At 70.6% G+C, this 57,671-nt stretch carries 54 protein-coding genes, 1 tRNA gene, 1 rRNA gene and 1 riboswitch (1 of these 57 running past the window's edge); of the genes, 38 read left to right on the forward strand and 18 right to left on the reverse strand.

The window, feature by feature from the left end; genetic code table 11:
• Position 1: 1 nt before the first annotated feature.
• The 31 genes from rrf to J1M64_RS00235 all read left to right on the forward strand — a co-directional run bounded on the left by rrf (position 2) and on the right by J1M64_RS00235 (position 30,715).
• A 5S ribosomal RNA gene (gene rrf, locus J1M64_RS00085) occupies positions 2 to 118 on the forward strand.
• Between the two features lie 108 nt (positions 119 to 226).
• The gene (locus J1M64_RS00090; protein WP_206471968.1) at positions 227 to 1,312 is read left to right on the forward strand and encodes a hypothetical protein; all 1,086 of its coding nucleotides are present in this window, start codon (positions 227 to 229) and stop codon (positions 1,310 to 1,312) included.
• A 5-nt stretch (positions 1,313 to 1,317) separates the two neighbouring features.
• Positions 1,318 to 2,316, forward strand: a complete 999-nt coding sequence (locus J1M64_RS00095; RefSeq protein ID WP_069390227.1) for an HAD-IIA family hydrolase — start codon at positions 1,318 to 1,320, stop codon at positions 2,314 to 2,316.
• A 10-nt stretch (positions 2,317 to 2,326) separates the two neighbouring features.
• Positions 2,327 to 2,539 carry a hypothetical protein gene (locus J1M64_RS00100; RefSeq protein WP_067715725.1) on the forward strand — a complete coding sequence of 71 codons (213 nt, stop codon included), beginning with the start codon at positions 2,327 to 2,329 and terminating at the stop codon, positions 2,537 to 2,539.
• Positions 2,539 to 3,360 (forward strand): TlyA family RNA methyltransferase, encoded by an 822-nt coding sequence (locus J1M64_RS00105; RefSeq protein ID WP_067715729.1) that lies wholly within the window; start codon positions 2,539 to 2,541, stop codon positions 3,358 to 3,360. Before J1M64_RS00100 ends, J1M64_RS00105 begins: the two co-directional genes overlap by 1 nt.
• Positions 3,357 to 4,286 (forward strand): NAD kinase, encoded by a 930-nt coding sequence (locus tag J1M64_RS00110; protein ID WP_067715732.1) that lies wholly within the window; start codon positions 3,357 to 3,359, stop codon positions 4,284 to 4,286. The genes J1M64_RS00105 and J1M64_RS00110 overlap by 4 nt, the downstream gene beginning before the upstream one ends.
• Before the next feature lie 9 nt (positions 4,287 to 4,295).
• On the forward strand, positions 4,296 to 6,041 hold the full coding sequence (recN, locus tag J1M64_RS00115) for a DNA repair protein RecN (RefSeq protein ID WP_206471970.1): 1,746 nt from the start codon (positions 4,296 to 4,298) through the stop codon (positions 6,039 to 6,041).
• Between the two features lie 58 nt (positions 6,042 to 6,099).
• On the forward strand, positions 6,100 to 7,272 hold the full coding sequence (gene steA / locus J1M64_RS00120) for a putative cytokinetic ring protein SteA (RefSeq protein ID WP_206471971.1): 1,173 nt from the start codon (positions 6,100 to 6,102) through the stop codon (positions 7,270 to 7,272).
• Positions 7,269 to 8,201: a copper transporter gene (locus J1M64_RS00125; protein ID WP_241260888.1), complete on the forward strand. Its 933-nt coding sequence runs from the start codon at positions 7,269 to 7,271 to the stop codon at positions 8,199 to 8,201. Before steA ends, J1M64_RS00125 begins: the two co-directional genes overlap by 4 nt.
• A gap of 58 nt (positions 8,202 to 8,259) precedes the next feature.
• Entirely contained in the window at positions 8,260 to 10,089 is a 1,830-nt protein-coding gene (locus J1M64_RS00130) for a CTP synthase (protein ID WP_069390223.1), read from the forward strand.
• A 5-nt stretch (positions 10,090 to 10,094) separates the two neighbouring features.
• Entirely contained in the window at positions 10,095 to 10,664 is a 570-nt protein-coding gene (locus J1M64_RS00135; RefSeq protein WP_206471972.1) for an NUDIX hydrolase, read from the forward strand.
• A gap of 16 nt (positions 10,665 to 10,680) precedes the next feature.
• Positions 10,681 to 11,631, forward strand: a complete 951-nt coding sequence (locus J1M64_RS00140; RefSeq protein ID WP_082923875.1) for a site-specific tyrosine recombinase XerD — start codon at positions 10,681 to 10,683, stop codon at positions 11,629 to 11,631.
• Positions 11,632 to 11,733: 102 nt separating this feature from the next.
• On the forward strand, positions 11,734 to 12,609 hold the full coding sequence (locus J1M64_RS00145; protein ID WP_067715749.1) for a ParA family protein: 876 nt from the start codon (positions 11,734 to 11,736) through the stop codon (positions 12,607 to 12,609).
• Between the two features lie 7 nt (positions 12,610 to 12,616).
• Positions 12,617 to 13,462, forward strand: a complete 846-nt coding sequence (locus J1M64_RS00150; protein WP_374220828.1) for a ScpA family protein — start codon at positions 12,617 to 12,619, stop codon at positions 13,460 to 13,462.
• The gene (gene scpB / locus J1M64_RS00155) at positions 13,453 to 14,169 is read left to right on the forward strand and encodes an SMC-Scp complex subunit ScpB (RefSeq protein ID WP_206471973.1); all 717 of its coding nucleotides are present in this window, start codon (positions 13,453 to 13,455) and stop codon (positions 14,167 to 14,169) included. Before J1M64_RS00150 ends, scpB begins: the two co-directional genes overlap by 10 nt.
• Entirely contained in the window at positions 14,093 to 14,935 is an 843-nt protein-coding gene (locus J1M64_RS00160; RefSeq protein ID WP_271800088.1) for a pseudouridine synthase, read from the forward strand. The genes scpB and J1M64_RS00160 overlap by 77 nt, the downstream gene beginning before the upstream one ends.
• On the forward strand, positions 14,932 to 15,657 hold the full coding sequence (cmk, locus tag J1M64_RS00165) for a (d)CMP kinase (protein ID WP_206471975.1): 726 nt from the start codon (positions 14,932 to 14,934) through the stop codon (positions 15,655 to 15,657). The genes J1M64_RS00160 and cmk overlap by 4 nt, the downstream gene beginning before the upstream one ends.
• On the forward strand, positions 15,657 to 17,123 hold the full coding sequence (gene der, locus J1M64_RS00170; protein WP_069390218.1) for a ribosome biogenesis GTPase Der: 1,467 nt from the start codon (positions 15,657 to 15,659) through the stop codon (positions 17,121 to 17,123). Before cmk ends, der begins: the two co-directional genes overlap by 1 nt.
• A gap of 71 nt (positions 17,124 to 17,194) precedes the next feature.
• Positions 17,195 to 17,268: transfer RNA gene (locus tag J1M64_RS00175), tRNA-Pro, on the forward strand.
• A gap of 159 nt (positions 17,269 to 17,427) precedes the next feature.
• A complete protein-coding gene (locus J1M64_RS00180) occupies positions 17,428 to 18,180 on the forward strand; it encodes a S9 family peptidase (protein WP_069390231.1) in 753 nt (250 codons plus the stop codon).
• A 110-nt stretch (positions 18,181 to 18,290) separates the two neighbouring features.
• Positions 18,291 to 19,430 carry a hypothetical protein gene (locus J1M64_RS00185; protein WP_069390217.1) on the forward strand — a complete coding sequence of 380 codons (1,140 nt, stop codon included), beginning with the start codon at positions 18,291 to 18,293 and terminating at the stop codon, positions 19,428 to 19,430.
• Positions 19,431 to 19,517: 87 nt separating this feature from the next.
• The gene (gene secA2, locus J1M64_RS00190) at positions 19,518 to 21,815 is read left to right on the forward strand and encodes an accessory Sec system translocase SecA2 (RefSeq protein ID WP_206471976.1); all 2,298 of its coding nucleotides are present in this window, start codon (positions 19,518 to 19,520) and stop codon (positions 21,813 to 21,815) included.
• The gene (locus J1M64_RS00195; protein ID WP_083249829.1) at positions 21,812 to 22,576 is read left to right on the forward strand and encodes a CDP-alcohol phosphatidyltransferase family protein; all 765 of its coding nucleotides are present in this window, start codon (positions 21,812 to 21,814) and stop codon (positions 22,574 to 22,576) included. The genes secA2 and J1M64_RS00195 overlap by 4 nt, the downstream gene beginning before the upstream one ends.
• A 47-nt stretch (positions 22,577 to 22,623) precedes the next feature.
• Positions 22,624 to 23,028 (forward strand): glycine cleavage system protein GcvH, encoded by a 405-nt coding sequence (gene gcvH, locus J1M64_RS00200; protein ID WP_067715784.1) that lies wholly within the window; start codon positions 22,624 to 22,626, stop codon positions 23,026 to 23,028.
• A gap of 121 nt (positions 23,029 to 23,149) precedes the next feature.
• A complete protein-coding gene (locus J1M64_RS00205) occupies positions 23,150 to 23,569 on the forward strand; it encodes an FHA domain-containing protein (protein WP_172812138.1) in 420 nt (139 codons plus the stop codon).
• A complete protein-coding gene (locus J1M64_RS00210) occupies positions 23,566 to 24,300 on the forward strand; it encodes a MerR family transcriptional regulator (protein ID WP_069390215.1) in 735 nt (244 codons plus the stop codon). Before J1M64_RS00205 ends, J1M64_RS00210 begins: the two co-directional genes overlap by 4 nt.
• 80 nt (positions 24,301 to 24,380) lie before the next feature.
• Positions 24,381 to 24,881: a bifunctional nuclease family protein gene (locus J1M64_RS00215; RefSeq protein ID WP_096907250.1), complete on the forward strand. Its 501-nt coding sequence runs from the start codon at positions 24,381 to 24,383 to the stop codon at positions 24,879 to 24,881.
• 248 nt (positions 24,882 to 25,129) lie between these two features.
• Entirely contained in the window at positions 25,130 to 25,771 is a 642-nt protein-coding gene (locus tag J1M64_RS00220; RefSeq protein ID WP_069390214.1) for a MerR family transcriptional regulator, read from the forward strand.
• 34 nt (positions 25,772 to 25,805) lie between these two features.
• A riboswitch (glycine riboswitch) is annotated at positions 25,806 to 25,905 on the forward strand.
• Between the two features lie 177 nt (positions 25,906 to 26,082).
• Positions 26,083 to 28,962, forward strand: a complete 2,880-nt coding sequence (gcvP, locus tag J1M64_RS00225; protein WP_206471977.1) for an aminomethyl-transferring glycine dehydrogenase — start codon at positions 26,083 to 26,085, stop codon at positions 28,960 to 28,962.
• 50 nt (positions 28,963 to 29,012) lie between these two features.
• Positions 29,013 to 29,840, forward strand: coding sequence for a hypothetical protein (locus J1M64_RS00230; RefSeq protein ID WP_069390212.1), 828 nt, complete (start codon positions 29,013 to 29,015; stop codon positions 29,838 to 29,840).
• A 26-nt stretch (positions 29,841 to 29,866) separates the two neighbouring features.
• Positions 29,867 to 30,715 (forward strand): alpha/beta fold hydrolase, encoded by an 849-nt coding sequence (locus J1M64_RS00235; RefSeq protein ID WP_069390211.1) that lies wholly within the window; start codon positions 29,867 to 29,869, stop codon positions 30,713 to 30,715.
• A 15-nt stretch (positions 30,716 to 30,730) separates the two neighbouring features.
• Here J1M64_RS00235 and J1M64_RS00240 read toward each other — a convergent pair whose 3' ends face one another.
• Together J1M64_RS00240 and J1M64_RS00245 are read right to left on the reverse strand one after the other, a co-directional pair.
• Positions 30,731 to 32,287 carry a fatty acyl-CoA synthetase gene (locus tag J1M64_RS00240; RefSeq protein ID WP_154830658.1) on the reverse strand — a complete coding sequence of 519 codons (1,557 nt, stop codon included), beginning with the start codon at positions 32,285 to 32,287 and terminating at the stop codon, positions 30,731 to 30,733.
• A 42-nt stretch (positions 32,288 to 32,329) separates the two neighbouring features.
• Entirely contained in the window at positions 32,330 to 32,578 is a 249-nt protein-coding gene (locus tag J1M64_RS00245) for a hypothetical protein (protein WP_206471979.1), read from the reverse strand.
• A 140-nt stretch (positions 32,579 to 32,718) separates the two neighbouring features.
• On the opposite strand from J1M64_RS00245, the gene J1M64_RS00250 reads away from it, so the two are divergent.
• A complete protein-coding gene (locus tag J1M64_RS00250) occupies positions 32,719 to 33,102 on the forward strand; it encodes a YchJ family protein (protein ID WP_069390209.1) in 384 nt (127 codons plus the stop codon).
• Here the strand turns inward: J1M64_RS00250 and J1M64_RS00255 are convergent.
• The 7 genes from J1M64_RS00255 to J1M64_RS00285 all read right to left on the reverse strand — a co-directional run bounded on the left by J1M64_RS00255 (position 33,099) and on the right by J1M64_RS00285 (position 40,328).
• Positions 33,099 to 33,638: a hypothetical protein gene (locus J1M64_RS00255; RefSeq protein WP_206471980.1), complete on the reverse strand. Its 540-nt coding sequence runs from the start codon at positions 33,636 to 33,638 to the stop codon at positions 33,099 to 33,101. The genes J1M64_RS00250 and J1M64_RS00255 overlap by 4 nt on opposite strands.
• Positions 33,639 to 33,693: 55 nt before the next feature.
• Complete coding sequence (locus J1M64_RS00260; RefSeq protein WP_067715812.1) at positions 33,694 to 34,695, reverse strand: hypothetical protein; 1,002 nt, start codon at positions 34,693 to 34,695, stop codon at positions 33,694 to 33,696.
• Between the two features lie 79 nt (positions 34,696 to 34,774).
• Entirely contained in the window at positions 34,775 to 35,590 is an 816-nt protein-coding gene (locus tag J1M64_RS00265; RefSeq protein WP_067715878.1) for an NUDIX hydrolase, read from the reverse strand.
• 52 nt (positions 35,591 to 35,642) lie between these two features.
• Positions 35,643 to 36,263, reverse strand: a complete 621-nt coding sequence (locus J1M64_RS00270; protein ID WP_206471981.1) for a TetR/AcrR family transcriptional regulator — start codon at positions 36,261 to 36,263, stop codon at positions 35,643 to 35,645.
• A complete protein-coding gene (locus tag J1M64_RS00275; protein WP_096905531.1) occupies positions 36,260 to 36,718 on the reverse strand; it encodes a DUF3817 domain-containing protein in 459 nt (152 codons plus the stop codon). Before J1M64_RS00275 ends, J1M64_RS00270 begins: the two co-directional genes overlap by 4 nt.
• 85 nt (positions 36,719 to 36,803) lie before the next feature.
• Complete coding sequence (locus tag J1M64_RS00280) at positions 36,804 to 39,350, reverse strand: RNA helicase (protein WP_206471982.1); 2,547 nt, start codon at positions 39,348 to 39,350, stop codon at positions 36,804 to 36,806.
• 27 nt (positions 39,351 to 39,377) lie between these two features.
• The gene (locus tag J1M64_RS00285; RefSeq protein ID WP_067715823.1) at positions 39,378 to 40,328 is read right to left on the reverse strand and encodes a proteasome assembly chaperone family protein; all 951 of its coding nucleotides are present in this window, start codon (positions 40,326 to 40,328) and stop codon (positions 39,378 to 39,380) included.
• A gap of 527 nt (positions 40,329 to 40,855) precedes the next feature.
• On the opposite strand from J1M64_RS00285, the gene J1M64_RS00290 reads away from it, so the two are divergent.
• Positions 40,856 to 41,677, forward strand: a complete 822-nt coding sequence (locus J1M64_RS00290) for a DUF4192 family protein (RefSeq protein WP_307872330.1) — start codon at positions 40,856 to 40,858, stop codon at positions 41,675 to 41,677.
• 11 nt (positions 41,678 to 41,688) lie between these two features.
• On the opposite strand, the gene galE is transcribed toward J1M64_RS00290, so the two are convergent.
• Together galE and J1M64_RS00300 are read right to left on the reverse strand one after the other, a co-directional pair.
• Positions 41,689 to 42,669 (reverse strand): UDP-glucose 4-epimerase GalE, encoded by a 981-nt coding sequence (galE, locus tag J1M64_RS00295; protein WP_067715826.1) that lies wholly within the window; start codon positions 42,667 to 42,669, stop codon positions 41,689 to 41,691.
• Positions 42,666 to 43,355 (reverse strand): metal-dependent transcriptional regulator, encoded by a 690-nt coding sequence (locus J1M64_RS00300; RefSeq protein ID WP_069390229.1) that lies wholly within the window; start codon positions 43,353 to 43,355, stop codon positions 42,666 to 42,668. The genes galE and J1M64_RS00300 overlap by 4 nt, the downstream gene beginning before the upstream one ends.
• Positions 43,356 to 43,584: 229 nt before the next feature.
• On the opposite strand from J1M64_RS00300, the gene J1M64_RS00305 reads away from it, so the two are divergent.
• Both J1M64_RS00305 and J1M64_RS00310 read left to right on the forward strand, forming a co-directional pair.
• Positions 43,585 to 44,817, forward strand: coding sequence for an acetoin utilization protein AcuC (locus J1M64_RS00305; protein ID WP_206471984.1), 1,233 nt, complete (start codon positions 43,585 to 43,587; stop codon positions 44,815 to 44,817).
• A 57-nt stretch (positions 44,818 to 44,874) separates the two neighbouring features.
• Positions 44,875 to 47,625, forward strand: a complete 2,751-nt coding sequence (locus J1M64_RS00310; RefSeq protein ID WP_206471985.1) for a GNAT family N-acetyltransferase — start codon at positions 44,875 to 44,877, stop codon at positions 47,623 to 47,625.
• Between the two features lie 178 nt (positions 47,626 to 47,803).
• Here the strand turns inward: J1M64_RS00310 and J1M64_RS00315 are convergent, their stop codons facing one another.
• From J1M64_RS00315 to J1M64_RS00330, 4 genes are all read right to left on the reverse strand, one after another.
• Positions 47,804 to 48,772 (reverse strand): sigma-70 family RNA polymerase sigma factor, encoded by a 969-nt coding sequence (locus J1M64_RS00315; protein WP_067715832.1) that lies wholly within the window; start codon positions 48,770 to 48,772, stop codon positions 47,804 to 47,806.
• Positions 48,773 to 48,934: 162 nt separating this feature from the next.
• Positions 48,935 to 49,372, reverse strand: a complete 438-nt coding sequence (gene dtd / locus J1M64_RS00320) for a D-aminoacyl-tRNA deacylase (protein ID WP_067715834.1) — start codon at positions 49,370 to 49,372, stop codon at positions 48,935 to 48,937.
• Entirely contained in the window at positions 49,369 to 50,964 is a 1,596-nt protein-coding gene (locus J1M64_RS00325; RefSeq protein ID WP_206471987.1) for a class I SAM-dependent methyltransferase, read from the reverse strand. The genes dtd and J1M64_RS00325 overlap by 4 nt, the downstream gene beginning before the upstream one ends.
• Positions 50,961 to 51,401: a DUF3099 domain-containing protein gene (locus tag J1M64_RS00330; RefSeq protein ID WP_206471990.1), complete on the reverse strand. Its 441-nt coding sequence runs from the start codon at positions 51,399 to 51,401 to the stop codon at positions 50,961 to 50,963. Before J1M64_RS00330 ends, J1M64_RS00325 begins: the two co-directional genes overlap by 4 nt.
• 58 nt (positions 51,402 to 51,459) lie before the next feature.
• On the opposite strand from J1M64_RS00330, the gene J1M64_RS00335 reads away from it, so the two are divergent.
• Positions 51,460 to 51,705 (forward strand): DUF3039 domain-containing protein, encoded by a 246-nt coding sequence (locus tag J1M64_RS00335; RefSeq protein WP_017837712.1) that lies wholly within the window; start codon positions 51,460 to 51,462, stop codon positions 51,703 to 51,705.
• Complete coding sequence (locus J1M64_RS00340) at positions 51,698 to 53,536, forward strand: DEAD/DEAH box helicase (RefSeq protein ID WP_067715840.1); 1,839 nt, start codon at positions 51,698 to 51,700, stop codon at positions 53,534 to 53,536. Before J1M64_RS00335 ends, J1M64_RS00340 begins: the two co-directional genes overlap by 8 nt.
• 216 nt (positions 53,537 to 53,752) lie before the next feature.
• Here the strand turns inward: J1M64_RS00340 and J1M64_RS00345 are convergent, their stop codons facing one another.
• Together J1M64_RS00345 and ppgK are read right to left on the reverse strand one after the other, a co-directional pair.
• Complete coding sequence (locus tag J1M64_RS00345; protein ID WP_132063284.1) at positions 53,753 to 55,129, reverse strand: RNA polymerase sigma factor; 1,377 nt, start codon at positions 55,127 to 55,129, stop codon at positions 53,753 to 53,755.
• Positions 55,130 to 55,307: 178 nt separating this feature from the next.
• A complete protein-coding gene (gene ppgK, locus J1M64_RS00350) occupies positions 55,308 to 56,162 on the reverse strand; it encodes a polyphosphate--glucose phosphotransferase (RefSeq protein ID WP_154830665.1) in 855 nt (284 codons plus the stop codon).
• Between the two features lie 286 nt (positions 56,163 to 56,448).
• Between ppgK and J1M64_RS00355 the strand changes: the two genes are divergently transcribed.
• A complete protein-coding gene (locus J1M64_RS00355; protein ID WP_374220829.1) occupies positions 56,449 to 57,264 on the forward strand; it encodes an inositol monophosphatase family protein in 816 nt (271 codons plus the stop codon).
• Here the strand turns inward: J1M64_RS00355 and cei are convergent.
• Positions 57,254 to 57,671 carry the 3' portion of an envelope integrity protein Cei gene (gene cei, locus J1M64_RS00360; protein WP_206471992.1) on the reverse strand. Its footprint extends 221 nt past the window's final position, so 418 of the gene's 639 nt are visible here — the last part of the coding sequence; the start codon falls outside the window, past its right edge; it ends in the stop codon at positions 57,254 to 57,256. The genes J1M64_RS00355 and cei overlap by 11 nt on opposite strands.

Raw genomic sequence — 57,671 nt, forward strand, 5'->3', positions numbered from 1 at the left:
TTACGGCGGCCATAGCGGCAGGGAAACGCCCGGTCCCATTCCGAACCCGGAAGCTAAGCCTGCCAGCGCCGATGGTACTGCACTCGTGAGGGTGTGGGAGAGTAGGTCACCGCCGAACACAACTTCATGACCAGCGGGAGGGACTATATGTTCCTCCCGCTGGTCGCATTTGTACCCTTCTACCCACTCCAGTGCCGGTCTGCCCGGCGCACGTAAGGTGAACGACGTGAACGAACCTCGGTCCGAGAACACCGACCGCTCGCCCCGACGCGGCGACCGCGACGTACCCCGCCGGGGAGATCGGGTGCCACAGGAGCGTCGGAGAGACAACAGCTCGTACGGCGAGCGTCGCGGAAAGCGGTACGACGGCTCGGAGACAGGCCGGTCGGACGGTGCGAAGCAGGCCGATCGACAGGATGCACGTCCGCGTTCCGCCGGCGACGACACCGCACGCCGCGGTGCCGCCTCTGACGGGGGAAGCGGTCCCCGGCGGGCCCCCGTCGGCGGTCGCGGCGGCGGAAATCGACGCGACGGCGGAGACCGACGCGGAGCCGGCGCCCCGGGCGGAGCCCGGCGGGGTGGCCGTACCGGAGACGACCGTAGATCGGAAGGTCGTCCCGGTCAGGAGGCACGCCAGGCGGCCAGAGCTGACGAGCCGCAGCTCCCCGATGACATCGAGGCCGCCGACCTCGACCTCGAGATCCGTCGGGACCTGCGCAGTCTGGACAAGTCCAACGCCGAGTCCGTGGCCAAGCACATGGTGGCGGCGATGTACCTCGTCGACGAAGACCCGCAGCTCGCGCTCGCGCACGGTCGCGCGGCCAAGAACAGGGCCGGGCGCATCGGTGTCGTCCGGGAGACCCTCGGTGTGTTGGCGTACCGCGCCGGCGAATGGTCGGAAGCGTTGAGCGAACTCCGGGCGGCCCGCCGGATCTCCGGCGGGCCGGGCCTGCTGGCGATGATGGCCGATTGCGAACGAGGCCTCGAGAGGCCCCAACGTGCCATCGAACTGGCCCGTGGAGAGGAATCCCGGTTGCTCGAAGGTGACGAGCTCATCGAACTCCGCATCGTGGAGGCCGGTGCCCGGGTGGACATGGGCCAGTTGGACGCGGCCCTGGTGACCCTCCAGGACGCCGGCCTCGACAAGGACGCGCGCGGTGAGTCCGCGGCGCGTCTCGACTACGCCTACGCCGAGGTGCTGCTCGTCGCCGATCGCAAGAGGGAGGCGGCCGACTGGTTCGGTCACGCCGTCACCGCGGACCCCGAGCGGACCACCGACGCGGAGGCGCGTCTCGCGGAGCTCGAGGCGTAGGTCAGTTGAGCTCCCTTTCGCTGGCCGCACGGCACGACGCCCTACTCGTCGATCTCGACGGCACTCTCATCCGCGGTAGCCAGCCGATCCCGGGGGCCGCGGAGGCGCTCGCGAACGCGGGGCTCCCCGTGGTCTACGTGACGAACAACGCGAGCCGCTCGCCCGGGGACACCGCCGACCACCTTCGGTCGCTCGGCTTCTCCGCCGGCGCCGACGACGTCATGACCAGCGCGCAGGCCGCGGTGGTGATGGCTGCGGACCATGCCGATCCCGGTGCCAGGGTCCTGGTGGTGGGACACGACAGTTTCCGCGACCTCGCCCGGCAGGCCGGGTACGAGGTCGTCCTGTCCGCCGACGACGATCCGGAGATCGTCCTGCAGGGACTGTCCCGGGAACTGACCTGGTCGGATCTGGCCGAGGGATGTCTGGCGATCCGTCGGGGTGTGCCCTGGGTCGCGTCCAACGTGGACGCCACGTTGCCCACCGAACGAGGCCTGCTCCCCGGGAACGGGTCCCTGGTCGCCGCCCTCCGTGCGGCGACCGATCGCGAGCCCCTGGTCGCGGGCAAACCGGCCGCCGGCGTGTTGACCGCCGCCGCGGATCTGGTCGGTTCGACCCGCCCGCTGGTCATCGGTGACCGCCTCGATACGGACATCCAGGGTGCGGTCGCCGCCGGGATGCCGTCGCTCATGGTGCTGACCGGCGTCCACGGCGTCGACGATCTCCTGGTCGCGGATCCCGACAGCCGGGCCACCTACCTGGCGGACGATCTCTCCGCACTGTCTGCCTCGGCGGAGGCCAGCCGGATCGACGCCGCAGTGGAGTTGGACGGAACGGTCGAGAACGGTGCCCTGCACCTGACCAGCGCGCCGGAGGCGCTCGATCGGCTCGATCTCGCCCGTGCGGTGGTCAGACTGGCGTGGCGTCACGAGTCGAAGGCATTCCGGGCGGCCGACGAGGGCCTGCGATCCCGGCTGGCGGGTGCAGGCCTCGGCGTCGGCTAGCGTGTAGGCCGTGACGACCCCCGGACCACAGCCACGCCCCGGGCCCGCGGGCCCCGACACCGACGAACTCCGCTCGACGTTCGACGATCTGCTCGCCGATTCCGTCGGGGGCCAGGGCGCTGGACCGGACGGCTCATCTGTCCGGGACGACCAGGTGGCCGCCCTCGACGCCGCCCACGAGCTCCTCGCGCTGGCGCTGACGGCGCTGGACAGTCGGCGCTGATGGTCGCGAAGCGGATGCGGCTGGACGCCGAACTGGTTCGCCGCAAGATCTGTGACAGTCGGGAACGCGCCCGTGATCTCATCGATTCCGGGCGCGTGATCGTCAACGGGGTGGCAGCCACCAAGCCCGCGACCCAGGTCGAGCCGACCACATCGATCGCGCTCACCGCCTCCGATGAACCGGACTGGGCATCCCGCGGAGCCCACAAACTGGTCGGAGCCCTCGAGGCGTTCTCCGACGTGCCGGTCTCCGGAGCTCGGTGTCTCGACGCAGGCGCGTCGACCGGCGGGTTCACCGATGTCCTGCTCTCGCGTGGCGCCACCCGCGTCGAGGCGGTGGACGTGGGGTACGGACAGTTGGTGTGGCGCCTGCGCAGCGACGAGCGCGTGGGCGTGCACGACAAGACCAACGTCCGCTCCCTGACCCCGGACGACATCGGTGGCCCGGTGGACCTCGTGGTCTCCGACCTGTCGTTCATCTCGCTCGCACTCGTCCTGCCCGCGCTCGCAGCGTGCGTGCGCCCGGGAGGCGACCTGTTGCCGATGGTCAAGCCCCAGTTCGAGGTGGGCCGCGAGCGTGTCGGCCAGGGCGGTGTGGTGCGCGACCCGGCACTGCGGATCGAGGCGGTCACCGGTGTCGCCCGGGCTGCCGCGGCACTCGGACTGGAGCCGCTGGGATGCGTCGCCAGCCCGCTCCCCGGCCCGTCCGGGAACGTCGAGTACTTCCTCCACCTCCGTAAGGTCGGCGCGGGAGAGCGACTCGAGATGAGCGCCGAGGCGCAGCAGGCCATACGGACGGCAGTAGAGGAGGGCCCGCAATGAACGGCACGCCCGGACCGGTGCACTCGCGCAGGATCCTGCTCGTCCCCAACGTCGCCCGGCAGGACATCGTCGCCACCGTCGCCCAGGTGGTCAACGCGTGCGCGACCAGGGGCATCGCGGTCCGGATGGTGGAGGGCACCAGCGAGAGCGTCGCCACGGGGGCGGGCGTGGAGACGGTCCCTGACATCCCCGAGGCCGCCGAAGGGTGTGAACTCGTCCTGGTCCTCGGTGGTGACGGCACGTTCCTGCGCGCCTGCCAGTACGCCAACGCCGCGGACGTGCCGATCCTGGGGGTCAATCTCGGACACATCGGCTTCCTCGCCGAGTCGGAGGTCTCCTCGCTCAGTGGCGTCGTCGAGCAGATCGCGGCGAAGGACTACAGGGTGGTCGAACGGATGACGGTGGAGGCCACCGTCATCCACGGGGACACCGTCCTGGCCCGGGACTGGGCACTCAACGAAGTCAGCATCGAGAAGGTCTCCCGGCAGGGCGTCCTCGAGGCGTCCGTGGAGATCGACGGCCGACCGGTCAGTGACTACGGCTGCGACGGCATGTTGGTCTCCACGCCGACCGGGTCGACCGCCTACGCGTTCTCGGCCGGCGGGCCGATCGTCTGGCCCGAACTCGACGCCATCCTCGTGGTCCCCAACAACGCCCACGCGCTGTTCGCCCGTCCGATGGTCGTGGCACCCTCCTCCAGGGTCGCGGTGGAGACCGGGGTGCATTCCGGCCCGGCAGTGGTGGTGGTGGACGGACGACGCCTCGTCGACGTCCCGCCGGGAAGCCGGGTCGAGGTGGTGCGGGGCGCGCGCCCGGTCAAGTGGGTCCGACTGGACGACTCGCCGTTCACCGACAGACTGGTCACGAAGTTCGAACTGCCCGTCACCGGGTGGCGTGGGCGGTCCGCTGTCCGGCCCCTCACCTAGGGTGGGTGCGTGCTCACGGAACTTCGGATCAGCGGCCTCGGCGTCATCGACGAGGCCGTGGCCGATTTCTCGCCCGGGCTGTCGGTGCTCACCGGCGAGACCGGCGCGGGCAAGACGATGGTGGTCACGGGACTGAGGCTCCTGGCCGGAGGGCGCGCGGACCCCGGGCGTGTCCGGCGCGGTGCGGAGAAGGCACTCGTCGAAGGGCGCTTCGACCTGGCCGCGACGGCCACCATGGACGCCGCCGACCGACGCGACCTCGACGAGTTGCTCGAGGACACCGACGTCGAACTCGACGAGGACGGCAGTGTCATCGCCGCACGCCGGGTGGGTGCGGACGGCCGTTCGCGTGCCCGGCTCGGGGGGAGGTCTGTCCCCGCCGGGACCCTCGCCCGCTTCTGCGCGCCGGTGCTGGCCGTGCACGGCCAGAACGATCAGCTGCGTCTGCTCCGTCCGGACAGGCAGCGAGACGCCATCGACGCCCACGGTGGGGACGAGGCGCGGGCGGCCCTCGACGCCTACCGCGACACCTATCGGCTGTGGCGGGACGCCGAGCGTTCACTGGCGGAGCGCACCGGTCGGGCTCGTGAGCTGGCCCGGGAAGCCGACCTGCTGCGGATGGGACTCGAGGAGATCGATGCCCTGGGGCCCGAGCCCGGGGAGGAGGCCGAACTCGACGCCCGCATCCGCCGACTCACCGATTCCGAGGAACTGCGAGAGGTCGCGGGGCAGGCCCACGACGTCCTCGCCGGTGACGGCGAGACCAGCGAGCCGGTGGTGGGCGTCCTCGACCAGTTGAGGCACCGTCTGGCCGCTGCCGGTGACCCCGCGCTCGACCCGATCGCCACCAGCATCGGCCAGGCCGTCGCGGCGCTCGGAGATGCCGCGACCGAGCTCGGCCTGTACCTGGCCGAGCTGCCGGTCGACGCGGCGGACCTCGACTCGGCATTGGAACGACGCCACGATCTCAGGGCGTTGACCCGGAAGTACGGCACCGATGTCGACGACGTGCTCGCGTGGGCGGACAGGGCCCGTACGCGGCTCGGTGAGGTCGACACCTCCGACTCCGCCGTCGCCGAACTCCGTTCCACCGTGGAGCGCCTCGCTGCCGAACTCAACGAGCGCGGAGCCACACTGACGCGCATCCGACGCGCCGCCGGGGACGATCTCGCGGAGAGGGTGTCCGCCGAGCTGGCAGAGCTGTCGATGGGCGGGGCCCGGCTCGTGGTCCGGGTCACCCGATCAGGCGAAGGCCTCGACGGCGCCTCGGAGTCGGGTCTCGACGACGTCGAGCTGGCGCTCGACGGGCCGTCAGGCATCGTCCCGCTCGGCCGAGGCGCGTCGGGAGGCGAGCTGTCGAGGGTGATGCTCGCGCTCGAGGTGGTGCTGGCCGAGAGATCCGGGGGAGGGACCCTGGTGTTCGATGAGGTCGACGCGGGAGTGGGCGGCCGGGCGGCGTTGAGCATCGGTAAGCGGCTGGCCAGACTGGCCAGAACCCACCAGGTCATCGCGGTGACCCACCTCGCCCAGGTCGCGGCGTACGCCGACACGCACCTGGTCGTGCACAAGGACACCGGCGCCGGGGGATCGGACGGGGTCGTCTCCGGGGTCACGGCGGTCGCCGACTCCGATCGGGTGACCGAACTCGCCCGGATGCTCGCCGGTATGGAGGACACCGACACAGGTCTGGCACATGCGCGGGAGTTGCTGGAGAAGGCACAACGGGAAAAGTCTCAAGCTCAAGTCGACCGTTAATCCGACACGCCGGGCAGACCTCCCTGGTCACGTGAATCACACGCGTGATACTCGGCGCATGAAGATGTCGGGTCTGCTCAGCCGTCGTTCCACTGACCTCGCCGGTGTCGTGGGCACCGTCCGCCAGATCGAGGTGGGGTCACAGGTCCCCAGGAAGCTCGGCGCCAAGGACGTCGCCGTGCTCGATCTCAACCGCGCGCCCGCCGACACCGCCCGCGCTCTCGTCGACGCCGGGGTGGCGGCAGTGGTGCACGTGCCCCGTCAGGGGGAGGAGATGCTCCCCCGCGCCGCGTTCCGGATCCTCGCCGCGTCGACGATCCCGGTCATCGAGGACGCGGACCTGTCCGGGGTCGCCGACGGGACCCGGGTGCGGATCGACGACGGCGTCGTCTACTCGGTCAAGTCCGAGGACGAGATCACGAGCGGCCGCGAGGTCGACCCGGCCACACTCCTCGCTGAGGTGGACGCCGCGGAGAGCGGGTACGTCGAGTCGGCGCTGGCGCACCTGGCCAACGCCACCGAGTTCCTCAGCCTCGAGCACCCGCTGCTGCTGGACGGCGAGGGCCTCCCGTCGATCGACGTCGACTTCACCGACCGTCACGTCGTGGTGGTCACCGGTGACGCGGCCGCGCGCGGCCAGCTCGCCGAGCTCAAGCCGTTCATCCGGGAGTACCGACCGCTGCTGGTCGGCGTGGGTGCCGGCGCGGAGTTCCTGCGCTCCGCTCGGCTGACGGCCGACGTCGTCGTCGCGACCCCCACGGACGTGTCCGACGAGGTCCTCACCGACGGCGCCGTCCTGGTGGTACCCGCCGACCGCGACGGGCGCGCCGAGGGCCTCGAGAAGATCACAGAGCTCGGACTGGGGGCCACGACATTCCCCGCCGCGGCGACCGCGAGGGACATGGCGCTGCTGCTGGCCTACCACGGGGGCGCCGAGATGATCGTGGTGACCGGCGACGACAGGGGACTCGAGAACGCGTTCCGCGACTCGTCCGCGCCCTCGTCCACGATGGTCGACACGACCGTCTCCTCCCGCCTGGTCCACGCCGACGCCTGCGCGACCCTGTACCGGTCGCGTGGCGCCGGGATCGGACTCGCGCTGGTCGTGCTCGCCGCCCTGATCGCGGTCGCCGCGGTCGTGGTGGCCCGGGACGCCGCCGCGGACCTGCTCATCTGGGCCGTCGAGACCTGGAACTCCTTCGCGCTCTGGGTCCAGGGGCTCTTCCGTTGATCTCCCTGCGTCGCCACGTCCTGACGCTGGTGGCCGTCTTTCTCGCTCTCGCGGTGGGGGTCGTCCTCGGGTCGACGTCCGTGGCGACGTCCATCCGGGACGCGGTGGTCGAGCGTGAGGAGACGACGGCGGCGCGGCTCGAGGCGTCGCAGGACGATCTGGCCGCGGAGCGGCTCGCCGTCGACCGACTCGACTCGCTGGCGGGAGACCTCACCCCGGCCGTCGTGGACGGTCGGCTCGACGGGAGGCCGGTCCTGACGATCGTGGCACCCGGCGCCTCCGACGAGGACGTCTCCGCGGCCCGCGAGGTCATCGACGCCGCCGGCGGGATCGACGCCGGCCGCGTCACCCTGACGGACAAGGCCGTCGACCCGGAGGCGGACGCGGAACTCCAGGCGCTCGTCGCGAACCTGCCCATCGGCACCGCCCCGGCCGCTGATGCGGACCTCGGTACCCAGCTGGGCACGGCGCTCGGTCGCGCGGGGCTGCTGCGCGCCGAGGACGCGGAACCGCACCTCGAGGACGACGACCGGGAAACGGTCCTCACCACCCTCGCGGATGCGGGGATCATCGGCTACGAACCCGGGACCCTTCGGCCCGGCCAGCTGGCGTTGGTCGTGACCGGGCCCCGGGACGAGGAATCGACCGGGGTCCGTGTCGCGGCCCTGGCCCGCACCCTCGACGGTGAGGGCGCCGGTGCGGTGGTCGCGGTGCGGACGGGCGACTCCGGGGGACGCGACGCGGTCAGCATCCTGCGGTCCTCGGCGGAGGAGGACGTCTCGACCATCGATGACGCCGGTACCGAGGCGGGACGTCTGGCGACGACGCTGGCGCTGGCGGAGCAGCTCGACGGTGGGCAGGGCCACTACGGGCTGAGGCCGGACGCGACCGCCGCGGCGCCGTCGCTCCCCCCGACGCCGGAGCGGTGATAGCCTGAAGCCCCGTGGGGTGCACCGGAGCCACACCAGCATTCATCCATTCCGGCGTATGGACACGGGAGTCCCCTTGGCACTGAACCGAACCGCATCGCGGTCCGAGACCAAGCACATCTTCGTCACCGGCGGCGTGGCGTCGTCGCTGGGCAAGGGGCTCACCGCCTCGAGTCTCGGGCAGTTGCTCACCGCCCGCGGTCTCCGTGTGACCATGCAGAAGCTGGACCCGTACATCAACGTGGACCCCGGCACGATGAACCCCTTCCAGCACGGTGAGGTGTTCGTCACGGAGGACGGCGCCGAGGCCGACCTGGATCTCGGTCACTACGAGCGGTTCCTCGACCGCGATCTGGACGCGAAGGCCAACGTCACCACCGGGCAGGTGTACTCCGCGGTCATCGCCAAGGAGCGCCGCGGCGAGTACCTCGGTGACACCGTGCAGGTGATCCCGCACATCACCGACGCCATCAAGGACCGCATCATCGCGATGGGTGACCCCGACGACCAGGGCCGTCGCCCCGACGTGGTCATCACCGAGGTCGGCGGAACCGTGGGCGACATCGAGTCCCAGCCCTTCCTCGAGGCGTGCCGGCAGGTCCGTCACGAGGTGGGCCGCGAGAACATCTTCTTCCTGCACGTGTCGCTGGTCCCGTACCTCGCCCCGTCGGGTGAGCTCAAGACCAAGCCCACGCAGCACTCGGTGGCCGCGCTGCGCTCGATCGGCATCGTCCCGGACGGGTTGATCCTGCGCTCGGACCGGGACGTCACCGACGGGCTCAAGGCCAAGATCGCGCTGATGTGCGATGTGGACCTCGAGGGCGTCGTGTCCACCCCGGATGCCCCGAGCATCTACGACATCCCCAAGGTGCTGTTCAACGAGCACCTCGACACGCACGTCATCCGGCGTCTCAACCTGCCGTTCCGGGACGTGGACTGGACCGTGTGGGGCGATCTGCTCCAGCGCGTCCACGAGCCGCGCGAGGAGGTCGAGATCGCCCTCGTGGGCAAGTACATCGACCTGCCCGACGCCTACCTCTCGGTCACCGAGGCACTGCGCGCCGGCGGCTTCGCGCACCACGCCCGGGTCAACATCCGGTGGGTCGAGTCCGATGCCTGCACCACCGAGGCCGGCGCACGCGAGGCGCTCCGGGGCGTGGACGGCATGCTCATCCCCGGAGGGTTCGGTATCCGTGGCATCGAGGGCAAGCTCGGCGCCATCTCGTGGTCGCGCAAGAACCGCATCCCGTTGCTCGGCCTGTGCCTCGGACTGCAGTGCTCGGTGATCGAGGCGGCCCGCTCGGTCGGCCTCGAGGGTGCCTCCTCCACCGAGTTCGACCCCGGTGCCGAGCACCCGGTCATCTCGACCATGGCCGACCAGGTGGACGCGGTCGCCGGCAACGCCGACCTCGGCGGCACCATGCGTCTGGGCTCCTACCCGGCCACGCTCACCAAGGGCTCGGTCGTGGCCGAGGCGTACGGGTCCACCGAGATCACCGAACGCCACCGCCACCGCTACGAGGTCAACAACGCCTACCGCGACAAGATCGCCGAGTCCGGCCTGCAGTTCTCGGGGACCTCCCCGGACGGGCACCTGGTCGAGTTCGTCGAGTACCCGCGCGAGCAGCACCCGTTCTTCGTCGCCACCCAGGCTCACCCGGAGTACAAGTCGCGTCCGACTCGCCCCCACCCGTTGTTCGTCGCGTTCATCAAGGCCGCGCTCGACTACGAGAACGAGATGCGACTGCCCGTCGAACCGTGGCGCACCGGTCAGAGCGGGGACACCGGCCCGGAGACCGTGGACGCACCGGACGCCAAGACGTCCAGCGTCCGTGCCGACGAGGTGGACACCGAGGCGACCTCCGACACCCGCGCGGACGGGAGCTGACCGGCGTGTCCGAGCGCGGTGCCCCCGGGACTCACGACTACCGGACCGTCGCGAGCCGTGAGATCTTCGACGGTCGCGTCGTGCGGCTGCGCGTGGACACCCTGACCATGCCGGGCGGGGGCACCGCGGACCGGGAGATCTGTGGGCACGACGACGCCGTCGCGGTGATCGTCCTCGACGACGACGACCGGATCACCCTGGTCCGGCAGTACCGGCACGCCGTGGGGGAGCGACTCTGGGAACTGCCCGCGGGTCTGTGCGACGTCGACGGCGAGGAGCCCCTGGCGACCGCGCGCCGTGAGCTCGTCGAGGAGACCGGCCTCGAGGCCGAGCACTGGCGCCCGGTCATCGAGATGGTCCCGTCCCCGGGGTTCTGCACGGAGCGCGTCCACGTGTACCTGGCCACCGGTCTCCGCGAGGTCGAGCGTCCGGAGGCGGAGCACGAGGAGGCGGACATGGAGGTCGCGCGCATGCCGTTCGCCGAGGCCGTCGACGCCGTGCTGGACGGCCGGATCGTCAATGGTATCGCCGTGGCCGGCATCCTCGCGGCCCACTCGGTGATCGACCGGTCCTGACGGGATCGGACCCCCGGTGACCTCGGAGGGCGGCGCCACCGTGCAGATCCGCGGGTATCTGGACCACCTCGCCGTCGAGAAGGGGGCCTCGGCCCACACCCTGGCCGCGTACCGCCGCGACCTGGAGAAGTACCACCGCTATCTCGCGGCTTCGGGCGTCGACGACCTGACGTCCGTGACCGAGGCGCACGTGGAGGAGTTCCGCACCCGGTTGGCCACCGCCGACCCGGACGAGGGACGGAAGGCCCTGGCCCCCAGCTCGATCGCGCGGACCATGGCGGCGGTCCGCGGTCTCCACCGGTTCGCCACCCGTGACGGGGTGACCGCCCTCGACGCGGCCGCCGCCGTCACCCCGCCCCGTCCGCCGCGGCGGCTCCCCAAGGCACTGCCGGTCGACCGGATGATCGCGGTGATCGAGGCGGCCGGCGCCACCGAGACGGACACCGACCCCGCACGCCTGCGCGATCGCGCGATGCTCGAGTTGCTCTACGCCTCCGGTGCCCGGGCCGCCGAACTCGTCGGGCTCGACGTCGACGACCTCGACGGTCTCGACCACCCGGACGGTGGAGCGGTGATCCTGCGGGGCAAGGGTGGTAAGGAGCGGATCGTCCCGGTCGGGCGTCCGGCGTGCGAGGCGGTGGGGGCCTATCTGGTGCGTGCCCGACCCGCGCTCGCCACCCGAGGGGGCCCGGCCCTGTTCCTCAACGCCCGCGGTGGGCGCGTCACCAGGCAGACCCTGTGGAACGTGGTGTCGGTCGCGGCACGACGCGCCGGTGTGCAGCAGGACGTCTCACCACACTCGTTCCGGCACTCGTTCGCCACCCATCTCCTCGACGGCGGGGCGGACATCCGTGTGGTCCAGGAGCTGCTGGGACACTCCTCGGTCACCACCACGCAGGTGTACACCCTCGTCACCGTCGACACGCTCCGAGAGGTCTGGGCCGAGTGTCACCCCCGGGCACGGTAACGTGACCGTGGATACGGCCCGGCGCGCTCGAGACGGCACGCTCGACACGGCACGGGTGAGACGGCGAGGAGAGGAGATGCGGTGGCGCTGAACACTGGGGCGATGGACCCCGCGTTGTTCTCCCGCGCCGAGCTCCTGGGCGCCGACGACCCGGCGGCCGGCGAGGGGTTCTCCGCGATCCCCGAACCGGAAACACTGTCCTCGCACGGGCCCGCCGTGGTGTTGTCGATGTGCAACCAGAAGGGCGGCGTCGGCAAGACCACCAGCACGATCAACCTCGCGGCGGCACTGGCGGAGTACGGCCGCAGGGTGCTCGTTGTGGATCTCGATCCCCAGGGGGCGCTGTCCGCGGGCCTGGGCATCCCGCACCACCAGCTCGATCTCACCGTCTATAACCTGCTCGTGGACAACTCCGTGTCGACGGAGGAGGTCCTGGTCCGGACCCGTGTCGAGGGCGTGGACCTCATCCCCGCCAACATCGACCTGTCGGCCGCGGAGATCCAGCTCGTCAACGAGGTCGGTCGCGAGCAGGCGCTGGGCCGCGCCCTGTACCCGGTCCTGGACCGCTACGACTTCGTCCTCGTCGACTGCCAGCCGTCGCTGGGCCTGCTCACCGTCAACGCGCTGGCGTGCTCGGACGGCGTGCTCATCCCCATGGAGTGCGAGTACTTCTCGCTGCGCGGGTTGGCGCTGCTGACGGACACGATCGACAAGGTGCGCGACCGCATCAACCCCCGACTGCACCTCACAGGCATCCTCATCACGATGTTCGACCGTCGGACGGTCCACGCCCGCGACGTGCTCAGCCGGGTCGTGGAGGTGTTCGGAGACAAGGTGTTCGACACCCTCGTCACCCGCACCGTCCGGTTCCCGGAGACCACCGTCGCCGGCGAGCCGATCACCACGTGGGCTCCGAAGTCCGCGGGTGCGCAGGCCTACCGCGCCCTGGCGCGCGAGGTCATCCAGCGCGGCAGGTGACCGGGCGGTGACCGGCGTCGGGCCCCCGTCGGGTCAGGACCCGGTCGGGTCGGCGACGGAGGTCGGGGACCCGCGGGCGTTCACCGTCCACCTGACCAACTTCACCGGTCCGTTCGACCTGCTGCTGGGGCTCATCGACTCCAAGCGCCTCGACGTCACGGAGGTGGCCCTCCACGCCGTCACCGACGAGTTCATCGCGCACACCCGCCGCCTGGGCACGGAGGCCGGGCTCGAGGAGGTCACCGAGTTCCTGGTCGTCGCGGCGACACTGCTCGACCTCAAGACGGCCCGCCTCGTCCCGTCCGGCGAGGTCCAGGATCCCGAGGACCTGGCCCTGCTGCAGGCCCGGGACATGCTCTTCGCCCGCCTGCTGCAGTTCCGGGCGTTCCGTCAGGTCGCGGAGCTGTTCGGTGAGCTCGACCGCACCGCGCGCCACGCGTACCCGAGGACCGCCGGGCCCGACGAGGAGTTCCTGGGACTGCTCCCCGAGGTGGAGCTCGGGGTGGATCCCGACCAGTTCGCCACCATCGCCGCGGTCGCGTTCCGGCCACGGCCGGTCGACGAGGTGGGGGTGGGGCACATCCACGCCCCCGTCGTCTCGGTCCCCGAGCAGGCGGGCCGTGTCCTGGAGCTGTTGAAGTTCCACGGCGAGGGTCGGTGGGTGGACTTCCGCGACCTGATCACGGGGTGCGACGACTCCCTCGTCGTCGTCGCCAGGTTCCTCGCCCTGTTGGAGTTGTACCGGGCGCGCGCGGTCGCGCTCGCCCAGGACGAGGCACTGGGGGACCTGTTGGTGAGCTGGACGGGCGGGGACGCTGACGAGGTGACGAAGGGACGGGACGAATGGACGTGAGCGACGTGACGGAGCCCCGGGACCCCGAGCCGGAGGGATCGATGGGGGACGACGACGAGCGCGGTGGGCCGGAGTCGGACGGGCCGCCTCTGCGGGCCAGACTCGAGGCCCTGGTGCTGGTGGTGGACCAGCCGACACCGGAGGGCCTGCTGGCCGCGGCCGCCGGGGCGACGGTCGCCGAGGTCGACGCGGAGTTGCGGGCGTGGAGGGACGAGCTCACCGCCGCGGGGAGCGGGATGGACCTGCGGCGCACCGGGGACGGGTGGCGTCTCTACACCCGTCGTGAGCTCGCGCCGTACGTCGAGCGACTCCTCACGGACGGCACGAGGTCCACCCTGACCCGGGCCGCGCTGGAGACCCTGGCCGTGATCGCCTACCGGCAGCCGGTCACCCGGTCGCGGGTCGCGGCGGTCCGCGGGGTGAACGTCGACGGCGTGATGAGGACACTTGTGGCGCGCGGGCTGGCGGTGGAATGCGGCACAGATGCGGACACCGGGGGCATCCTGTATAGGACCACAGAGCTATTTCTGGAAAGATTGGGACTCACGTCGCTCGACGAGCTGCCGGACATCGCCCCGTTGCTGCCGGATGTCGACCTGGTCGACGAGATGAGCGACGACCCCGCGGACGATCCGCGGATCCCACTGGGGCGGCGCCGAACCGCGGCGCCCGACCCCACACCCCGAGACGACGACGAAGAGATGTGACGTTTTCATGACTGAATCCGCTGGCCGAGACGGCGCACCGGTCCGCCTCCAGAAGATCCTGGCCCAGGCCGGGGTCGCCTCCCGCCGGGCCTCCGAAGAGCTCATCGCCCGGGGGCGGGTGGAGGTCGACGGCAAGAAGGTGCGCGAGATGGGCGTCAAGGTCGACCCCGCCACGGCGGTCATCCGCGTGGACGGCACCCGCATCGTCCTGGACGACACCCTGGTCTACCTCGCACTGAACAAGCCTCGTGGTTACCACACGACCATGTCCGACGAGAAGGGTCGGCCCTGCGTCGGCGACCTCGTCGCGGACCGCGTGGACGCCGGACAGCGACTGTTCCACGTCGGGCGTCTCGACGCCGAGACCGAGGGCCTGCTCCTGGTGACCAACGACGGCGAGCTGGCGCACCGCCTCATGCACCCGTCCTACGAGGTCTCCAAGACCTACATGGCGACCGTCACCGGCGTCGTGGGCAAGGGCGTCAACAGGCAGCTGCGCGCCGGGGTGACGCTGGAGGACGGACCCGCCAAGGTCGACCAGTTCTCGATCCTCGACGTCCACGACGGGCGCTCGCTGGTCAAGGTCGTGCTCCACGAGGGTCGCAAGCACATCGTCCGGCGGCTGCTCGCCGAGGTCGGGCACCCGGTCGAGGCGCTCGTCCGGACCCGGTTCGGGGCCATCGCGCTCGGTGACCAGCGCGCGGGCACCTTCCGCAAGCTGGGCCGAAAAGAGGTCTCCGACCTGTACGAGGCGGTCGGCCTGTGAGCGCCCCGAGCGCCCCGACCGCGCGTCGACGCATCGCGATCGACGGCCCTGCCGGGACAGGGAAGTCCACCCTGGCCCGCACGCTGGCCCGGCGGATCGGCGGCGCCTATCTCGACACCGGCGCGATGTACCGGGTGGCGACCCTGCAGGTCCTGCGCGCCGGGATCGACCCGGAGGACGCGGCCGCCGTGATCGCCGCGACCGCCGACCTCCCGCTGGAGATCGGCACCGACGCCGGAGCCGAGCGCGTCCTGCTGGCCGGTGTGGACGTCAGCGACGAGATCCGCACCGCCCGCGTCACGGCCGAGGTCTCGGCAGTCTCCGCCGTACCCGAGGTCCGCGAGAACCTGGTCCTCCTGCAGCGGCGGCTGGCCTCCAGCGGGGGCACCGTCGTCCTCGAGGGGCGCGACATCGGCACCGTGGTGCTGCCGGACGCCGAGGTGAAGGTCTACCTCACCGCCAGCCCCGAGGTGCGCGCCCGGCGCCGCACCGACCAGGACCTCGCCGCCGGCCGCGAGGCCGACTACGACGAGGTGCTGGCCGCCGTCATCGAACGCGACCGCAAGGATTCCACTCGCGCCGCGAGCCCGCTGCGGCCCGCCGACGACGCCGTCGTCATCGACACCTCAGACCTCACCCTCGACGAGGTGCTCGACCGCCTGGTCGCGCTCGCCGAGGGAATCCACGCGTCGCACGGCGCCACCGCAGAAGGGAACGCATGATGCCGACCAACGAGGATAACCCCGAGTTCGACCTGCCCGCCGGTCCCGGTGAGGAGACCATCGAGGACGGCTGGAATGACGACACCGACTGGGAGGCGGTCGCCGCGGAGTTCGCCGACGAGATCGGGGCGGTCACCGAGGGCGTGGAGATCCTTCCCACCGTCGCGATCGTCGGCCGACCCAACGTCGGGAAGTCCACCCTGGTGAACCGCATCATCGGCCGCCGGGAGGCCGTCGTCGAGGACGTCCCGGGCGTCACCCGCGACCGGGTCTCCTACGAGGCACTGTGGAACGGCCGCACCTTCATGGTGCAGGACACCGGTGGCTGGGAGCAGGATGCCAAGGGCATGCACCGCTCCATCGCGCAGCAGGCCGAGATCGCCATGGGCACGGCCGACCTCATCGTGCTGGTGTGCGACGGCACGGTGGGCATCACCGCCGCCGACGCAACGGTGGCCAAGAGCCTGCGTCGGTCCGACACCCCGGTCATCCTCGCCGTCAACAAGGTCGACAGCGAGAAGGCCGAACTGGAGGCGGCCGAGTTCTGGTCCCTCGGCCTGGACGAGCCTCACGCCATCTCCGCCGCCCATGGTCGCGGCACGGCAGACCTCCTCGACGAGATCCTGCGGCAGCTGCCGTCCAAGGCGAGGATGCGCGAGGCCACCGATGTGCCGCGGCGCGTCGCGCTCGTCGGCAAGCCCAACGTCGGTAAGTCGAGTCTGCTCAACAAGCTGACCGGCGAAGAGCGGTCGGTGGTCGACAACGTCGCCGGCACCACCGTCGACCCCGTCGACTCGCTCGTGGAGCTCGGGGGACGCACCTGGCGGTTCGTCGACACCGCCGGCCTGCGCCGCAAGGTCAACCAGGCCTACGGTCACGAGTACTACGCCTCGCTGCGTACCCGTGGTGCGATCGAGGCGGCCGAGGTGGTCGTCCTCCTGCTCGACGCCTCCGAGCCCATCACGGAGCAGGACCTCCGGGTCATCTCCATGGTCGCCGACGCCGGCCGTGCGCTGGTGATCGCGTTCAACAAGTGGGACCTGGTCGACGAGGACCGGCGGTACGACCTCGACAAGGAGATCGACCGCGAACTGTCCCGGGTGCTGAGCTGGGCCCACCGGGTCAACATTTCGGCCAGGACCGGCCGCGCCCTGGCCAAGCTCGTGCCCGCGATGGAGACGGCGCTGGACTCCTGGGACAAGCGGATCCCCACCGGGCCCCTCAACACGTGGATGAGCGAGGTCGTCGCCGCGACCCCGCCGCCCATGCGTGGTGGTCGTCTGCCGCGGATCAGGTTCTGCACCCAGGCCACCACCCGGCCCCCGACGTTCGTGTTCTTCTCCACGGGGTTCCTCGAGGCCGGGTACCGGCGCTTCCTCGAGCGTCGGCTCCGTGAGACCTTCGGCTTCGATGGTTCCCCGGTCCGGGTGAACGTGCGGGTCAAGGAGCGTCGACAGCGCAAGTGACCTGCCGATTGGAGTCCGACGGAACCGGTGCGCTAGGGTAATCGAGTCGCCGCGCGAGCCGCGGTGGCGGACGGGCTGTGGCGCAGCTTGGTAGCGCACTTGACTGGGGGTCAAGGGGTCGCAGGTTCAAATCCTGTCAGCCCGACACGGAGAAACCCCGGGTCAGAGAAATCTGACCCGGGGTTTCGTCGTATCTGTCGGCTCTGGCGTCCCCTGGTGCACGGGAGGGGCGCGGTCCGGTTCCCGGTCGTGGTCGCTACCTCGGCCTTGACCCCGCTATGCCGTGCCGGGTGTGATGGCGGGCATGACAGAGGATGTTCGGTTCACCAGTACGAGGGGCCCCGAGCTCGCCGGCGCGCTGGAGGCCCCCGAGGTCGGGCAGCGCGGGTGGGGGCTGTTCGTGCACGGCTTCACACTGGGCAAGGACTCGCCGGCCGCGTTCCGCATCTCCCGCAGCCTCGCCGAGGAGGGGATCGGGATGTTGCGCTATGACAATCTCGGCATCGGTGAGTCCGACGGTGTCCTGGGTGACGGGTCGTTCTCCGTGAAGGTGGCCGACACGGTGCGTGCCGCGGAGTTCCTGGCAGACCGGGGGACCCCGCCGGATCTGCTCGTCGGCCACTCGTGGGGCGGGGCCGCGGCGATCCTGGCGGCGCAGGAGATACCGAGCGTCAGGGCGGTGGTCACCATCGGGGCGCCCGCCGAGCCCGCCGAGGTGGAGCGGCACTACGACGCGATCGCCGGCACGGTCCTGGAGGAGGGCAGTGGCACCTGGTCGATGGGTGGCCGCGCGATGACCCTCAAGCGAGAGTTCGTCGAGGACGTGCGCCGGGCAGACCTCATCGGCCGGGTGCACACCCTCGACCGGCCACTACTGGTCATCCATTCGCCCACCGACGCGACGGTGGGCATCGACAACGCCGCCCAGATCTTCCGGGCGGCGCTCCACCCGCGCAGCTTCGTCTCGCTGGAGGGGTCGGACCACTTCCTCACGGTGGACGGGCAGGCACAGCGAGCCGCGAAGATCATCAGCGCCTGGGTCGACCAGTACCTCTGACGCGCCGGCCCGGTGGTGGTGCCGGGGAACACCGGGCCGGGGCCTACCGTTGTAACCGATAGGAATCCCGTGAGAGGAGCCGCGCGCCGGACGCGCGGGCGAGGAGGGGCATGGTCGACGAGCGCACGCCACAGACGGCACGGGACCGGATCGTGTCCGACGTCGACCGGATGTGCCGGGGGGAGGGGCAGGCCCCGGTGGCGGAATTGTCCGACAGGGCCGCGTTGCTCGTGGCCTGCGGGCTGGTCGAGCCCCGCATCGGCGACGTCGTCCTGGCCCGGTTGCACCGCAATCTCCCGTTCCCGACGGTCAACGGGTTCCACCAGGTTCGGATTATCGAGGAACAACGCCACGACCTCCGACGGATCCTCGGCACCCCGGTGCCGTCCATGTTGCGGATGGCGTTGCGTACCCGGTTGGCGGATCTCGACCGGAGGTATCTCGTCCTGCGGACCGGGTTCACACGGGGTACCGGCGTCTGGGCGTTCCGGGTGAAGGACATCCGCGCCGACCGTCGGCGCGGCGTGCACCTGGACACCGATGACCGCGGCCGGTTGTTCGACGCACTGGCATCGACGCCGACGATGGCCGCCGTTCCGCTCGTGCCCCGGACCCTCGCAGAACTCGGGACCGTCGCCGCGGCCAGGGGTCAGCGTGAGATGGGCAGGGTGGTGCTGCCACAGCGGGTGCAGTCGGTGGTCCAGTCGCTGCCCTCGCTCCCGCACATCCGGGCGGACCGGCGCCGGATCCCGGAGATGTACACGGCCACGCTCATGGAGGTCGGTGGTCTGTACGACCGGTTGTACCGCGCCTACGCGCGGGGCGGACGGTCGGTCGAGGAGATCCGGCTGCAGTTCGATGCCGAGGCCGAGGTGGTCGGACTCGCAGGGGACCTGTGTCGACTTCGCGAAGCGGCGGCGACGGCCGGGGTGCCGCCTGCGAGCGACGGATTCACCACCCTGACCGGCATGGGCACGTCGATCGACGGGGTGTGGGTGGAGGTCGTCGACCGGGCGGTCGCGTTCCGCGAGCTCGTCGAGTCGGTGGAGTCACGGGCGGATGCCGCGGTGGCCGAGGCGGACCGTCTCGCCGGGATCGCACGCGACAACGGTGTGGCCTCGCCCTCGACGCCCTACCGCCCCTCACCGGCGGACGTGGTGGCGGAGAATCTCGCGGCCAGGGCGGGGGATCGCATGCTCTCGACGGAGTCCATGCGGCGGTTGCGGGGCCAGATCGACCCGGAGCGCTAGACGTCGTGACCGGCGGGGCACGTCCCCGCCCGCGTCCCGCCTGCGTACGGTGGACGCATCTGTTCGTGACCGGGAAGGATTCCACGCGTGGGACTGGCCAACCGCTTCTGGAAGCTCATGGGCTCCACCCAGGGACGCGACACCTCGCGCGCGCAGAGCGCGGTCGAGGCCTCGCACGAGTACGACGGGTGGGCGGCGGGACTGGACGACGGCGAGTTCGCGGACACGGCGCACGACCTGCAGCTCTTCGGGGATCCTCCCGAGGACCTCGCCCGCTTCCTCGCACTGGCCAGGGAGGCCGCCGCCCGGACTGTGGGGTTGAGGCCGTTCGACGTCCAGCTCCAGGGCGCATTGCGCATGTTCTCCGGCGACGTCGTGGAGATGGCGACGGGTGAGGGCAAGACGCTCTCCGGGGCGGTGGCGGCGGCGGGGTACGCCCTCCAGGGCCACACCGTCCATGTCGTCTCCGTCAACGATTACCTCGCCGCCCGGGACGCCCGCTGGATGGGGCCGATGTTCGAGCTGCTGGGACTGTCGGTCGGCCACGTCACCGAATCCTCGACACGAGATGAACGGCGTGTCGCCTACGGCTGCGATGTCACCTACGGCTCGGTCTCGGAGATCGGTTTCGACGTACTCCGGGAGCAATTGGTGACGAACCCGTCGGACCTCATCTCCCCGACGACGGACGTCGCCCTCGTGGACGAGGCCGACTCGGTGTTGGTGGACGAGGCTCTCGTGCCGTTGGTCCTGGCGGGTTCCACCTCCGGGGAGGCGCCGACGGGGGAGGTCCTGGCCGCGGTGCGCAAACTGCGCCCGGGGCGGCACTACGAGACCGACTCCGAGCGGCGCAACATCTTCCTCACCGAGGACGGCGCCGAGGCCATCGAGACCGAACTCGGCATCGCCGACCTGTACGACGCCGACCACGTCGGTACCACCCTCGTGCAGGTCAACGTGGCCCTCCACGCATGCTTCCTCCTTCGCAGGGACGTGGACTACATCGTCCGCGACGGACGGGTGCAACTGGTCAACGCCTCGCGCGGGCGCGTGGCCGAGCTCCAGCGGTGGCCGGACGGACTCCAGGCCGCCGTGGAGGCCAAGGAGGGCGTCCCGGTGTCCGAGGCGGGCCAGATCCTGGACAGTCTCACGGTCCAGGCCTTCATCGGGCGGTACGACAAGGTGTGCGGCATGACCGGTACCGCGCTCGCCGCCGGTGCCCAGCTGCGCGAGTTCTACTCCCTGGGCGTGTCCCAGATCGACTCCAACGCCCCGAACATCCGGTTCGACGAGGCCGATCGGACCTACATCGACACCGACAGCAAGACCCGCGCCGTGGTCGAGCACATCGCGACGGTCCACGCCACAGGCCAGCCGGTCCTGGTGGGCACACACGACGTGGCCGAGTCCGAGGAACTGGCCGAGCGGCTGGCAGAGAAGGGCGTCGACTGCGCGGTCCTCAACGCGAAGAACGACGAGGAGGAGGCGGCGATCATCGCCGAGGCGGGTGACGTGGGGAACGTCACCGTCTCGACCCAGATGGCCGGCCGCGGGACGGATATCCGACTCGGTGGTTCCGACGAGTCGCGGCGCGACGAGGTCGTGGAACTCGGCGGACTGCACGTGGTGGGCACCGGCCGGCACCGGACCGAGAGACTCGACAACCAGCTCAGGGGACGGGCGGGACGGCAGGGCGACCCGGGCAGCTCGGTGTTCTTCGCGGCCATGGACGACCCCGTCGTGACCTCCGCGCTCGAACCCGAGAAGATCCCGACCGCCCACGACCGGATCACCGGGTTGCTCAAGGGCAACCGCGGACGTGACGCCGTCGATCACGCGCAGCGGGTGACGGAGGGGCAGATGCTGGAGATCCACGCCAACACCTGGCGCTACAGCCGCCTCCTCGCCGAACAGCGCGATATCCTCGCCGAGCGACGTGCCGCGCTGCTCCGCACGGACAAGGCGTTCGAGGAACTCACGGCCCATGATCCCGAACGGAGTGCCCGGCTGGTGGAGGCGCACGGCCGCGACGCGGTGGTGCAGGGATGCCGCGAGATCATGCTGTGGCATCTCGACCGTGGTTGGGCGCGACATCTCGAAACGATGAACGACGTCCGCGAATCGATCCACCTCCGCGCGCTGGGGCGCGAGAACCCCCTCGACGAGTTCCACCGGATCGCGATCGACCACTTCCGTGATCTCGCTGCCGACGCGGTCCGCGAGTCCGAGACGACCTTCGCCGAGATCGAGTTCACCGACTCCGGGGTGGACCTCGAGGCCAACTCCATGGCACGACCCACCTCGACCTGGACCTACATGGTCCACGACAACCCGATGGCGGCCGGGGGGAACGTCTTCTCCGGAATGATGTCGACGTTCCGATGAGCGCGGCGCGTGACGGTCGACGGGAGACCGACCTCCGGGAATGGCGGACCGGCGAGGGCAAGGTCCTCGGGGCCAGGATCCCCCCTCCCCGGGACGGTCACCTGTCCGCGGCGGTCCCGCCCGGCCTGGGGCCTGACACGCCGGCGAGGGTCCCGGAGGTCAGCGACCGGTTCTGGACGCTGCCCAACGCGATCTCCCTGGGGCGCATCGCGCTGATCCCGGTTCTCGTCCTGAGCATCCTGGCGTGGGATGACCCACCCCTGGCGTTGTGGATACTCGGGGTGCTGGTGGTCTCGGACTGGCTCGACGGCAAGATCGCCCGCCTGTGGAACATGCGCTCGACCTGGGGCGAGCGTCTGGACCCGATCGCCGACAGGATCCTCGTCGCCGCCGTCCCCGTCACCTTCGCTGTGGCGGGATACATCCCTGTGTGGATCGTGGTGGTGCTGATCGCGCGTGATCTCCTGCTGACGACCACGCTCCCGGTCTATCGCCGGCGGGGGCTGGAACCCGAGGTCACCTACCTGGGCAAGGCGGCGACCTTCGCCCTGTTCTGGTCGCTCCCGCTGCTGCTGACCGGCCACGCCGGAGTACCGGGAGGCCAGGCCTTCGAACTCGTGGGGGAGGCGTGCCTGTACTGGGGTGTCGGCCTGTACGCCTGGAGCGGGGGCATCTACGTCTGGCAGGCGTCGAGGATAGCGCGGGCGGTTCCCCCGCGCGGGGCCCGATCGGCTGATGTGGGGGCGCCCGACGGTGTGTAATGTCGCCAGATGGAATTCGAAGTGAGCCACTCGAGAAGGGCGCGTCAGTGAGCGATCAGAACATCCCCGACCAGCTCAGGTACACCGATGAGCACGAGTGGGTGGAGCGGGTGTCGGACACCCGCGTGCGCATCGGAATCACCGAGTACGCGCAGTCCAAGTTGGGTGACATCGTGTTCGTCCAACTCCCGGACGTCGGTGGGGAGACCGAGTCGGGTGAGCCCTTCGGTGAGGTCGAGTCGCCGAAGAGCGTGTCCGACCTCTACGCGCCACTGAGCGGCAAGGTCGTCGAGGTCAACACCGCCCTCGAGACGTCTCCCGAACTGGTCAACTCGGATCCGTACGGTGAGGGGTGGATCGTCGTCCTCGAGATCGCCGATGTGGACGACCTGGAGTCCCAGCTCGAGCAGACCCTCGATTCGGACGGGTACGCCAAGATCACCGAGGGCTGAGCGGGTAGTCGCCGCCCCCGGGCCCCGCGACCGGGGACTCCGACATAGAATCAACAGCACCGCACGGTGAGCCCCCGCTGGGCTCGGACGAGGAGATACGAACGTGACCGAGAACAAGAACATGCCCGAGGCGACCGCCGAGACCACCTCGGTGTTCCGTGCCGAGCTCCTCAACGAATCCGACCAGCAGGCGGCCCAGTCCGACTCCGCCGTCACCGGTGTCGAGGGGCTCCCGGAGGGGCAGGCGCTGCTCGTGGTCAAGCGTGGCCCCAACGCGGGGTCGAGGTTCCTGCTCGACCAGGCCACCACGTCCGCGGGACGGCACCCGGACAGCGACATCTTCCTCGACGACGTGACGGTGAGCCGGCGGCACGCCGAGTTCCGGAGCGAGAGCGAGACCTTCACCGTCGTCGACGTGGGGTCGCTGAACGGCACCTACGTCAATCGTGAGCCCGTGGATTCGGCGTCGTTGTCCAACGGCGACGAGGTCCAGATCGGCAAGTTCCGCCTCGTCTTCCTGACGGGTACGCCCGGGCAGTGACCGCCGCCGGACAGGGCGCCCCGAAAGAGGAGTACCTCTCCATCGGGGGCGTCATCGCACTTCTGAGTCCGGAGTTCCCGGACCTGACGGTGTCGAAGGTCCGGTTCCTCGAGAACGAGGGGCTGGTCACCCCTGAGCGCACGGCGAGCGGATACCGGCGGTTCAGCGTCGAGGACCGCGAGCGCCTGCGGTACGTACTGACCGCCCAGCGCGATCGGTACCTGCCGCTCAAGGTGATCCGGCAGGAACTCGACGCACTGGACGCCGGCATCGCCGACGGGTCGACCACCGCGCTGCGGCCCCGGTCGGGTGAGGACGGCGTCCCCGGCTCCGCCCCGGACGATTTCCGGAGCGACACCCTGAAGAGGCTCACCCGCGAGAACGTGGTCGAGCAGTCCGGGGTGGACGCCGCACTGGTCGACGCATTGATCGACGCCGGCCTGATCGCGGCGGGGCCCGGCGGCTTCTTCGACCCCGAAGCGGTCCTGGTGGCGCGGACCGCGCACGATCTGGCCGGGCACGGGGTGGACGTGCGCCACCTCAGGGGTTTCCGCACGGCGGCGGATCGGCAGACCGGGTTGATCACCCAGATCGCCGGCCCGGTGGCCCGCCAGGGCGATGCCGATGCCCGTGACCGGGCCGCGGAGTTGGCGCGGGAGATCGCGGCACTGTCGGTGTCGCTCCATTCGACCCTGGTGACCGTCGCCGTGAGGCACGCCCTCGAGTCCTGACAGAGACAGCGCCCGCTCGCGGTGAACCGGATCGGGGCTACGCTTGAGACGTGGGAGAGGCGGAGAACATGGGAAAGAACATGCGCGAGGTCGACATCGTCGGCGTCCGTTTCGAGGAGCCGGAGTACGCACCCGTACTGATCCTGCACGAGAAGGACGGTGGCCGGTACGTACCGATCTGGATCGGGGCGGCCGAAGCCGCGGCGATCAGCCTCCAACAGCAGGGGGTGCGGCCGAGCAGGCCGCTGACCCACGACCTCGTGGCCGCGCTACTGGACACCTTCTCGCATCCGCTGGAGCAGGTGGAGATCATCGGAGTGTCCGAGGGGACGTTCTTCGCGGAGTTGGTCTTCGGCGACACGAGGGTGTCCGCGCGCCCGTCAGACGCGGTGGCGGTTGCACTGCGGACCTCCTCGCCGGTACTCGTGAGCCGGGAGGTGCTCGACGAGGTGGGGATCTCCCTCGTGGAGCAGGGCGAGGAAGAGGTCGAAGCCTTCCGGGAGTTCCTCGATCAGGTGAACCCTGACGATTTTCTCGGCGGACCGGAGGCGCCCAGAGAACCGGGCGGGTCATCGTCCTGACGCCTGCGACCTGCGAGTTTGGCATTCACAGTGGCCACACCGATACCAGTTCGCAGGTCAGGACAGACTCTAAACTTCAACTTGAGGTTGAGGTTTACCGCGTGTCCTATTGATCAGGGCCCGCGGCGGGCATAGCGTTGCCCTCAGTGAACTACACCGATGGTGTTCACGCGTCCAGGATCCGGGCATCGCCGCCCGGTACCGTGTCGTCACGATCGTGGCGACACCCGCATCTTGAGGGAGCAATCGTGGCCGACCACACCCGGGTCTCGGAGCCGTCCGTCGCCGATACGAACACGGAGAGTCTCTTCGGGGACCGAGGAGAGGGCACCCAGGCTTCCTTCGACGAGGTGCAGCCCGGATTGTTCCCCGATGACGGGATCCCGGACGGCACGAGCGGGTACCGGGTCCCGATCGCATGCCAGATCGCCGGGATCACCTATCGGCAGCTCGACTACTGGGCCCGCACCGACCTCGTGGTGCCCTCGATCCGTAACGCGGCCGGCTCGGGTAGCCAGCGCCTGTACTCGTTCAAGGACATCCTCGTCCTGAAGATCGTCAAGCAGCTGCTCGACACCGGTATCTCGCTCCAGAACATCCGGAAGGCCGTGGATCAGATCCGGTCACGGGGCGTGGAGGACCTGGCCACCATCACCCTGTTCTCGGACGGCCGCACCGTGTTCGAGTGCACCTCCAAGGAGGAGGTGTTCGACCTGCTCCAGGGCGGACAGGGCGTGTTCGGCATCGGTATCGGGGGCGCGATGCGTGAGCTCGCCGGGTCGATCGCCGAGTTCCCCGCGGAGACGGTCTCCGAGGACGACATCCTGGCACCGGTGGAGGACGAGCTGGCGGCCCGTCGGCGCGCTCGCGCCTCACGCCGCACGGGCTGATAGGCGCCGGTGGTCTAGACTCGGTCATGCGTTCACGCGACTCACGGGAGAGCTCCGCGGCCTTGTCGGTCGCGGGCGCCGAAGGAGCAACTCCTCTCCGAGAATCTCTCAGGCACCCGGACCGTGTAGTCGCCTAACGCCTCTGGAGAGCGGTGGAACAGACCACCCGCCCACGGGGAAAGCCGGGGCCGCACACGCGGCCCGGTGAATCTCTCAGGCGCCGGCACCCGTCCGGCAGGGGACAGAGCGGAGAGGGTAGCACCGGCCCGCAGGCCGCCTGTCTGGGCGGCCCCGCCACCTGAGGAGCACCTGTGACGACGACCCCTGACACCGCCCGGACCGGAGGCGAGTTCGTCGCCCGCCACCTGGGCCCCGACGCCCACGGCCTGGAACGCATCCTCGACACCATCGGCGTGGGTTCACTGGATGAACTCGCCGAGCGGGCCGTCCCCTCGGTCATCCTCGACGAGGTGGGACCGGACGGGCGCGCGGAGGGGATCGACGCGCTACCGGAGCCGCTGTCGGAGGCGGACACCCTCGCGGCGCTGCGCGAACTCGCCAACCGCAACACCGTCGCCGTGTCGATGATCGGCCAGGGCTACTACGACACGCTCACTCCGCCGGTGCTGATCCGGAACATCATCGAGAGCCCGGCGTGGTACACGGGCTACACCCCCTACCAGCCGGAGATCAGCCAGGGCCGTCTCGAGGCGCTCCTGAACTTCCAGACGATGGTCTCCGACCTGACCGGCATGGACATGGCCAACGCCTCCATGCTGGACGAGGGCACGGCCGCGGCCGAGGCCATGACGATGCTGCGACGGGCCAACCGCTCCTCCAAGAGCCCCCGCTTCGCCGTCGACACCGACATCTTCCCCCAGACCGCGGCGATCCTCGCCACCCGCGCGGAGCCCCTGGGCATCGAACTCGTCACGGCGAACCTGGTGGACGACGGCCTGCCCGAGGGCGAGTTCTTCGGGGCGCTCGTGCAGACCCCCGGCGCGTCCGGTCGTGTCGCCGACGTGTCCCGGCTCATCGAGCAGTGCCACGAACGGGGCGCCATGGTCGCCGCGGGTGTCGACCTGCTGGCGGCGACGGTCCTGACCCCCGCGGGAGAGAAGGGCGCGGACGCGTGCTTCGGCACCACCCAGCGCTTCGGGGTCCCGATGGGCTTCGGCGGGCCGCACGCCGGTTTCCTCGCGTGCCGCAGCGCGCACGCCCGCAACCTGCCGGGTCGTCTGGTCGGGGTGTCGACAGACGCCGACGGACGGGTCGCGTACCGGCTCGCCCTCCAGACCCGTGAGCAGCACATCCGCCGCGAGAAGGCGACGTCCAACATCTGCACCGCCCAGGTCCTCCTGGCGGTCCTGGCCGCGATGTACGCGTCCTATCACGGCGCCGACGGTCTCTCGGCGATCGCCCGCCGGGTGCACGCCCACGCCGACGCTCTCGCCCGGGGGCTGCGCTCGGCCGGGGTCGAAGTGGTCCACGACGAGTTCTTCGACACGGTCCTGACCCGCGTACCGGGACGCGCTGATGAGGTACTGGCCGCCGCCGCCGCGCGCGGGGTGAACCTGTGGAAGGTCGACGACGACTCCGTGTCGATCGCGTGTGACGAGGCCACCACCGCCGAGCACGTCGGGATCGTGCTCGAGGCATTCGGCGCAGGTGCCGTCGGGGTCGTCGAGATCTCGGTGGATCCGGGACACGGGGACCGCACGAGCGAGTTCCTCCAGCACGAGGCGTTCGTGCGGTACCGGACCGAGACCGCGATGCTGAGGTACCTGCGAGCGCTCTCGGACAAGGACATGGCGCTGGACCGGACGATGATCCCGCTGGGCTCGTGCACGATGAAGCTCAACGCCACCACCGAGATGGAGCCCATCACGTGGCCGGAGTTCAACCGACTCCACCCGTTCGCCCCGGCGGACCAGAGCGTCGGAATCCGCGAGCTCGTCGCGGATGTCGAGCAGTGGCTCGTCGACATCACCGGGTACGCGGCGGTCAGTCTGCAACCCAACGCCGGTAGCCAGGGCGAATATGCCGGACTCCTCGCGATTCGCGGTTACCACCGATCGCGCGGGGAGGAGGACCGGACGGTCTGCCTCATCCCGTCGTCCGCCCACGGCACCAATGCCGCCTCCGCGGTCATGGCCGGGATGAAGGTCGTCGTGGTGGCGTGCCGTGAGAACGGCGACGTCGACGTGGACGACCTGCGCGCGAAGGTGGACAAGTACGGTGCCGAACTGTCGGCGATCATGATCACCTACCCGTCCACACACGGCGTCTACGAGCACGACATCGAGGAGATCTGCGCGATCGTCCACGATGCCGGGGGTCAGGTCTACATCGACGGGGCCAACCTCAACGCTCTGGTCGGGGTCGCACGTCCGGGCCGGTTCGGGGGCGACGTGAGCCACCTCAACCTGCACAAGACCTTCTGTATCCCCCACGGTGGCGGTGGGCCGGGTGTCGGCCCCGTCGCGGTGGCCGAGCACCTGCGCGATTTCCTGCCCGGGCATCCCCACGAGGACGGCCTGGGCGCGGGTGGCGTGGTCTCCTCGGCCGCGTTCGGCTCCGCGTCGATCCTGCCCATCACGTGGGCGTACGTGCGGATGATGGGGGCCGACGGACTGCGCCGGGCCACGCTCACCGCCATCGCCAGCGCGAACTATCTGGCCCGGCGTATCGGGGAGCACTTCCCGGTGCTGTACTCCGGTGACGGCGGGTGGGTCGCCCACGAGTGCATCCTCGACCTGCGCCCGCTCATCGACTCGGTCGGCATCTCGATCGACGATGTGGCCAAGCGGCTCGCCGACTACGGCTTCCACGCGCCCACCATGAGCTTCCCGGTGCCCAACACGCTCATGGTCGAGCCGACCGAGAGCGAGGACCTGTCCGAACTGGACGCGTTCTGTGATGCGATGGCGGCCATACGCTCCGAGATCGACCGCGTCTCCGACGGTGAGTGGACCGTGGACGACAACCCGTTGCGGGGCGCGCCCCACACGGCCGAGAGCGTGTCCGCTGACGAGTGGACGCACGCCTACCCGCGCAGCGTCGCGGGGTACCCACTGGGGTCGACCTGGCGCCCGAAGGTGTGGCCGGCCGTCCGCCGGATCGACGGAGCCTACGGCGACCGCAACCTGGTCTGCTCGTGCCCGCCGTTGGACGCGTTCGCACAGGACTGAACCGGCGCCGGGGTCCGGTGTTGTCGTACCCGCATGACACGGTACGGGGCATGACGACGACCGGTCCCCACCCGATCCCCGCACTCCCCGCGGCCTGCCGCGAGTGGTGCCGCGCCCAGCCTCCCGCGCTGTTGGTCGCGGACGAGTACGTCGGGATCGATCTGGACCTGTGGAACCTGCGCCTCGCGGAGAAGGGCGTCGACCTACGCCTGGTCGCCGGTGGCCTCGACGGCGGGCGGGTCGAGTCCGGGTCCGGGTACCTCAGAAGGAGCGACTTGTGGGCGGCGGGTCGGCGCGCCCGGGGCAGTCTCGAGGAATCCGTGGTGGCGCTCTACATGTGCGCCGCCTGGCTGTCCGGCCACCCGTCGCGATCGGGGGTGCGGCGCGGGCTGCCGGACTTCCGGGTGGCCGAGCGGGACCGGCACGGTCGGGTATCGGTCTCCTCCCACGGATACCCACTCGTGCTGCACGAGGTGGTGGACTGGCTCGACGCGCCGGTTGAGGCGATGAACCTCCTGCGGCACGGAGCTCCCGCCGGCAGAGCGGGGCGCGGCGTTCCGGACCTGGGATACCCCCTGGCATCGCTGTACCTGTCGTCGTTGGGCATGGCCTGGTCGGCGCCGCATATCGTGCCGGTCGATCCGGCGGGGATCGGCACCCTGATCCACGCCGGGTGGACCGAGATCGACTCGGCCTCCCGCCTGACCCCGCGCCGATACCAGCGGTACCTGGATGTGGTCGCGGCATGGGCGCACGAGGCGGGCGTGGACCCGCTGGTGGTCGAAATGTGGCTCGTCACGGACTGGCATGACCGGCGGGCGGCTGCCCACCACCCGGGAGCGTCTGCCCGGGCTCCTCGGGGAACCGGCCCGCGCTGACCACCTTGCGCGCTAGTGTCCGCTCCATGGAACCCCGGAGAACGACCGTGGACGTCCCGGTAGGCACCCTCGACGTCCTGGTGTGGGAGCCGGACGGCCACGCGGCCGACGCAGTACCGGTGCGTACGGTGTTGGCCCTGCACGGCTTCCCCGAGTCGGCGTGGGAATGGGAGCGCGTCGCCGCGGACCTGGTGACTCAGGGGGTCCGGGTGGTGGCCCCCATGCAGCGTGGATACTCGCCCGGAGCGCGTCCGCACGATGTGGCGGACTATGCCATCGAGCACCTGTCGGCTGACGCCCTCGCCGTGGCGGACAGTCTGGGGCTCGAGCGCGTCCACGTGGTGGGTCATGACTGGGGGGCGTCCGTGGCATGGTGGTTGGCCGCCCACCATCCGGATCGGGTCGCCAGCCTCACGGCCATCTCGATCCCGCATCTCGCGGCGTTCTCCGACGCGATCGGGACGGATCCCGATCAGCAGGCCCGGTCGGCGTACTTCGGATTGTTCCGACAGGCGGGCAAGGCCGAGGACGTGCTCCTCGAGGGAGACGCTCACCGACTGCGCGCCATGTTCGGCGGGCAGGTACCGCCGGATCTGGTGGACCGGCATCTCGAGGTGCTCGGGGAGCGCTCGGCACTGACCGCGGCCCTGCACTGGTACCGCGCGATGCGGCGGTATGACCTCCCCGACGTCACCGTCCCCACCACATTCCTGTGGGGCGGGCAGGATCCCGCGGTCGCCCGCAGCGGGGCCGACGCGACGGCGGAGCGGGTGACGGCCGAGTACCGCTTCCTCCCCCTCGATGACCTCGGCCACTGGATACCGGAACAGGACCCCGCGTTGGTGGCACGCGAGGTCCTGGCCCGGATCGCCTGACCGCTCTGCGGCGCGTCAGTCCTGCCGCAGCTCCCGCTTGAGGAGCTTTCCGGACTGGTTACGGGGCAGTTCGTCGACGAACACCACCCGCTTGGGCACCTTGAACGGGGCGAGGTGCTCGCGCGTGCCCGCGACGATCTCGTCCTCCGTGGCGTGAGCTCCGTCCTTGAGGACGACTACCGCGGTCACCGCCTCGATCCACTTGGGATCCGGGGTGCCGATCACGGCGACCTCGGCGACCCGCTCGTCCCGGTACACGGCGTCCTCCACCTCGCGGGAGGCCACCAGGACGCCGCCGGTGTTGATGACGTCCTTGATCCGGTCGACCACCTCGACGAACCCCTCCGGGTCACGGACCACGAGGTCCCCGGAGTGGAACCACCCGTCGCGGAACGCCTCCTGCGTCGCCTCGGGCTTGTTCCAGTAACCCTGACACAGTTGCGGGGAGCGGTAGACGATCTCACCCTGCTCGCCGGCCGCGACCTCCGCGCCGCTCTCGTCGACGACGCGCGCCTCGACGAAGAAGACGGGACGGCCGGCACTGGCCGGGCGTGCATCGTGCTCCTCGGGACGCAGGACGCACGCCAGCGGCCCGATCTCGGACTGTCCGAAGCAGTTGTAGAAACCGAGCTCGGGGTACTTGTCGCGCAGGCGCTGCAGCACGGTGACCGGCATGATCGACGCGCCGTACTGGGCCTTGCGCAGGCTCGACAGGTCACGCGTGTCGAGGTCGGGGTGGGAGGCCAGCGGAACCCAGACCGTCGGTGCGAGGAACAGCGACCCGATCCCGTCCTCCTCGACGCGCCGGAGGATCTCCGGGATGTCGGGCGCGGCCATCAGGTGCACCGTCGCCCCCAGCGAGAGGTACGGCATCGCGAACACGTGCATGGCCGCGGAGTGGTACAGCGGCATCGTCACCAGTGGTGCGTCATCCGCGGCGAGGTCGAGGGAGAGGATGCAGCTGACGTACTCGTGCGCCAGTGCCGCGTGCGTCATCATCGCGCCCTTGGGCCGCGAGGTGGTGCCCGAGGTGTACAGGAGCTGCGCGAGGTCGCTCCCGGATGCGGGGGAGTCGACGGGCCGGGCCTCGCCCCGATCCACTGCCGCGCCCAGCAGCGTGCCGTCGGCGGGGTCCCCGGCGGCGGGTTGCAGCGCGAGCGTCTGCAGCGACGGCAGGGTCTGGACGACGGTCTCGAGGGTCGGCGCCTGTGCGGGGTCGACCAGCACGAGTGAGGCGCCGGAATCCGTCAGGAGGTACTCGAGCTCTCCGCCCGTCAGGGCGTAGTTCACCGGGACGTGGGTGTACCCCGCCCGTGAGGTCGCGAGGAAGCCGATGAGGTAGGCGTCCGAGTTGACCCCGTAGGCGGCGATCCGCGCACCGTCGTCGAGCCCCCGAGCGGCGAGCAGGGAGGCGACCCGGTCGACGGCTGTGTCGAGTTCGGCGTAGGTCCAGCGACGGTCGGCGAAGGTCAGGGCGACCCGGTCGGGGAACCGGCGGGCGGACCGTCGCAGGATCGCGTCGACGGTCCCGGCGCCGGCGGACGAGAGGGGGGACAGAGGGGTCGTGGTCATGGTCCGACTCTATAGCGGACGGTGACGTCGTACCCCGGGTGGTCAGTCGCCGGACCGGAGGAGGTCCAGGACGGCCCGGGGGATCTCCCCGGTGGCCTCGCGCGGGGTCCACGGTTCACTCGGGACCCACTGGGATCCGCATCCGCGGCACGCGAACAGCGGCTCTCCCCGACGCTCGACCGGGGTCTCGTTCCAATTGCACAGGTCGCGGCAGGAGCGCACGCGCAGGGGTGCGAGGTCGGGGTCCGGGCGGCGTCGCGCGAGCGAGCGGAGGGAAGCGAAACCAGTCATGTCACCAGCGAGGATAGACCGTCGGGAAGGCCGGGGGTGGACGCGCGGCGTCCGGTGGCGGTACGGGGCGGGTCGGTGGCCGCCCGGTGCGACGGCGGTAGCCTGAGGGGATCGGATCGCAGGGGGAACGGAGTGGACCGATGAGCGCATGCCCGTGTGGCAGTGGGGACGGGTTCGGGACGTGCTGCGGTCCGATCGTCGACGACGGCCTGCCGGCGCGCACCGCCGAGCGGCTGATGCGGTCGCGGTACACGGCGTTCGTGCTGGGGCACACGGACCATCTCTGGCGCACGTGGCATCCCCGGACCAGGCCGCCGACGGTCGAGGCATCCGACGTGGAGTGGACCGGGCTCACCGTCGTGGAGGTGGTCGCCGGAGATGAGGGCGACGACGGCGGGGTGGTCGAGTTCGAAGCGCGGTACACCGGCCCGGAGGGCCCGACCGTGATGCGGGAACGGTCGCTGTTCGAGCGCAGGGGCGGGCGCTGGACGTACCTGACGGGGTCGGATCCCGCGGGCGACTAGGACCGGGCGGGGTCCTCCGGCTGGCGGGTCACGATGAACGAACCGATCGTGCCGGGGGTGGTCACATCGATCCGGCCGATCCTGACACCGCGGGGCACCGTCCAGGCCACCATTCCCCGGATCTCCTCGCCGGGGGTGGCCAGGACCGAGGGGACCAGCGGGTCGTCGACGATTCCCGCGGGGTTCTGGATCCGCTCGAAGGGTCGTCCCGAGGGGTCGAAGGCGGAGAAGTCGGCCGGACCCAGCTCGGGCTGCCCGGACGACTGCACGGCACGGACATCCACCACCAGCACGGCGTCCGAGTACGCGGAGGACGGCTCGATCCGCAGGTTCGACACGGTGACGGTGGCGTCCCACAGATCGCCCGAGACGGGGAACGGGCGGTCGAACTGCTGGGATGAGGGCAGCGGGCCGCTGGGCTCGGCGGTGGGGACGGGCACGGCGCGTTCGTCGTCGTCGCCGAGGAGCGACGGAGAGCAGGCACTGGTCAACACGGTCGCCGCCGTGACCACGGCGGCGAGGGCGGCGCGACGCATAGGGGCGCTCCTGTGGCGGGATCGTGCGCCGGGCCGGTCCCGGCAGTCCCTGATCCTACGGCCCGTCGGGGTCGGGGTCATCGGAGGCTCGCAGGTCCCGCGAGTGTTTGCCCGCGACCCGGCGTACGAGGTCCGGGTAGACGTCATCGAGCTCCGCGGAGATCTCGGCCAGCTGGATCTTGAAGTTGACCGGCACGAACACCCGGTCGACGAACTCCGACTCGGCGGTGATCGCCTCGCCGTCGAAGACGTACCGGCACCACAAGGAGTCGCGGTTGAGGATCGCGACCTCGGTCTCCGCGGCGGCGGCGTCCTCCACCGCCGACACCAGCGGACTGCGGAACACGATGAGCGGCAGGGAACGGTGCGCGCGCACGAAGAGCAGGACGCACCCGGCGGGGACGGTGAAGACATCGTGCTCGTCGGCCCGGACGCGCCGCCGGTAGACCTCGGTGAGGGCCGCTTCCACAGCCCGGGTCGCCTGGTCCGGATCGGTGATCGGCTGCGGGCGGAAGTCGTCCTCGCCGCCCGGGGGGCTCCCGGCGTCGGACGGGTCCCCGTCCGGGTCCCCGTCCGGAGGCCCGGGCTCGACCGGACGCGCGCCGACGAGGTCATCCGGATCGGAGTCGGTGACATCGTGCAGGAACACCGGGTGTCGGATCCCGAACACCTGTTCCAGGGTCCCGGCGACGAGGTGGGACAGCTCGCGGGCCCGGTCCGTCGTCAGGCTGACACGTGGGCCGGCGGCGGGATCCGGTTCACGACCCGTGTCGGCGGCCTGCCATCCGAGGGCCGAGAGCTGCGCCAGTTGCGCGGGGCGCAGGGGGGTGGGGGTGTCCTCAGAACCGCCGCCGGAGACCTCGGCGTCGACCCGCCCGGAGGCGACGGCGGTGAACCGGATGTACGGCGTGTGCGCGGAGGGCGCACCGAGGACGGGTACCGCCAGGTCGAAGATCGCGCCGGGGACCAGGTCGCGCAGGAGATCGGCCAGGTGGGAGGCGAAACGGTCCCACCCGGCCGCGATCGACGCGTCCACGTCGAACTCGAATGCCGGCATGCAAGGCAGTCAACCACCGAGCCACCGTCTCCGTGAGCGGTTCGACAGGGTCCGGCGCACGGGTCCCGGCGCGCGCCGATCAGTTCCCGGTCGGCGGATGCCCTGCCTGATAGTCCGACCAGTACTCGTCGGAGCCGTCGAACCCGACCCTGATGCCGCCGCGGTGCTCGATGATCTCCGGTTGGATCGGCGCGATGGTCCGGGACGCGGCCAGTGCGGAGTCGACGTCAGCGAACTCGGCGAGGTGGCGTAGCTGGGTCCAGGTGGGCGGCAGCAGCATCGAGTGGCCCGTACGGAAGTCCGCCAGCAGGTCCACGGGGCGGGCCCACATGGTCAGGTCCACCTCGGTGGTCAGGTCGTCCGGCTCCTGCCCGCCCGGCAGTGCGGCGAGGAAGAACCGGGTGTCGTACCGGCGCTTCTCGACCTCGGGAGTGATCCAGTGGTCAAACGGACGGAGACGGCCGGCGGCCAGCGAGAGCTCCTCCCGCTCCAGGAAGCCGCTGAACGACAATTCGTGGGCTTCGAGCTCGGCCCGGGCCGAGTGGTACCTGCCGGCATCCGAGACCGCGGCTCCGTCGAGGTGATCCGCCAACAGGACACCGCACTCCTCGAACGTCTCCCGGGCGGCGGCGCAGACCAGCCGGCGGGCCCGCGGCTCGTCGCACCCGAGGCGCTCGGCCCACCAGGTGGGGGCCGGGCCCGTCCAGGCGAGGTCGGGGTCGTCGTCAGCGGCGTCCACCCCTCCGCCCGGGAAGACGGTCATCCCACCGGCGAACGCCATACCCTTGACGCGGCGGGCGACGAACACCTCCGGGCCGGCGGTGGAATCGCGGATCACCATCACGGTGGAGGCGTCCTTGACGGGGCGGGCGGTGCTCTGGTCAACCTCGGTCATGCTGTCAGTCTCGCCCGGCGCGGTGGCGCGCCCCACACCGGGGTGGGTGTGGTCAGTCGGAACCCGTGGCGGCCGGAGGCAGGACGCCGTAGAGCACGTGGCGGACCTGCTCGGTGACAGTCCCGCGGCTGTCGCTGACGGGGGAGCGCTCCACCCCGCACCGCACGATGGTCATGTAGAGCACGTCGAACACGGTCTGGGCCGGACCGGCGAGGTCGTCCGCGGTCGCGGAGGTGCCCGAGTGACCTGCGAGGACGCCGGCGATGAGGTCGCGAAGTTCTCCGAGGATGCGTTGCGCCTCCGCGCGGTGCGGCCCGGGCTCCCCGAATAGCGTCTCGCGGTGGTACGCCGCGATGTTCTCCGGCTGCCTGTCGAGCGCCACCAGGAGAGGTTCGCACAGGGTGACGAGATCGTTCACCGGGTCGCCGGTGGCCGGGCTTGTCTCGACCATCGCGCGGAACTCGTCGTTGGCGACCATGCACAACAGTTCGCCCTTGGACTGCGCGTACCGGAACAGCGTCCCCGTCCCGACCTCGGCCAGATCGGCGACCTCCTGGGTGGTCACCGAGGAGTAGCCGCGACGGGTGAACAGGTCGCGGGCGGCCGCGTGGATGCGCCGCTGCTTGTCGGCCTTGTTCAACTCGCGGCGGCCGGGTTCGCGGGTGGGGGTCACGAGAACCACTCGGTCGGCGGGCCGGCCATCAGCAACAGCGAGAACACGATCGCCACCACGACGAGCGTCGCCACCAACGCGAGGGCGGGCGACCGCACCGCGAAGGCCAGCACGCGCTCCGGGAGCGTACGCGGGGCGTCGCCCTCCGGGCCGACCCGCCACGGGCCGTCGAGCAGTCCACGACGCTCCACCGACCGCTCGAACGGGACGGTCGCATAGGGGATCACGGCGGAGGCCAGACCGAGGACACCGGTCCCTGCGGTCCACCGCTTGTCGGTCCAGACCGCGACGGTGGCCACCGCGTAGCAGAGGAACACGAACCCGTGGACGCTGCCGCCGACCATGGTCGCCCAGTCGAAGCCCAAGCCGTACTTGCCGATCATGCCGAGGATCAGGAGCGTCCAGGTGACCACCTCCGCGAGCGCGAGCCTCTTGTACAGGATGCGGGGGGTCACAGCTGTCCTCCATCGGTCGGGTCCGGGTCCGTCGGACATCGTACGGACCCGGGCCCCGAGAGCCGGTTCCAGGGCGTGGGCGGGTTCACCCGTGGAGGGCGAGGGAGGCGAAACGCACCTCGCCCGCCTCGTCACAGGCGGCCAGGTCCACCACGCCCTCGATGGCCCAGCCGTGGTCGCCCTCCGGGTCGTCGAGCACCTGACGGACCCGCCACGTATTGGTCTCCACGCCGGGGCCCGACTCGGTGACCGTGAACAGTGCGGGGCCACGGGCCGCCGGCCCGGTTCCGATGGCGTCGTACTCGTCCCAGTAGGCGTCGATCTCCGAGTCCCAGTCGGGGTGGTCGGGCACGTCGGCGTCAAGTTCCGCCAACCGCTCGATGTCGTCGCGCGAGAGCAGTTCGACGCGGCGGAACATCGCGTTGCGCACCATCACGCGGAACGCGCGCCTGTTCGCGGTGACGGGCCTGGTGTTCCCGGCGGACTCACCGAACGCGAGCTCCGCGACCTGGGCGGACGACACATCCGGGTCGGTGAGGAGCTCCCACTCGTCCAGCAGGCTCGAGTCCACCTGTCGGACCAGTTCGCCCAGCCACTCGACCAGGTCCTCGAACTCCTCGGAGCGTCGGTCGGCGGGGACGGTCTGGCGCAGTGCCCGGTAGGCGTCGGTGAGGTAGCGCAGGACGGCTCCCTCGGAGCGGCCGAGCCCGTAGGCCGAGACGAGGTCCGAGAACGTCATGCCCCGTTCGACCATCTCCCGGATGACCGATTTCGGTGACGGTTCGATCCCGGCGACCCACGGATGCCCTGCGCGGTAGGCGTCGTACGCGTCGGCGATGAGGTCCCCGAGCGGCTTGGGCCACGAGATGTCCTCGACCAACTCCATGCGCTCGGAGTACTCGACCCCGTCGGCCTTGAGCGCCCCGATCGCCTCCCCACGGGCCTGGCGCTGCTGGGCGTACAGGATCGGCCGGGGATCGTCGAGCACGGCCTCGATCACCGAGACCAGGTCCAGCTCGGGGGTGGGGGACTCCGGGTCGAGCACCTCCATCGCGGCGATCGCGAACGGCGCCAGCGGCTGGTTCAGCGCGAAATCCCGTTGGAGGTCCACCGTCAGCCGGACGTGCCGCCCGTCGCCGTCGGACTCCGGGAGCCGTTCCACGATCCCGGCGGCCTCCAGCCCGCGGAACAGCTCGATCGCACGGAGCACGTGCCGACGTACACGCGCGCGGGTCTCGTGCGAGGACAGCAGCAGGTGCCGCATGTGGTCGTAGCAACTGCCGGGTCGGGAGATGATGTTGAGCAGCATCGAGTTGCTCACCTCGAAGCGACTGGTCAGTTGCTCCGGCTGCGCGCCGACGAGCTTGTCGAAGGTCGACCGGGACCAGTTGACGAACCCCTCGGGGGGCTTCTTCTTGCCCGCCTTGGCCTTCTTCTTGGGGTTGGCGGCGGCTTTCGCGGCGGCCTTGGCGTTCTCGATCTCGTGCTCGGGGGCGAGCACCACCACGAACCCCTCGGTGTCGAACCCGGCCCGACCGGCACGGCCCGCGATCTGGTGGAACTCGCGGGCCTTGAGGACCCGCTGACGACGGCCGTCGAACTTGGTCAGGCCGGTGAACAGCACGGTCCGGATGGGCACGTTGATCCCGACGCCGAGGGTGTCCGTACCGCAGATGACGGTGAGCAGGCCGTCCTGCGCCAGCCGCTCCACCAGCCGCCGATACTTGGGGAGCATGCCCGCGTGGTGGACGCCGATCCCGTGGAGCAGGAGTTTGCGCAGGGTGCGGCCGAACGCGGTGCTGAACCGGAACCCGCCGATCTCCTCGGAGACCGCGGCCTTGCGCTCCTTGGTCGCCACCGAGAGCGAGGTCAACGCCTGGGCCTGTTCGAGTGCGGCGGCCTGGGTGAAGTGGACGATGTAGACGGGGGCCTTGCCGTCACGGAGGAGCAGTTCCACCGTCTCGTGGACGCCGCTGAGCTCGTACTCGAACGACAGGGGGACGGGGCGTTCGGTGCCGCCGATGTGCACGCACTCCCGACCCGTGCGCCGACGCAGGTCCTCCCGCAACCAGTCGACGTCCCCGAGGGTCGCGGACATGAGTAGAAACTGCGTGTCGGGCAGTTCGATGAGCGGCACCTGCCAGGCCCACCCGCGGTCCGGCTCGGAGTAGTAGTGGAACTCGTCCATCACCACCTGGCCGATGTCGGCGGCCGACCCCTCTCGCAGGGCGATGTTGGCGACGATCTCGGCGGTGGCGCAGACGATGGGGGCGTCGGCGTTGACCGAGGCGTCGCCGGTGAGCATGCCCACGTTCTCGGCGCCGAAGACCTCGCACAGGGCGAAGAACTTCTCGCTGACGAGCGCCTTGATGGGGGCGGTGTAGTAGCTGCGGACACCTCGTGCCATCGCCGAGAAGTGGGCCCCCAGTGCCACGAGGGACTTGCCGGAGCCTGTGGGGGTGGCCAGGATCACGTGGCTGCCGGCGGCGATCTCGAGGACGGCTTCCTCCTGCGCCGGGTACGGCGTCAGCCCCCGGTCGGCGGCCCACGCCACGAACGCGTCGAACACCGCCTCGTCGTGCAGGTCGGCGGGGACGTCGTCGAGGTCGGCGAGGAGGTGGGGCAGATGCACCGGTCCGAGCCTAGTCGCCGAGGTCGGTCAGCCGTTCATCTCCGGGCCCCGGCCCGACCCGTCGTCCTCGGCCTGCTGGGCCAGGAACCGCTCGAACTCGGCACCGATCTCGTCGCCGGAGGGCAACGGCTTGCCGCCGGGGTTGAGTGAATCGGAGCCCAGGCGCGTCTCCATGAACTGGTCGTACTGCTTCTCCATGAGCTCGACGGCGGTGAGGACCTCGGGGTTGTTCTCGATCTGCGCGTTGACCTGCGCGGTGAACTCCTCGGCGGCCTTCTCCAGTCCGGTGGTCGGCAGCTCGAGGTCCGCGAGCCGCGAGACGTTGTCGACGAGGTTGAGCACCGCCGCGGGGTACGCGGTCTGGGAGAGGTACTGGGGGACGTGCACGGTGAAGCCCGCGGACGGGATCCCGTGCTCGGCCATCCGCAGCTCGAGCAGTGAGGTCACGTTGCCGGGCACGGAGAACTCGCCGGGCCAGGCGGTGAACCCCTGGATGAGGTCCACATCACTGGCGTGGGCGCTGGAGTTGGTCGGCCGGGTGTGCGGCACGCCCAGCGGCATGGCCCCGAGTCCGATCGACATGCGGACGCCGAAGGTGGCGGCCAGATCGATCACGGAGTTGGTGAAGCCGTCCCACTTCAGGTCGGGTTCGAGGCCCGAGAGCAACAGGAACGACGTGCCGTCGGTGGCCTTGACGGCGTGCAGTTGGATCGTCGGCTGGTCGTACTCGGAGAACCGATCGAACGAGTACTTCAGGTGGGGGCGGCGGGACCGGTAGTCCACCAGCTCGTCGACGTCGAACTCGACGATCAGCTGGGAGTCCAGGGTTTCGCGGAGGTGTTCGGCCACGCCCTGGATCGCCTGGCCGGCGTCCGAGAACCCCTCGAGTCCGTGTACGAGGACCGGCCCGCGACCGTCCTCCGAACGCAGGTCGGGAACGGGTTCGATCATTCGGTACAGATCGCTGTGCCTGGCCATGTCGACTCCTCTCGTCACCACACCCCGTCCGTCGGGAGTACGGGGTCGCCCGGTCGTCCATCCGGGACGGGGTTCACAACTGTGACAACGACACCGCGCCCGGGTTGATTCCCCGGTGGCGGTCCCCCGGCCGTTCCCCACAGGTCGTCCCCCTCTCCACAGGCGGGGCGCGACAGGACGCCCGCAGGCCTCCGGTGGCCGACCACGTGCTCGATGGTGAGACCGGTGCACGGCACCTGCGGGCCGGGACCCGGGCGGGGCCCAGGACGCGCGAGACAGGAGACGGATGAGGACGATGACGACCGGCGAGATGATCGACGATGACGGGGCGGACGGACGGGCGACGGTGGTGATCTCCTCGCCGGAGGAGTTGATCGCCTCCATACCGACGATGCTCGGCTTCCCACCGGGCCGGGGGTCGGTGGTGGTGCTGTGCGGCGAGACGGCGGACGGCGGGCAGGGGCCGGTGGTCCGGATGGATGTCGACGGGTTGCTGGGGGCGGGACGGGGACTGGAGGTGGGGGAGAGTGTCGACGACGACGAGCTCGCCGGAATCGGCCGGGACCTGCTCGTCATCGCGGTTCGGGACGAGATCTACCGGCGGCTGGCCCAGCGGGGTCTGGGCGACGGCGGCGGAGGACGCCGCATCGGCGTTCGAGTACTGGCTGGGTGTCGCGGGCACAGAGGTCTCGGCGGCCTACGGCGTCGGCGAGTTTGCCGAGGGCGCACCGTGGGTGGACCTGTTCGGGATGGTCCGTGGGGTCCAACTCGATCCCGATTCGACGCAGATCGCCGCGGTCCACGCGTACGGTGGCCGGGTCCGGGCCGGCTCGCGGGACGAGATAGACCGGATGTACCTCGTGCGGGACGCGGACGCCTGCGACGAGGATCCCCACGAGTCGGGGCCGCCGCGGGTGGACGGGGCCCGTCGGGTGGCGGAGGCGGTGGTGGCCGAGGCGGTCGAGCGTCACGACGACGCCGCACGTCGACTGGAGGTGGGGGAGAGTGTCGACGACGACGAGCTCGCCGGAATCGGCCGGGACCTGCTCGTCATCGCGGTTCGGGACGAGATCTACCGGCGGCTGGCCCAGCGGGGTCTGGGCGACGGCGACGGCCGACGTCTCGTGTGGTGGGCGGTCGCGCGCCGGAGGCCGGGGCGTGAACGCTCGGTGGCGCTCCTGCTACTCGGCGCCGCGGCCTACTTCGACGGTAGCGGGGTGCACGCCTGGTCGGCCCTGTCGGCGGCCCTGGACGCCGACGCCGGCAACTCCCTCGCCCGGCTCCTGATCGACAGCCTGCACGCGGGCCTGTCTCCGGAACGGCTCAGGCAGGTGGCCGCGGCCGCCTGAGCCGCTCCGGGTCAGCGCGGAGCCGAGTGCGCGCGGTCGCCGAGCGCCTCGGTGAAGGCCCAGGCGTCCTCGACGACCGTACGCAGGTCGGTGCGGGAGGGTTTCCACCCGAGTTCGGCGATCGCCCGGGCGCTGGAGGCCACGAGCACCGCCGGGTCGCCGGCGCGACGTGGGGCGACGACGTCGGGGATGGGATGTCCGGTGACCTCCCGGCACACGTCGATGACCTCACGGACGGAGAACCCCTCACCGCTGCCCAGGTTGAGCACCCGGTGGGTGCCGGGAGTGTTGGTCTCCAGCGCCAGCAGATGGGCGTCGGCGAGGTCGGCGACGTGGATGTAGTCGCGGATGCACGTGCCATCGGGGGTGGGCCAGTCGTCACCGAAGACCTTGATATCGGCGCGATGGCCGAGCGCGACCTGCAGCACGAGGGGGATGAGGTGGGTCTCCACGACCCGGTTCTCGCCCGCACCGTGATAGGCCCCGGCGACGTTGAAGTAGCGCAGGCTGGTCGCGGCGAGACCGTACGCGGTGGCGTACGACGTCATGGCGTGATCGATCGCGAGTTTGGTGGCCCCGTAGGTGTTGGTCGGACGCGTGGGCATGTCCTCGGTGATGGGGACCTGCTCGGGCTCGCCGTAGGTGGCGGCGGTGGAGGAGAACACCAGGTTGCCCACCCCGGACTCACGCATCGCGTCGAGGAGGGCCAGGGACGTGACGACGTTGCCCTGCCAGTACTCCCCGGGCTTCTCGACGGACTCGCCGACGAGGGAACGCGCGGCGAAGTGCAGGACACCGTCGAACGAGGAGTCGAGAACCTCCGGCGCGCGTACGGCCACGTCCCCCTCGACGAACGTCGCCCCCTCGGGAACCCCGTCCCGGTTACCCGTGGACAGGTCGTCGAGCACCACCACCTCGTGACCGCGCTCGATCAGGACCGTCGCGCAGACCCCGCCGACATACCCGGCGCCGCCGGTGACGAGCAGCTTCACGAGACGATCTCGACCTGGATCGCGTGGGCGTGGTCGCCGTCGAGTTCCACCGTGCGCCCCTCACCGGAGTCGAGCTCGACGAGGTGCCCGCGGCGGGTGGCGGTGACGGTTCTGAGCGGTTCGACGCCCGCGGCCCGGAGCTCGGAGATCAGTTCCGTGTCGATCTGCACGTTCTCACCGATCGCCCGGATCCGGACCCGGTGGGCCACGTCGCTCTCCAGCGCCGAGAGCCTGATCTGGTTGGGGTCGTCGAGGGCGGAGGCGGGGTACCCGATCCGCTCCAGCCCGGGGATCGGGTTGCCGTAGGGCGAGGTCCGGGGGTCATCGAGGACCTCGATGAGCCGCCGCTCGACGTCGTCGCTCATCACGTGCTCCCAGCGGCACGCCTCGGCGTGGACCTTCTCGAGCTCCAGTCCGATCACGTCGACCAGGAGACGCTCGGCGAGGCGGTGCTTACGCATCACACCCACCGCGAGTTCCCTGCCCGTGGCGGTGAGCTGGAGATGCCGGTCGGGGGCCACGAGGACCAACCCGTCGCGCTCCATCCGCGCGACGGTCTGGCTCACGGTCGGCCCGCTCTGCTCGAGGCGCTCGGCGATCCTCGCCCGCAGCGGGATCACGCCTTCCTCCTCGAGTTCGTAAATGGTGCGGAGGTACATCTCGGTGGTGTCCACCAGGTCCTTCACGCTGCAGTCCTCCACGGTCGGATCGTCGATAGGTGTGCGACTCCCCGCAGGCGCGGGCGCCGTCAGGGTTCTGCCTCCGAGACTACCGTCGGGCCACCGACCGGGGTGGAGAGCGGACAATCGGGGGCCGGGCCCGGTGCCACACGCGTAGATTCACGGGTGACGTGCCCCACTGCTCGCTCGGGGTGCTCGGGCCGGGAACGACCCGGCCCACGGGAGGACGGTGGCTATGGCCGGGATCGGGGACGGCGTCGCGGCGAAGGTCGTGTGGAGTCCGTCATTGCTGGAGTACCGGCATTCCGCTGACCACCCGATGAGTCCACGGCGGCTCGATCTGACCATGTCGCTCGCGACCGAGCTCGGCGTCCTGCAGGGTGTCGAGATGCTGGACCCCGGGTCGGCCAGCGAGGACGAGCTACTGAGGGTCCACACCTCCCGCTACATCGACGCCGTCAAGGCCGCCGGCGACATGCCGCCCGGTGAGCATGTCGGGATGAGCCACGGGCTCGGGACGGCCGACAACCCGACGTTCCCGGCGATGCACGAGGCCAGCGCGGCGGTCGCGGGCGGCACGCTGACGGCCGCCCGGGCCATCGCCAGCGGGGCCGCGACGCGTGCGGTCTCCGTCGCCGGGGGGATGCACCACGCCATGCCCGCTGCCGCCGCCGGGTTCTGCGTCTACAACGACGCGGCGGTGGCGATCAGCTGGTTGCTCGACAACGGGTACGACCGCGTCGCCTACGTCGACATCGACGTCCACCACGGGGACGGCGTCCAGACCGCGTTCTACGAGGACCCGCGGGTCCTGACGGTGTCCCTGCACCAGCACCCAGCCACCCTGTGGCCGTCCACCGGCTGGGCGTCGGAGACCGGTGTCGGCCGCGCGGAGGGCACCGCCGTCAACCTGGCGTACCTCCCCGCGGTCACCGATGATCTCTGGCTGCGGGGCTTCCACGCCGTGGTCCCCGGAGTGCTGCGGACGTTCGAACCCCAGATCATCGTCATGCAGGCCGGGTGCGACTCGCACCGTGAAGACCCGCTCGCCGACCTCTCGTTGACCGTCGACGGTCACCGGCAGTCGTATCTGGAGGTCGTGGCGCTGGCTGACGAACTCTGCGAAGGGAGACTCATCGCGATCGGCGGGGGCGGCTACGAACTGGTGCGGGTGGTCCCGCGGTCGTGGACCCACCTCATCGCTGCCGTGCTGGGGGTCCCGCTCGACCCGGCGACCGCGATCCCGGACCAGTGGCGGGCCGCGGCCGGCAGGTTCACCGTCCCCGACCGCGTCCCGCAGACGATGGGGGACGGGGAGACCCCCGGCTACACCCCGTGGGAGCCCGCGGGATCCGATCGGGGGGTGGAGATGGATCGTTCGCTCGCCCGACTCGACCAGTCGATCCTCGACACCCGCCGCTCGGTCTACCCCCTGCTCGGACTCGACCCGGACGATCCCCGTGACTGACCGGCGGCGCTGCAACAGACTCATCGACCCCCTACCCCCCAGTCCCTGGAGGACCCCATGGCGCACCCCGGCGACCGCGAGACCGGTGACACGGTGACCGAGAACCCGACCGACGCCACCCCGGCGGTGGACCCACCCGAGCACGCGTCGACCGACACCTCCGTCGATGAGTACCCGGAGGGCTATCCCCACGAGTGGGCTGCGGACGTACTCGGATCCGACGGGCGGGCCGTGCGCGTGCGGCCGATCCTGCCCAACGACGCCGAGAAGATCTCCCGGTTCCACACCAGCCTGTCCGAGCGCACCCGCTACCTGCGTTACTTCGGATCGCACGATGTGCTGTCCGACCGTGAACTCGCCCGGATGACCAACGTCGACTACCGCGACCGGATGGCGTTCGTCGCCGAGTTGGGCGCGGAGGTCATCGGCATGGCGATCTACGAGCGACTGCCGAACTCGACCTTCGCCGAGGTCGCGTTCACCATCTCCGACCAGCATCAGGGGCGTGGGCTGGGGTCGATCTTCCTCGAGCACCTGGCCGGCGCCGCGGCCGAATGCGGGATCGACCACTTCGAGGCCGAGGTGCTCTCCGAGAACCGGTCGATGATCCAGGTGTTCCGGCGGGCCGGGTACGAGATCTCCCGTTCGTTCGATGGGTCCACTCTCCACCTGGAGTTCGCGATCGACCCATCCGAGGCCCTGACCAATGTCCGGAACTCGCGGGAGGCGGCGGCGGAGGCACGGAGTCTGGCGCGTGTGCTCAACCCCAGTTCCGTCGCCGTGATCGGCGCCTCGGACCAGGTGGGCAAGATCGGGCACACGGTACTGCGCAACCTCATCGGCAACGGGTTCTCCGGTCCCGTGTACCCCGTCAATTCCGATGCCACGTCGGTGCAGTCCGTGCGCGCCTATCCGAGCGTCAGGGACATCCCGGATCCCGTGGACCTCGCGGTAGTGGCAGTACCGGCGGCGTCCATGTCGGAAGTCCTCGACGACTGCCTGTCGAAGGGCGTGTCGACCCTCGTCGTCATCTCCGCCGGGTTCTCGGACGTCGGCAGCGCCGGCGTCGTCTCCGAACGGCGTCTGGTCAGCGAGGCCCGCGCCCACGGGATGCGCGTGGTCGGCCCCAACGCGCTCGGGGTGATCAACACCTCACCCGACGTGCAGCTCAACGCGACCCTCGCAGAAGTCGTTCCGGGACCCGGCCGCACGGGGTTCTTCTGCCAGTCGGGTGCGCTCGGGATCGCCATCCTCGCCGCCGCGGCCCGACGTGGGCTCGGGCTGTCCACGTTCGTCTCCGCCGGTAACCGCGCCGACGTCTCCGGCAACGACCTGCTGCAGTACTGGGACACCGACACCGCCACCGAGGTGGTGCTGCTCTACCTGGAGAGCTTCGGTAACGCCCGCAAGTTCTCCCGGATCGCCCGGCGCGTGGCGCGCAACAAGCCGGTGGTGGTGGTCCGCCGAGCGGCCGACGATCTGGAGTCGGGCGTCGAGGGGCTGACGGCGAACGCCATCGGTGGACTGTTCCGCGACTCCGGCCTCATCCAGGTGGATTCCATCACGGACATGTTCGACACCGCCACGCTCCTGGCCTACCAACCGCTGCCCACGGGAGGTCGCCTCGGCATCGTCGGCAACTCCTCCGCGGTCGGACGCCTCGGCGGGGACTCCGCGCGTCAACAGGGCTTCACCGTGGCGCATTCGGTCGATCTGGGTGCCGGCGCGTCCCCGGAGGAGTTCCGCGAGGCGATCGCGGACGTCCTCGCACGTGACGAGGTCGACTCGGTCCTGACGGTGTTCGTCCCTCCGGTCGCGACGGAACCCGACGCCTATGCCGAGGCGATCCGTACCGCCGCGGGCGAGAGCAGCAAGCCCGTGGTGAGTACCTTCCTCGCGGGGGAAGGGCTGCCGGAGGGACTGACGGTGACCGACGAGTCCGGGGTGGCGGCGCGGGGCTCGATACCCTCCTACCCGTATCCTGAACGAGCGGTGTCCGCACTGGTGCGCGCCCGCCGGTACGCCGAGTGGCTCGACAAGCCGGCCGAGGAGCCCGCCGAGTACGAGGACATCGACCGCGCACGCGCGCGGGAGCTCGTGGACTCGCTCTGCCAGCTCCACGCCGGAACCGAGTCGTTCGAGCTCACGCAGGGCCAGGTCCGGGCCCTGTTGGAGTGCTACGGGATCGACATCGTCGACTACCGCGTCGTGACGGATGTCGACCAGGCCGTGATGGCCGCCGACGAGTTGGGCTACCCGGTGGCGGTCAAGGCGATGAGTGACCGGTGGCGGACCCGCAGCGATCAGTCCGGGGTGCGACTCGACCTCGTGGACTCTGCCGCGGTGCGGCATGCCTTCGCGTTCCTCCAGTCCACGACGGGCTCACGTTCCCTGCACGTGCAGAAGATGGCGACCAAGGGGGTCGCCGTGACCATCCGGGTCGCCGATCACCCGATCTTCGGCACCCTCATCTCGTTCGGACTGTCCGGGATGTTGTCGGATCTGCTGGCCGACCGGGCGTTCAGCACGCTGCCGATCTCACCCCGCGAGGCGGCCGCCCTGCTCGACCGGCCCCGGGCCGCAGCGCTCCTCGACGGGTATGCCGGGGACGCGCCTGTGGACCGTGACGCGTTGGTGGAGCTCATGGGGCGGGTTTCATGCCTGGCAGAGGACGTGCCGGAGATGCGGCGCCTGTCGGTGGACCCGGCGCTCGCCGGACCCGACGGTCTCGCGGTGCTCTACGCAACGGTCCGGCTGGGGCCGCCCCCCAGGTTCAGCGCCGACGAGGGGCCCCGCCGGCTGCGCTAGGCGCTGTGGTCGGCCCTGGACGGCACCGCGAAGGCCCCGCCCCTCCCGATCGGGGGAGGCGGGGCCCTGGGATTGCGACCTCACGGTGTGAAGGGCTCCGGGGAACCCGGCTCGCGTCTGATCGGGCGGCGTCCGATCGGGCAGCGTCTGATCGTGCGGCGTGCGATCCGGCGTCCGGTCAGACGGCGTAGGAGCGGAGCTTGTCCGCGCGACGACCCTCGCGGAGCTTGGCCATGACCTCGCGCTCGATCTGGCGGACCCGCTCGCGCGACAGTCCGAAACGCTTGCCGATCTGGTCGAGGGTGCGGGGCTGGCCGTCGTCGAGACCGAAACGCAGCGTGATGACCTGCTGCTCGCGCTCCTCGAGGGTGGCCAGGACCGCGCGCACGTCGGAGTGCATCACATTGGTCACCACGGTGTTCTCGGCACTGGTGGCCTCGGCGTCCTCGATGAAGTCACCGAGCGGCGCCTCCTCGTCCGCGCCGACCGGCATGTCGAGGCTCACCGGGTCACGCGAATGGTCCAGCAGCTCCTCGATCTTGTGCGCGGGGATGCCCGACTCCTCGGCGAGTTCCTCGAGGGAGGCCTCACGGCCGAGCTGCTGGTGGAGTTCACGCTTGATCCGGGCGAGCTTGTTGACCTGCTCGACCAGGTGGACCGGCAGACGGATGGTGCGGGACTGATCGGCCATTCCGCGGGTGATCGCCTGACGGATCCACCAGGTGGCATAGGTGGAGAACTTGAAGCCCTTCGCGTAGTCGAACTTCTCCATCGCACGGATCAGGCCCAGGTTGCCCTCCTGGATGAGGTCCAGCAACGGCATGCCGCGGCCCGTGTAGCGCTTGGCCAGCGACACCACCAGGCGCAGGTTGGCCTCCAGCAGATGGGCGCGGGCGGCCTCACCTTCCGCGACGATCGCCTTGAGGTCGGCCTTGCGGACCGGACCCAGACGCTTCCTGGTCTCCAGCACGTGCTTGGCGTAGAGACCGGCCTCGATCCGCTTGGAGAGCTCGACCTCGTCCTCAGCGTTGAGCAGTGCCGTCTTGCCGATCCCGTTGAGGTAGACACGGACGAGGTCAGCGCTCGGGCTCTGGCCGTCCGGCCCCGCCTCCGTCCGACGGTCCGATCGGGTGGTGGCTGACGTCATGTCTCCTCCTCCTGCCTGGCCATGTGACGAGGCCGGCGTTCGGTTGCTGGTGGACGGATCAGGCGCGTGGCCGGGTCACGGTCACGTACCTCTACAACGACGGGGGTACCGGGAATGTTCCCGCGCCGATGATGTCGGTCACGATCCGTCGAGGAAACCCGCTCAGCCCGAGCCGGGGGTCTCCACCAGCAGCGTGAACGGGCCGTCGTTGACCGAATGGACCTGCATCATCGCGCCGAAGACTCCCGTGGCCACCTCGAGGCCGCGTTCGCGCAGACCGTGGACCACGGCGTCCACCACGGGTTCGGCCACCTCGCCCCGAGCCGCTCTCGACCACGACGGCCGCCTGCCCTTCGCGGTCGACCCCATGAGCGTGAACTGGCTGACGACCAGGACGGGGGCGCCCACCTCCGCGGCGCTGCGTTCCTCCCGCAGGATCCGCAGGTCCGAGATCTTGCGGACCATCGTGGCGACGTCGGTCTCGTCGTCGTCGTCCGACACCCCCAACAGGACCAGCAGCCCGGGGCGTGACAGGGCCCCGACGACCTCACCGTCCACCGTCACCGACGCCTCGGTGACCCGGGAGACGACGGCCCTCATCCCGCCGCCCCTGCGGCCACGGCCGCGGCGACCCCCGGGGGCAGGAGGCCTGGCATCCCCGCCGGGACGACGAACCCGTGGAGGAACAGGTCGGCGACCACCCGGCGGACGGGGCCGGCGAGGGCGTCGGGATCCTCCCCGGCACCGACCGCGGCGAGCACCACCAGGTCCTCCAACTGCAGCGCGCCCGTCCGCGCCCCACGCAGGACGCTCGCGGTGAGCGGATCGATCTCGTGGCGCCACCGGGCGCCGGTGACCCGCTCCACCACAACGGTGGACGGACCGGGGGAGCCGACCTCGTCCGGCCCGGCGGGGGCGAGGGATTCGGAGAGGTGGAGGTGGACGTCCGGCGACACTGTGAAGACCGTGGCATCGAGGGCGCGCTCCTGTCCGCCGTGTTGCTCCGCGGCCTCCCGCAGCCACGCCGTGCGCGCGAAGTAGGCCTCCGCCTCGTCACCGAGGCCGTCGCCGAACGGGTGCGTGAGGTCCTCGCACAGGACGGACGACGGCCCGTCGATCCGCCGGAGGTAGACGTAGCCGAACCCGATCCCGGCCACACCCTCCTCGGCGAAGTGGTCCAACCAGGCGTCCGCGGCCCTCGTGGTGGCCTCGTCGCGTGGGTCCATGCCCTCGTCGGTGAGCCAGGTCCACACGTAGAGGCCGGGGTCGGAGACGTCCCGCCGCACGATCCATGCGTCGACGCCCTCGGCCGGCACCCACGACGACACGTGGGCCCGCCAGTCCGAGTCCTCCCGCTCCACCCAGGACGCCAGCAAAACCGCGGTGCCACCGTCGGCCAGATGCTGCGGCGCGCCCGACACGACCGTCCGACTGGCACCGTCGAGCTTCAGGCCGGACTCGCGGTAGGAGTGCCCGGTCTCGGGCGGGCCCACCACGAACGGGGGATTGGCGACGATACGGTCGAACCGGCGCCCCGCCACGGGCTCGAACCACGGACCGTGCAGGAGCTCCGCACGCTGGCCGTTGATCGCCAGGGTGGCGGCCGCCAACTCGAGGCACCGAGGGGTGATATCGGTCCCGGTGACGGTTCGGGCGGACCCCGACGCGTGGACCATCTGGATCCCACAACCGGTGCCGAGATCCAGGACCGACCCGGTGGGGGACGAGGGCGTGACACGCAGAAGCGAGAGCGTCGCCTGCCCGACCCCCAGGACGTGGTCCGGCCGGGTCGTGGTGTGCACCATCGACCCGTCGACGTCCGCGAACACCCAGCGGGTCCCGTGCCCGGTGTCCACCGGACGCAGGTCGATCTCCGCACGCAGGGAGGCACCGTCGTCGATCGCGGTCCACAATCCGGCAGCGACGCCGTCCCGCACGTCGACCCCGGGCAGGGTCGCGGTGACCTCGGAGCGGGGGAGCGGATCACCCAGGACGAACAACCGCACCAGGGTCCCGACAGCCTTCGCGTCACGGGCGTGGCGGCGGACCGTCGCGGCATCCGATCTGTCCAGGGCCGAGATCGCCTCGGGCCCCAGCTCCCGCTCCAGTCCCTCCACCGTGTAGTCGTGCCGCCGGAAGGCCTCGGCCAGCGCGGGCGCGAGCTCGGCGAGGGTCGGGTTCGGTCTGCTCACGTGTCGGGGTCGCTCTCGTCGGTGGACGGGGTGGGATCGGGTGCGGCGTCGGGGGCGCTCGTGTCCCGGGGCGGTGCGTCGGTCCCGGTGAGCCCGGGTGGCAGGGCGTACGGGGTGTTCGACGACAGGCGACCCGCGGTGTAGGTGCGGGCCTGCCCCTTGGGGAGGGGAGGCCGGTCATTGGCCCCGATGACGGCGATCCACGGGATCGGGATGGACCCCGCCACGATCGCCAGGGCGATCCACGGGTTGTTCCAGAGGGCCAGTGACCCCGCCGCAAGGAACAGTGCGGGGATCCGGATGCTCATCAGCAGGAAGTAGCGCTTCTTCCGGGCCGCCAGCTCGTCGTGGTACGACTCGCGCGCGCCCGTGATGAGAACGGGCCTCGAGGTGTCGTCCCGTTCCCCGGATCGCTGACGGCGGAAGTCGGGTGCCATGGGGCCCAAGGTACTCCGGCGTTGGCGCCGCGACGCCCGGGTGCGGCATCATGAGGGGGTGAGTACCACCCGGACGAAGACACTCGAGCGTCCCGAGGTCACGACGACCGAGGAGACGCAGGACGACGCACCCAAGTTCTTCCACTATGTGGACAAGAGCAAGATCGCCGAGAGCGCGGTCATGGGTTCCTACGTGATCGCCCTGTGCGGTGAGGTCTTCCCGGTCACCCGATCCGCGAAGCCCGGATCGCCGGTGTGCCCGGAGTGCAAGCGCGTCTACGAGACCCTGAAGCCTGGTGAGTGATCCCGGCGCGGTCCCGGGCCCAGACGAACAGACCGCAGAACACTCCACCCCGCCGGCCGGGGGTGCGTCGCTGCGCGCCTGGCAGCGCACCGCGCTGCGCAAGTACCTCATGGCGCGGCCGAAGGACTTCCTCGCCGTGGCGACCCCGGGCGCCGGCAAGACGACGTTCGGCCTGAGAGTCGCCTCCGAACTTCTCGCCGACCGCACGGTCGACGCGATCACCGTGGTGGCCCCCACCGAACACCTCAAGTACCAGTGGGCCGCCTCGGCCGCGCGCGCCGGCATCGCCCTCGACCCCGAGTACTCCAACACCTCGGGCGCGCTCGCCCCGGAATACCACGGCGTGGTGGTGACATACGCCCAGGTGGCCGCGCACCCGTTCAAGCACCGGGAACGCACCGCGTCCCGGCGCACCCTGGTGATCCTCGACGAGATCCACCACGGTGGTGACGCGAAGAGCTGGGGCGACGCGATCCGCGAGGCGTTCGAGGACGCGGAGCGCCGCTTGTCGTTGACCGGCACCCCGTTCCGGTCCGACGACAGTCCCATCCCGTTCGTCACCTACGAGCCCGACGGGCAGGGGCACCAGCGCTCCAAGGCGGACCATTCCTACGGCTACGCCGATGCTCTGGCCGACGGCGTCGTCCGCCCCGTGGTGTTCCTCGCCTACTCGGGCGAGGCCCGGTGGCGCAGCAACGCCGGCGAGGAGTTCTCGGCCCGCCTCGGCGAGCCGCTGAGTGCCGACCAGACGTCCCGTGCCTGGCGTGTCGCCCTCGACCCGCACGGTGACTGGATGCCCGCCGTGCTCCAGGCGGCGCACACCCGGCTCCGGCAGATCCGCGCCGGTGGTGTGCCCGACGCCGGCGGTCTGGTGATCGCCACCGACCAGGAGCGCGCCCGCGAGTACGCGGCGCTCCTGACGGAGATCACCGGTACCCCGCCGACCGTCGTCCTCTCCGACGACCCGACCGCCTCGAGCCGGATCGGTACCTTCTCCGACTCCACCGACGAGTGGATGGTCGCGGTCCGGATGGTCTCCGAGGGCGTCGACGTGCCACGACTGAGCGTCGGCGTCTACGCCACCAGTGCCTCGACACCCCTGTACTTCGCGCAGGCGATCGGGCGGTTCGTCCGGTCCCGTCGGCCCGGGGAGACCGCGTCGGTGTTCCTCCCGTCCGTCCCCGTGCTGCTGCAACTGGCTTCGCAGATGGAGGCGCAGCGCGACCACGTCTTGGGCAAGCCCCACCGGGAGGAGGGGCTGGAGGACCAGCTTCTCGCCCAGGCGAACCAGCAGCAGGACGAGAACACCGAGGACGACGAGGACCGCGGTTACATCTCCCTCGGCGCCGACGCCGAGCTCGACCAGATCGTGTACGAGGGGTCGTCCTACGGCACGGCCACATTCGCCGGCAGCGAGGAGGAGGCCGACTACATCGGGCTCCCCGGACTGTTGGGTGCCGACGACGTCAAAGCCCTGCTGCGGCAGCGCGAGAAGGAGCAGATCAAGCGCACGTCCGCCCAGTCCGCCTCCGGGGCGGGGTCGGTCGCGGTCGTGGGTGCCGACCCGGCGGTGTCCGGGGCGACCATCCCCGGCAACGCCGCCGGACCCGGCGCGCATGCCGGCGCGGCTGCCGAGCGGGTCGCCTCCGCCGCCGAGCTCAAGGACCTGCGGCGTCAGCTCAACACCCTCGTGTCGGTGTACTCGGGTCGCCTGGGCAAGTCGCACGGGGCGATCCACACGCAGCTCCGCAATGCGTGCGGCGGCCCGCCCGTGCCGATGGCCTCGGCCGAGCAGATCCGCGAGAGGATCACCCTCCTGCGGAGCTGGTGACCGGCGGCGTGGGGTAGGCCCCGAGCGCAGGATACGCAAGAGAACGCCCCGGCCGCACTGGCCGGGGCGTTCTTGTCGGACGGGAGCTCAGGTGCCGTTCGTCGTCTCTCCCAGGCTGATGCCGGAGATCGTATGCCCCCGTCCCTCCCGGGTGTCCCGGACACGCCGCGGCCCCGTCGGGCGAGCACAACGGGGCCGGAGAATGCGTGAAAGGGCTCAGTCCAGGTAGTCGCGCAGCACCTGGGACCGCGACGGGTGGCGCAGCTTCGACATCGTCTTGGACTCGATCTGCCGGATCCGCTCGCGTGTGACCCCGTAGACCTGCCCGATCTCGTCGAGGGTGCGCGGCAGCCCGTCGGTGAGGCCGAAGCGCAGCCGCACCACGCCCGCCTCACGCTCGGACAGCGTGTCGAGGACGGAACGGAGCTGGTCCTGCAGGAGTGTGAAGCTCACGGCGTCCACGGCCACCACGGCCTCGGAGTCCTCGATGAAGTCACCGAGCTGCGAGTCGCCCTCGTCGCCGATGGTCTGGTCGAGCGAGATCGGCTCCCGGGCGTACTGCTGGATCTCCAGCACCTTCTCCGGCGTGATGTCCATCTCCTTGGCGAGCTCCTCGGGGGTGGGCTCGCGGCCCAGGTCCTGGAGCAGCTCACGCTGGATACGCCCGAGCTTGTTGATGACCTCGACCATGTGCACCGGGATACGGATGGTGCGGGCCTGGTCGGCCATCGCGCGGGTGATGGCCTGCCGGATCCACCAGGTGGCGTAGGTCGAGAACTTGTAGCCCTTGGTGTAGTCGAACTTCTCGACCGCGCGGATCAGACCGAGGTTGCCCTCCTGGATGAGGTCCAGGAACGCCATGCCGCGGCCGGTGTAGCGCTTGGCCAGCGAGACGACGAGTCGCAGGTTGGCCTCAAGCAGGTGGTTCTTGGCGCGGACGCCGTCGCGCTCGATCCATCGGTAATCACGCTTCTGCGCGGTGGTGAGCTTCTCCCCGCGCTCGGCGACCTGCGCCTGGAACCAGGTGGCGTACAGGCCGGCCTCGATGCGCTTGGCCAGCTCGACCTCCTCCTCGGCGTTGAGGAGGGCGACCTTGCCGATCTGCTTGAGGTACGCGCGTACGGAGTCGGCGGAGGCGGTCAGCTCGGCGTCCTTGCGCGCCTGGCGCAGGGCCTCCGACTCGTCCTCGTCCCAGACGAAATCGCCCGACGCCTTGTCCTTGGCGGTGGGCTCTTCCTTGGTCTCCTCGTCCGCTTCGACGTCCTCGACGTCGACCTCGACGTCCTCCAGCTCGGAGGTGTCCGGCTCGGCCTCGGGAGCATCGGTCGGCTCTTCGTCGACCTGGTCGCCGTCGACGCCCTCGGGCTTCGTCGGGGCGGCGGTCTTCTTGGCCGCCGTCTTCTTGGCCGCGGTCTTCTTGGCGGCCGCCTTCTTCGCCGGGGCCTTCTTGGCGGCGGTCTTCTTGGCCGCCGTCTTCTTCGCGGGCGCCTTGCGCGCGGCGGTCTTCTTGGCGGGGGCCTCGCCAGCGACCTCGCTGTCCAACGGATCGCCGCTCGCCGCGGAATCCGAACTGGTGGTCTTCGTGGCTGCCACAAACGCCCCTTCACAACCGGTTACTTGATGGGAATCGGGGATCGATGCCGCCTTCTGCAGACACTCGAGCCGTCCGCCTTGCGGTACCGGGCCCGTCCCCGGCCGGTACGTGTTCCCGGCGTGGGCCATTGTAACGAGATTCTTGTCGGGGGGTCGCATCCGGCGGGGTTGGTCCCGGTCAGTCCTCGTTGTCTGGTAGTGCCCCGCCGAGGTCGAGAACGCCCGAATGGCCGGCCGCGTACAGCGCTGCGCCGATGATCCCGGCGTCGCCGCGCCGGACCGCGGCCCGCACCGGGGTCCGGTTCTCGAGGAGAGGGAACCACTCGTCGGCGACCTCGCTGACCCCGCCGCCCAGGACGAAGGCGCGGGGCCACAGGAGGTCCTCGATCGAGCGCAGGACGTTGGACACGTGGGGGGCCCATTCGGCGAAGCTCAGGCCGTCGCGGGACCGGACCGCGGCGGACGCCAGGTGCTCGGCCTCGTCGAATCCGCGTCCGGCGATGTCCTCGACGATCACGTGACCGAACTCGGAGTTCGGCAGCAGTCTCCCGTCCAGCAGGAGGGCGGAGCCGATGCCCGTACCGAAGGTCAGGAGGATCACCAGCCCGTCGATTCCCTCGCCGGCGCCGTAGTGCACCTCGGTGAGGCCGGCGGCGTCGGCATCGTTGAGCATGAGCACGGTGCGGCCGGGGAGATGCCGGTCGAACAGCTCCGCCACGTCGCACCCGATCCACGATTTGTCGATGTTGTGGGCGATCCGCGCCACCCCCTCGTGGATGACGCTGGGCAGGGCGACCCCGACCGGGCCCGTCCATTCGAACTCCTCGGTCATCTCGCGGATGGTCTGCGCGATCGCGTCGGGCGTGGCGGGCTGGGGGGTGCCCCGCACGACTCTGTCCCCGATGAGTTCGCCGCGTGCGAGGTCGACGAGCCCCACTTTGATCCCGGTGCCGCCCACATCGACGCCGAGGCCTGTGGGAGTGCCCGGGGTGCCCGGTGGGAGGTCGGTCGCTGCGGGGGTGGGGACGGACATGTCGGGCTCCTGGGTGGCGGGACGTACACGGGCGCGGCGTGGGTCGTCGGGCGCCCGCGTCGTCGGGGCACGATGGGCGTGGGGCGCCCGCCAGGGTATCCGTCGGTCGCGCCGCCGGGCGGGATCATCGCCGGAGGGGCACCGGGTGACGACAGTGGGTGAGGACGATGTGGGATACGAACATGTGGGATACGACCATGTGGGATACGACGACGAGGAGACGCACATGACGGGGCGGGGGACAAACGCGGCGGTCGGCCGACCGGGCCCGGAGTTCATCGACGACTTGCTGGCCCTCGCGCTGCGGTTCGCCTCTTCCGGCGGTGACGTGGCGCGGCGAATGCTGGCCGAGTTCGACACGTCTGGTCTGGACTCGCGCTCCAAGACCTCGGCCACGGATCCGGTGACCGTCATCGACACCTCGGTGGAGCAGCATCTGCGCGGGGAGATCGAGTCCAGCCGTCCGGGTGACCGGGTGCTGGGCGAGGAGGGCGGCGAGGAGTCCGGTTCGGCCGACGCCCCGGGTGGCCGGGGAGGCGTGCGCTGGATCGTCGACCCGGTCGACGGGACCGTCAACCTGCTCTATGGCATCCCGTTCACCGCGGTGTCGGTGGCGGCAGAGGTGGACGGTGTCGTCGTGGCGGGGGCGGTGCACAACATCGTCACCCGTGAGACGTGGTCGGCAGGCCTCGGCCGCGGGGCGACCCTGCGGGAGGCCGACGGCACGTCGAGGGCGCTCCGGACCTCGGGGTGCGTGGACCTGTCCCTGTCACTGGTCGGTACCGGCTTCGCCTACGACGCCGGGATCCGGGCCGAGCAGGGTCGGGTGGTCGCGGGCCTTCTGCCGCGCGTACGGGACATCCGGAGGTGTGGGTCGGCGGCACTGGATCTGTGCATGGTCGCCGGCGGCCGGCTGGATGCCTACTACGAGCGCGGGTTGAAGCCGTGGGACTACGCTGCCGGGGCCCTCGTCGCGGCCGAAGCGGGTGCGATGGTGGCCGTGTCAGACGACCCCGCGGTGCCGACGACCGCTGCATCGCCCGGCGTGGCGGAGGAGTTCCTCGGTGCGCTCGAGGACCTGTCGGCCGGGGTCAACAGCTGACCATGCGGGCAGCGTCGAGTTCGGCGGAGATGGGCTGACGCCCGACCTCGAGTTCGTCGAGTGCCCCCACCGCCTCCGTCGAGTCGGACAACCGCGAGAAGATCGTGCCCAGTGCGAGGTCGACCGTGTCGTCCTCACGGCCGTCCCTCACCAGTTGCATGCACGGCGCCGCGAGCGAGAGTGACCGCGCGGCCGCCTGTCCCGCGTCGCCGTAGCGGATCTGTCCGTGGCACTCGAGGGCCTGCCCGTAGATCGGGTCGTTGCCGATGGCGTCCGAGCCGGCGGGCTGGAATCCGCGTTCGGCGAGTTGAGCGGCCACGGCTCCGGCTTGGCCGCTCTGCCCGTTCGCGTTCAGCACGCGGACGCGGGTCTTGTCCAGTAGTGCCGGCTCGACCCCGTCGAGGGCG

Source organism: Dietzia sp. KRD202 (genome assembly GCF_017168155.1).
Classification (GTDB): Bacteria; Actinomycetota; Actinomycetes; order Mycobacteriales; family Mycobacteriaceae; genus Dietzia; species Dietzia kunjamensis.

Excerpts from the sequence above, each read along its gene's own strand:
- J1M64_RS00105 (WP_067715729.1), top strand. The coding sequence starts at position 2,539 with ATGGTCGCGAAGCGGATGCGGCTGGACGCCGAACTGGTTCGCCGCAAG.
- J1M64_RS00110 (WP_067715732.1), top strand. The coding sequence starts at position 3,357 with ATGAACGGCACGCCCGGACCGGTGCACTCGCGCAGGATCCTGCTCGTC.
- steA (WP_206471971.1), top strand. The coding sequence starts at position 6,100 with ATGAAGATGTCGGGTCTGCTCAGCCGTCGTTCCACTGACCTCGCCGGT.
- J1M64_RS00130 (WP_069390223.1), top strand. The coding sequence starts at position 8,260 with ATGGACACGGGAGTCCCCTTGGCACTGAACCGAACCGCATCGCGGTCC.
- J1M64_RS00145 (WP_067715749.1), top strand. The coding sequence starts at position 11,734 with ATGGACCCCGCGTTGTTCTCCCGCGCCGAGCTCCTGGGCGCCGACGAC.
- scpB (WP_206471973.1), top strand. The coding sequence starts at position 13,453 with ATGGACGTGAGCGACGTGACGGAGCCCCGGGACCCCGAGCCGGAGGGA.
- der (WP_069390218.1), top strand. The coding sequence starts at position 15,657 with ATGCCGACCAACGAGGATAACCCCGAGTTCGACCTGCCCGCCGGTCCC.
- J1M64_RS00180 (WP_069390231.1), top strand. The coding sequence starts at position 17,428 with ATGACAGAGGATGTTCGGTTCACCAGTACGAGGGGCCCCGAGCTCGCC.
- J1M64_RS00185 (WP_069390217.1), top strand. The coding sequence starts at position 18,291 with ATGGTCGACGAGCGCACGCCACAGACGGCACGGGACCGGATCGTGTCC.
- J1M64_RS00195 (WP_083249829.1), top strand. The coding sequence starts at position 21,812 with ATGAGCGCGGCGCGTGACGGTCGACGGGAGACCGACCTCCGGGAATGG.
- J1M64_RS00205 (WP_172812138.1), top strand. The coding sequence starts at position 23,150 with ATGCCCGAGGCGACCGCCGAGACCACCTCGGTGTTCCGTGCCGAGCTC.
- J1M64_RS00215 (WP_096907250.1), top strand. The coding sequence starts at position 24,381 with ATGCGCGAGGTCGACATCGTCGGCGTCCGTTTCGAGGAGCCGGAGTAC.
- J1M64_RS00230 (WP_069390212.1), top strand. The coding sequence starts at position 29,013 with ATGACGACGACCGGTCCCCACCCGATCCCCGCACTCCCCGCGGCCTGC.
- J1M64_RS00235 (WP_069390211.1), top strand. The coding sequence starts at position 29,867 with ATGGAACCCCGGAGAACGACCGTGGACGTCCCGGTAGGCACCCTCGAC.
- J1M64_RS00240 (WP_154830658.1), bottom strand. The coding sequence starts at position 32,287 with ATGACCACGACCCCTCTGTCCCCCCTCTCGTCCGCCGGCGCCGGGACC.
- J1M64_RS00245 (WP_206471979.1), bottom strand. The coding sequence starts at position 32,578 with ATGACTGGTTTCGCTTCCCTCCGCTCGCTCGCGCGACGCCGCCCGGAC.
- J1M64_RS00250 (WP_069390209.1), top strand. The coding sequence starts at position 32,719 with ATGAGCGCATGCCCGTGTGGCAGTGGGGACGGGTTCGGGACGTGCTGC.
- J1M64_RS00255 (WP_206471980.1), bottom strand. The coding sequence starts at position 33,638 with ATGCGTCGCGCCGCCCTCGCCGCCGTGGTCACGGCGGCGACCGTGTTG.
- J1M64_RS00260 (WP_067715812.1), bottom strand. The coding sequence starts at position 34,695 with ATGCCGGCATTCGAGTTCGACGTGGACGCGTCGATCGCGGCCGGGTGG.
- J1M64_RS00265 (WP_067715878.1), bottom strand. The coding sequence starts at position 35,590 with ATGACCGAGGTTGACCAGAGCACCGCCCGCCCCGTCAAGGACGCCTCC.
- J1M64_RS00285 (WP_067715823.1), bottom strand. The coding sequence starts at position 40,328 with ATGGCCAGGCACAGCGATCTGTACCGAATGATCGAACCCGTTCCCGAC.
- J1M64_RS00305 (WP_206471984.1), top strand. The coding sequence starts at position 43,585 with ATGGCCGGGATCGGGGACGGCGTCGCGGCGAAGGTCGTGTGGAGTCCG.
- J1M64_RS00310 (WP_206471985.1), top strand. The coding sequence starts at position 44,875 with ATGGCGCACCCCGGCGACCGCGAGACCGGTGACACGGTGACCGAGAAC.
- J1M64_RS00315 (WP_067715832.1), bottom strand. The coding sequence starts at position 48,772 with ATGACGTCAGCCACCACCCGATCGGACCGTCGGACGGAGGCGGGGCCG.
- dtd (WP_067715834.1), bottom strand. The coding sequence starts at position 49,372 with ATGAGGGCCGTCGTCTCCCGGGTCACCGAGGCGTCGGTGACGGTGGAC.
- J1M64_RS00330 (WP_206471990.1), bottom strand. The coding sequence starts at position 51,401 with ATGGCACCCGACTTCCGCCGTCAGCGATCCGGGGAACGGGACGACACC.
- ppgK (WP_154830665.1), bottom strand. The coding sequence starts at position 56,162 with ATGTCCGTCCCCACCCCCGCAGCGACCGACCTCCCACCGGGCACCCCG.